This window comes from Streptomyces sp. WM6378, from assembly GCF_001279695.1.
In the GTDB taxonomy this organism is placed as follows: Bacteria; Actinomycetota; Actinomycetes; order Streptomycetales; family Streptomycetaceae; genus Streptomyces.
This window is the reverse complement of sequence record NZ_LGDD01000166.1, coordinates 57,672-102,816: the sequence shown is the minus strand read 5'-3', so window position 1 is coordinate 102,816 and position 45,145 is coordinate 57,672. Positions and strand designations below refer to the sequence as shown.

The following is a 45,145-nucleotide window of genomic DNA, read 5'->3' as shown; positions in this document are numbered from 1 at the left end:
CCCCCCCCCCTCCCCAAACCCTAACCCGGCCCCGGGCTCAGCCCCCCGCCCGCCCCCCCCGCGCGGCCCGCCACTCGTCGGCGAGCACCGCCCAGATCTCGCTGTCGTGCCGCACCCCTCGGTAGAGGTAGCTCTCGCGGAGCACCCCGTCCTTGGTCATGCCGAGCCGCCGGGCGACGTTGGTGCTCGCGGTGTTCTCGGCGGACGCCACCCACTCGACGCGGTGCATCCCGCGTACGTCCACGGCCCAGTCGATCAGCGTCGTGATGGCCCGGGTGATCAGGCCGCGCCCGACCGCGGCCTCCTCCAGCCAGCAGCCGACCTCGCAGTTGCCCTGGGCCGGTTCGAAGGTCCGGAAGATGACGGCGCCGACCAGCGTGCTGTCGAGCCAGATGCCGTAGATGCGCCCGGCGTCGGCGGCCGTCTTGTCCGCGTACCCCTGGAGGAAGGCGCGCGCGGAGGGCAGGTCGGTCGCGAAGTCGGGCAGGGCGATGTGAGTGCCGATGAACTCGCGGCCCCGGTCCATGTGGGCGAGGAACTCCTCGGCCTGCCACGGCTCCAGCGGGCGGAGTTCGGCCCCGTCGTCCCCCAGAGATACTGCGAACATCCCACTCCTCCATCTGATCCGTCTGAGCGATTGCTAGGGCACGAGTTGGTCGGCCCGGTCGGCCGCCGGCTGCTCCGGGATCTTCGCACGGCGGCATTCGGGGGCCTCGATGCTGATCCTGGGGAGTCGCCGGTCGAGCCAGGCGGGCAGCCACCAGTTGGCGCCGCCGAGCAGGTGCATGAGGGCGGGCACGAGCAGGGTGCGCAGGACGAACGCGTCGAGCGCGACGGCCGCCGCGAGCGCGATGCCGAACATGGCGATGACGCGGTCGCCGCTGAGCACGAACGCGAGGAAGACCGAAATCATGATGACGGCAGCAGAGTTGATCACGCGACTCGTCTCGGCGAGGCCGACCCGGACCGCCCGCCGGTTGTCGCGGGTCTCCAGCCACTCCTCGTACATCCGGCTGACCAGGAACACCTGGTAGTCCATGGACAGGCCGAAGAGGACGGAGACCATGATCACCGGCAGGAACGGTTCGATCGGTCCGGACCGGCCGAGGCCCATGAGTTCGCTGCCCCAGCCCCATTGGAAGACCGCGACGACGATGCCGAACGCGGAGGCCACCGCCGCCACGTTCATCGCGGCCGCCTTGAGCGGGATCCCGATCGAGCGGAAGGCGAGCAGCAGCAGGACGCAGCCGAGCGCGATCACCACGCCGACGAACAGCGGGAGTTTGCCGACGATGATCGCCGCGAAGTCGTCGTAGCCGGCGGTCACACCGCCCACCTGCGCCTTGAGCGAGCTGCCCCGCTCGGCGGCGGGGAGCACCTCGTGGCGCAGCCGGTCGACGAGGTCGCTGGTGCGCTGCGACTGCGGTGCCGAGTCCGGTACGACGGTCAGGACGGCGGTGCTGCCGCTGCCGTTGTACGTCACCGGGCTCACCGAGGCGACGCCGCCGGTGGCGCGCAGCACGTCGGGCAGCCGTTCCATCGCGAGCCGGTCGCCGGGGCCTTCGAGCTCGGCGACCACGGCGAGCGGCCCGTTCACGCCGGGCCCGAAGCCGTCCGCGAGGAGGTCGTAGGCCTTGCGCGTGGTGCTCTTGGCGGGGTTGTTGCCCTGGTCGGAGGTGCCGAGGTGGAGGGAGAGCGCGGGCAGCGCGAGCACCAGCATGACCGCGGTGGCGATCACGCCGAGCAGCTTGGGGTGGCGCTCCACGAAGGCGGCCCAGCGGGCGGCGAACCCGGTGGGCGGCTCGGGCTGCGGGCCGTGTTCGGCGAGCCCCTGCCGCTCACGGCGGCTGAGCGCCCGCATCCCGATGAACGAGAGCAGTGCGGGCAGCAGCGTGACGGAGGCGGCCACGGTCAGGACGACGGTGAGGGAGGCGGCGACGGCCACGCCGTTGAGGAAGCCCAGGCGCAGGACGAGCATGCCGAGCAGGGCGATGCAGACGGTCGCCCCCGCGAAGACGACGGCCCGGCCGGTGGTCGCGACGGCCGTGCGGGCCGCTTCCTCGACACCCATGCCCTGGCGCAGCGCGCGCCGGTGTCTGGTCACGATGAACAGGGCGTAGTCGATGCCGACGCCGAGCCCGACGAGCATGCCCAGCATGGGCGCGAAGTCGGCGACGGTCATGACGTGGCCGAGCAGTCCGATGCCCGCGTACGCGGTGCCGACGCCGACAAGGGCGGTGGCGATCGGGAGCAGGCTGGCGGCGAACGAACCGAACGCGAGGAACAGCACGACGGCCGCGACGACCACGCCGACGGCCTCGCTGAGGTGCGCGGACGGCGCTTCGGTGAGCCCGACCGCGCTGCCGCCGAGCTCGACGTCGAGCGAGTCGGACGCGGCGGCCCCGGCCGTGTCGACGACGGCCTTGGCCTGCGCCTTGGGGATGTCGTCGGCTTGCTCGTCGAAGGTGACCGTCGCGTACGCGGTGCGTCCGTCGGCGCTGATCTGCGCCGCGCCCTCCGCCCCGTACGGGCCCGCCACGGAGGCGACGCCGGGGAGCTTCGCGACCTGCGCGAGCGTCCGCTCCAACTGCTGCCGTACGGCGCTGTCGCGGACCGAGCCGGAGTGGGTGTGCCAGACGACGGAGTCGGTGTCGCCGCCCCGGCCGTGGAAGGCGGCGTCGAGCAGGGTGCTCGCGCGGCCGGACTCGGTGCCGGGGACCTCGTAGTCGTTCGAGTAGGCGGAGCCGGCGACGGCCGCCGCGGTGGTGGTGGCGCCGAGCGCGAGGAGCCAGAGCAGTACGGCGACGAGGCGGTGCCTGACGCACCAGCGCGCGAGGGCGGCCAACAGAGTGCTCCCGGATGTTTTTGTGGCTCTTTGACCGGGAACAGCCCGCAAAGAACGGCGGTGCGCAGGATGCGCGTCAGCCACTCTGGCAGTCAATAGAGATCGTTTGCCGCTTTCGTGGCGTTCCTCACAGGACCCCTCCCCCTATGGGGGCGAAGGGCCCGGACTCAGCGCCGAAGGGCCTCCGCGGGTTCGATTCGGGCGGCGCGCAGCGCGGGGTAGGCGCCGGCCAGCAGACCGGTGAGGGTGCCGATCAGCGGGGCGGGCAGGGTCGTCCACGGGTCGAGGATGGCCGTCCAGTGGTGGGCGAGCGCCACCGAGAGCGTGACCACGATGCTGACGGCGGTGCCGAGCAGGCCGCCGAGGGTGCCGAGCGCCGCGGATTCGGTGAGGAACTGGGCGGCGATGTGGCGGGGCCGCGCGCCCAGTGAGCGGCGCAGGCCGATCTCGCCGGTGCGTTCCAGGACGGAGACCAGGGTGGTGTTGGCGATGCCGACGGTGCCGATCACCAGAGTGATGCCCGCGAGCAGCAGGAACAGCGAGTCGAGGCTCCCGGTGACGCTGTCCTGGAGCGTGTGGGGTGCGGGCGGCGGCACGGCCTGGAGGTGGTCGGGGCGGTCCGGCCGGAGCGCGAGCGGGGCCTGCTTCGCGATGAGCCGGGCGGCGCCGACGCGGGTCTGGATGAGCATGGTGGCGGCGTAGTCGGGCGCCGGGTCGCCGTAGTCGGCGCGGGCCGTGCGGTCGGGGATCATCACCGAGAGCAGCAGGTTGGGCAGCCGCTCGACGTTCCGCAGGATGCCGACGACGGTGTACGGGGTGCCGTTGACGAAGACGGCGGGCTGGGCCGCGAGACTGCTGATGCCGAGGCGGCGGGCGACGGCCGAACCGATCACCGCGACGTGCATGCGTCGGCTGTCGTGGAAGGTGTTGTAGAGGGTGCCGCCGGCGAGCGTGGGGCCGACGGCCTGGAGCAGCCCCGGGCTCGCCGCGTACACCGTGAGGCCTTCGGCGCCCGCGGCCGCCGCGCCGGCGGGTCCCGAGCGGGTGGAGACGGCGGGCGGAGTCTTGAACACCTGCCAGTAGGTGCCCGCGTGGACGGCGCCGTTGAGTCGCCCGGCACGCTGGTCGGCGTCGTCGGGGAAGTCGTAGCGGGTGGCCGCGCCGGTCTGTTGCCCCGGGTCGGGCGCGCCGACGTCCTTCACGGTGACCTGGGTGGCGGCGAGCACCGTGAAGTCGGAGCTGATCTGGCCGCGCGCGGTGGCCGTGAGCCCGAGGATGGCCACGAACGCGCCGACGCCTAGCAGCGTGCCGAGCACGGTCAGCGCGGTACGGGCCGGGCGTTGCAGGATGCCCGCCACCGATTCGGCCGCGAGGTCCCTGAAGACCATCCGGGTACGGGGGCTGCCGGGGTGCCTCGGGCGCCGGGCGGGCCTCCTCATACCGGACTCCCTACGCTCAACTCGCCGCTGTCTTCGGCGAGTTGACCATCGCGGATGGTGATGGTGCGCCGCGCGCGGGCGGCGACGGCCGGGTCGTGGGTGATGACGACGAGGGTGATGCCGCTGCCGTTGAGGGCGTCGAGCGTGTTCATGACCCGCCCTGCCGACGCCGAGTCCAGGTTGCCGGTGGGCTCGTCGCAGAGCAGCAGGCTTGGCCGGTTGACCAGCGCGCGGGCGATGGCCACGCGCTGGCGCTCGCCGCCGGACATGGCGGAGGGCAGCGCGTCGAGCCGGTGCCCGAGGCCGACGGCGAGCAGTGCGTCCACCGCCTCGGTACGCCGTCGGGCGCGCGGGGTGCCGAGGTAGACCTGGGCGAGCATGACGTTCTCCGTGGCGGTGCGGTACGGCAGCAGGTGGAAGGCCTGGAAGACGAGGCCGATGCGGTGGCCGCGCAGGGCCGTGCGGTCGGCCTCGGGCAGGCCGCCGGTGTCGATGCCGTCGAGCCGGTAGCGCCCGCCGGTGGGGCGGTCGACGAGGCCGATCACATTGAGCAGCGTCGACTTCCCGGACCCCGAGGGCCCGACCACGGCGATGTACTCGCCGCGGTGGACGGTGAGATCGGTGGGCCGCAGCGCGTGCACCGGGGGCGGCCCGGGGTAGGTCCGGGCGGCGGCGGCCAGGCCGATGACGGCGGGGGCGCCGGTGCGCGCCGGCTCGTCCGCCCGCGCCCCCAGGCCCTGCGGGTTTTCTCCCGCCGGCCCGCCTCGCCACCGCCGGCCCCTCACTGGCCGACCACCACGGCGTCCCCGGCCGCGAGCCGGAAGCCCTGGGCGGCCGTCACGGCCACGTACCCGCCGGCGTCCATGCCCGCGGTGACCGGGATGCGGTTCTGGGCGCCGGAGGCGGCGCGTACGGTCACGGAGGTGCGGCCGTCGGCGCCCGCGCTCACGGCGGTGGCGGGCACGACGAGGACCGGCCCGTCGCTGGACGCGGCGGTCACGGTGACCCGCACGTCGAGGCCGAGCCAGGGCGCGGGGAGTTCGGTGTCCGGGGTGACGGTCAGCGGGTAGCCGGCCCGCGTCTGCGGGGTGTCGCCGCCGCCGTCCTGGCCGCCGCCGGACGAGCCGCTCTGCCCGCCACTGCCCGAACTACCGTTGCGCTGGCCGGAGTTGGATGATCCGGTGGTGTACGCGCCGAGTGCGGTGATGGCGCCCTTGGCCTCCTGGCCGAGCACTTCAGCGGAGAGCTGGACCTTCATGCCCTCGCGCAGCGACGACTTCTGGTCCTGGGTGAGGACGGTCGTCACCACGGGCCGCCCCGAGTCGATGGTGAGCAGCGGCGCGGCGACGGCCGAGCCGACGGCTGCGTTGACGGCCGAGAGCCGGGCGGGGAAGGCGGGCACGAAGGTGAACTCGGCGAGCGGGAGCATCACCCCGGTGTGCGCGACGAGGTCGTCGAGCGCCTTTTGCGCGGTGGACAGGTCCTGTTGGGCGTAACCGAGCTGGGTGGTGGCGGCCGAGATCGCGGCGGCCCCTTTCGCGCCGTCGCGGGTCGCGCGGGCGGCGGTGACGGCGCGCTGCGCGGTGGTGACGGCCTGGCGGGCCGCGGCGAGTGGCTGCTGGTCCGCGGCGCCGTGCGGGCCGCCGGTGTCGGGCGGGTCGTAGCCGCGGTCGGCGTAGAGCGCGGCGACGGCGGTCTTGGTGCGCGGCCCGAAGGTGCCCGCCGGGTCGCTGTCGGCGTACCCGAGGCGGCGCAGCGCGTCCTGGAGTTCGCCGACGTCCTTGCCGGTGTCGCCCGGCTTCAGGTCCCGGTAGGCGGGGACCGGCCCGGACAGCGCGATGACGGGCCGCCCGGAGACCTCGACGAGGACGTCGCCCGGCGCCACCGCGCTGCCGGCCTTCTTGCGGATCCCGGTCAGGAGCAGCGCACTGGCCCCGGCCCCTTGGGACTGTCCCTGTACGGGCGTGAAGTTGACGCTGCCGCCCGCGGCGACGGTGCCGCGCAGGATCACCGACTTGGTGAGGACACGCTGCTGCACCGGGGCGGTGAGCACGGTGGGGTCGGGGGCCCGGCGCCCGGCGGCGTCCTGGTCCGGGGAACGGACGAAGACCGAGGCGACGAGCCCGCCGACGGACAGCAGTGCCGCGCCCGCGGTGACGATCAGAAGAATGCGCTGACGCCTGATCAGAGCCGACGCCGAAGGCGGAAGTCGAGGTTCGGCGGAAGGCGGTGCGGGCACGTCCGGCGGACCGGCTCGCTTGTCCGGCATATCGGGGTCCAGGGCGGTCGGAATACCCGATTCGGGCGTGGAACTGTCTGCCATTCGGTCCGCCTGCCAGGTAGCCGCCCGGTCCGCTTGCGGGATCGGGCGCCAGCTTGATGTGCGGGACCGGCCGCGTCAAGAGGGAATTCCCGGGGCGATCGAAGAGCAGTGTGGCCGAATCACGGCTGTCGTGAACGCGCGGTACAGGGGACACCCGTAAGCACACGATCTTTACCTACCCTTTTCAACTGGGGTTCTACTCAAGGGAATTGACCGCTCCGGACAGATTTATCCATCCACTCCTTCGCGGGATCCGGCCAAGATTTCCCGATATCCGCCGCCCCTGCCGTTCCTTTGCTCCCATGGAGGCACAGACTCCGCAAAGTCTCCATTGACCGGCCGAACCACACCACTTACGGTTCTCCTGCCCTGGGAGACATCCCGGGACACAGCGGTCTCCGGCCGGAACCGTGCAACAAAAGAGCACGAAAGCTCGGCCTCACGTCATTTCTCAAGTCACTGAAGGAGATTCGCTGTGAGATCCAGATACGTGTTAGCCGTAGCCGGCGTCGCAGTCGCCGCACTGACCGGCCTCGCCACCCCCGCCTCGGCCGCGACCACCCCCGCCACCACCACGCTCGGCCCGGCCGCCACCGTCATCGGCATCGAGTTCGTCGACGCCAACTTCCAGGGCGCGACGTACACCGTGACCGGCGGCACCTGCACCGCGACCACCTCGGACGTCGACTTCTACATCAACTCCATGCCGGGCGGCTGGAACGATGTCATCTCCTCGTTCCGCAGCTACGCGAACTGCTACACCAAGCTGTACGAGGACAACAACCGCACGGGCGCGACGTACGGGTTCGTCGGTGACTCCAGCTATGTCGGCAACGCGATGAACGATCGCGCCAGCTCCATCGAGTGGAGCTGACCGGACCCCACTCTGCTGCCGCCGCGGACCAGGGCACGGTCCGCGGCGGCGGCCGGCCGGCGAACCGGCTGCTCCGCACCCCAAGTCCCTGCGGGCACGAAGTCTGAAAGGTGGCCATGGACGCGCGAGTTCCACAGGGAGGGCGCCCGGGCGCGGCGCCGCCGGCCAGGCTCCCCAGGGTATCGGGCCCGCCCCTCGCGGTGGCGGCGGCCGTGGCGCTGCTGCTCGCCGCGGGCTGTTCGGGCCCGGCCCAGAAAGCGGAACAGCCGAAGACCGGCGCCATTCCGAAGATCACCGACGCATCGGAGATCAAACCGCTGCCACTGGACGCGTACACCCTCAATCAGCAGCAGTATCTGGACACCCTCAATGCCCAGCGCGTATTGGCCCGGCGCTGCATGACGCAATACGGAATCGACTGGCACGGCAGCGATGTGATCGACCCGGCGCCCGTCGGTCAGAAACTCGACACACTGTTCCTGATCGTCGACGCGAACCGTGCCTCGCAGTACGGATACCACTCGCCCGACGATCATTCCAAGAACGGCTCCACGGGCGGAAAGAAATCCGACACGGGTGGCGATCCGACCCCGGTCGAGAAGTCGGTCTTCACCGGCACGTACAAAGGTCCGAACATCAATGGCCATTCCGTCCCCAAAGGCGGCTGCAATGCCGTGGTGGAAGCCGAGTTGACCAAGGGCGGCGCGCCGGGAGTGGGGATCTTGGACGCCGCGAACGTCATGCTCGGGCCGTATCAGCAATCGAAGTCGGACAGCCGGGTCCAGGACGCGTTCGGCGCCTGGAGTACGTGCATGAAAGGCAAGGGGTATACGTACAAGAGCCCCGACGACGCCGTGAACGACCCGGCGTGGCGCTCCCCCCAGCCGAGCCCTACGGAGATCGCGACGGCCCGCGCGGATGTCGCCTGCAAGCAGCAGACCAATGTCGTCGGCATCTGGTGGGCAGTGCTCACGGCCTACGAGAACCGGTACATCGAGGAGCACGCCGAGGACCTGGCCAAGGTGAAGCAGCAGGTGGACGCCACGCTGCGCAATTCGGCGACGATCCTCGCGACGGGTAGCTGACGTGAAGTCAAATGAGCGACGGCACCTGGTGGTTGTGGCGGCGCTCGCGGTTCTCCTCTCGATGGGCGGTCTGGCGGGCTGCAACGACGGCTCGTCGCCGCAGCCCGCCACGACCACCCAGGGGGCATCCCCCGGGTGACCGCTGCCGTCGGTCGGGGTCAGCCGGAGATGCTCGGGCGGCCGTTCTCGATGTGGCCCATCAGGCGCCTGCGGAACGGGCCGCCGCCGTCCGCGGTCACTTCGAGGTCGTACCAGCCGTGCGCGTCGGCGGCGGAGTGCACCACGGTGCGGCTGCGCCCGGGCTTGACCGTGACGGTCCGCTTCCAGTCCCGCAGATCGGCCTCGTCGGCGTAACCGAGCGGCCTCACGACGAAGGTGACGGGCCTGTCGCCGCGGTTGCGGAGCGTCAGGTGGACGTCGCGGTCGTTGTGGTCGAGGTACGTGGTCACCTCGGCGGCGTCCGCGGCCGCGGCTCCCTCGAATTCCCGCCGGAACCCGTTCGGCCCGGTGACCGTGAACCTGTAGGCGCCGTTCGCGCCGCCGGTAAGGGGCACGCTCCATTGCGCCTTGCCCCTTACGTCCTTGTGCTGGGGTGCGGCGAATTCCTTGGCGTACGGGTAGAGCGCGAAGTGGGCGCTGGCCCGGCCGTTGTTGCTGAGCTGCACCTGGAGGGCGCCGTCGGCGACCCGTGCGTAGGCATCCGGCTGGTACGGCAGCGGCCGGGCGGGCCGGGTGCCCTCTTCCTGTACGGGCATGTGCTGCTGGGCGGGCGGCTCGGGACGCCAGCGTCCGCTCAGCGGCGGGATGGGGCCGGGGCGGGTCACGGCGGGCTGCGGCCTGCCCCGCTTGAAGTCGAAGGCGGAGGTGAGGTCGCCGGTGACGGTGCGCCGCCACGCGCTGATGTTGGGCTCGCGCACCCCGGTCCACTGTTCCAGGAAGCGGATCACGGAGGTGTGGTCGAAGACCTCGGAGCAGACGTAGCCGCCGACGCTCCACGGCGAGACGACGAGCAGCGGCACCCGCGCGCCGAGCCCGGTGGGCTTGCCCTCCCACTGCTCGTCGGCCACCTCGGGCGGGGCGACGGGCGGCGGGACGTGGTCGAAGAAGCCGTCGTTCTCGTCGTAGTTGACGAGGACGACGGTGTGCCGCCAGACGTCGGGGTGCTTGCCGAGCGCGTCGAGCACCTTGTAGACGATGGTGGCGCTGTGCACGGGCGAGGAGACGCTCGGATGCTCGGAGTCGAGCGCGGAGGGCACCAGGTAGGAGACCTCGGGCAGGGTGCCGGCGGCCACGTCCTTGCCGAAGGCGTCGGCGAGCGTGCCGGTGGGCACCCGCCTCAACCCCCGCTCGAAGAGGCTGCGTTCGGCCTTGGTGAGGGTGGCGACCCCTTCGTCGAGCAGCCCCAGAAGCCTCTGCCGCTCGGCGTTGTCAGTGGTGTCGCGTACAACGGAGTAGAAGGACTCCATGAAGGTGTGCCCACCGGTCTTGGCGAGCACCTTCCGCGCGATCGCCTTGAAGGTGGTGAAGAACTCGATCTGGTTGTCGGTGAAGTTCTCCCATTCGGTGTACGTCTTCCAGCTGCGCCCGGCCTTTTCGAGCCGCTCGGCGTAGGTGCCCCAGCCGTACCCGGGATGGGTGCCCTCGTCGTACGCGTCGTTGCCGACGGCCCGCTGGCCGTTGGCCTCGTACCCGGTCTTGCCGCTCCACAGATGGTTGCGGTTGGGGCTGGTGGAACTGTGGATGGACGAGTGGTAGGCGTCGCAGACGGTGAAGGTGTCGGCGAGCTCGTAGTGCAGCGGGATGTCCTGGCGGTCGTAGTAGGCCATGGTCGCCGAGGTCTTGGCGGAGACCCAGTTGTCCATCCAGCCGCCGTTCCAGGCCTTGGCGCCGCCGCTCCAGGAGTGGTCGAGGGCGCCTATGTACTGGAGGTCCTGGTGCTGGGTGGCGGCGGCGCCACGCACGGGGAAGGGAAGGACGGTGCTGCCGAGCGCCCCGGGCTGCTCGAACACGGGCCTGCCGCTGGGGAGTTGAAGGGCATTGCGATCACCGAAACCGCGCACACCCCGCAAGGTGCCGAAGTAGTGGTCGAAGGACCGGTTCTCCTGCATGAGGATCACGACGTGCTTGACCGCGCTCAGCCCACCTGCGGGCGGCCCGGCGGCCATCGCCGTCTGCAGCGAGGGCGGCAGCAGCGAGCCGGCGGCGGCCGCGCCGAGGGCGCCGCCGCTCAGCGCGAGCAGTCGGCGCCGTGAGATGCCGGGGGCGGCGGCTGCGGCTGCGTTGTCCGTGGTCAAGTGGTCCTCCCGAGCGGTGTGGTGGGTACGGGGGGAACGGTAGTGACCCGGGGTGTCCCCCAGAAGGCCCCGCCCCGGCCCCCGGATGAACGTCCAAGCCCTCCCTCCGGAAGTCCAACCCGGTTTCCCCTTCGGGGGTGGGGCCCTGCGGGCCCGGTGAGGGTGGGGGTGGGTTCGACCCCCCGCGGACCGCGAGACCTGCTCGCGCAGTTCCCCGCGCCCCTAGCAGGATGGTGCCGGCCCGGGTCGGCATCTTCAGCCTGTCATGGGGGTCCCCCCTGACCCTTGAGGCCTTGGGGGAGTTTGAGGACGAGCGCCCTTAAGACGCGAACGGGGTCTGGGGCGGAGCCCCGGGAACACCTTTCACCCCCGGAGGGTCTAGGGGAAGGGGCGGGGTGGGGAAACCGAAGGGGCGGCCCGCCCCGGGCAACTCGCCGGAACAGACCGCCCCTTGAGGGACGGAGACGTGAGGGCTAGCCCTCGACCCCCAGCCGCTCCAGGATGAGCTCCTTGACGCGCGCCGCGTCGGCCTGACCACGCGTGGTCTTCATGACCGCACCGACCAGCGCGCCGACCGCCGCCACCTTGCCACCCCGGATCTTGTCCGCGATGGCCGCGTTGGAAGCGATCGCCTCGTCCACGGCGGAGCCCAGCGCACCCTCGTCCGAGACGACCTTCAGACCGCGCTTCTCGACGACCGCGTCCGGGTCGCCCTCGCCCGCGAGGACCCCCTCGATGACCTGGCGAGCCAGCTTGTCGTTGAGGTCGCCGGCGGCGACGAGCGCGACGACCCGGGCGACCTGCGCCGGGGTGACGGGCAACTCGTCCAGGGCGACGCCCTGCTCGTTGGCGTTGCGGGCGAGCTCGCCCATCCACCACTTACGGGCACCGGCCGCGTCCGCCCCGGCCTCGATCGTCGCGACGATCGGGTCGACCGCGCCCGCGTTCAGCATCGACTGCATGTCGTGCTCGCTGACGCCCCACTCCTCGCGGAGCCGGTTGCGCCGCACGCGGGGCATCTCGGGGAGTCCCGCACGCAGTTCCTCGACCCACGCGCGCGCGGGAGCCACCGGCACCAGGTCCGGCTCGGGGAAGTAGCGGTAGTCCTCGGCGTTGTCCTTGATGCGCCCCGACGTGGTGGAGCCGTCCTCCTCGTGGAAGTGACGGGTCTCCTGCACGATGGTGCCGCCGGAGGACAGCACGGCCGCGTGCCGCTGGATCTCGAAGCGGGCCGCCCGCTCCACCGAGCGGAGCGAGTTGACGTTCTTGGTCTCCGAACGCGTGCCGAACTTCTCGACACCGTGCGGGCGCAGCGACAGGTTCACGTCGCAGCGCATCTGGCCCTTGTCCATCCGGGCCTCGGAGACGTCGAGCGCCTTGATGACCTCGCGCAGCTCGGCCACGTACGCCTTGGCGACCTCGGGGGCCCGCTCGCCCGCGCCCTCGATCGGCTTGGTGACGATCTCGATGAGCGGGATGCCCGCGCGGTTGTAGTCCAGGAGCGAGTGCGAGGCGCCGTGGATGCGGCCCGTCGCGCCACCGACGTGCGTCGATTTGCCGGTGTCCTCCTCCATGTGGGCGCGCTCGATCTCCACGCGGAAGATCTCGCCGTCCTCCAGCTGGACGTCCAGGTAGCCGTTGAAGGCGATCGGCTCGTCGTACTGCGAGGTCTGGAAGTTCTTCGGCATGTCCGGATAGAAGTAGTTCTTCCGGGCGAAACGGCACCACTCGGCGATCTCGCAGTTCAGCGCGAGACCGATCTTGACGGCCGACTCGACGCCGATCGCGTTGACGACCGGCAGCGAGCCGGGCAGGCCGAGGCAGGTGGGGCAGGTCTGCGAGTTGGGCTCGGCGCCCAGCTCGGTAGAACAGCCGCAGAACATCTTGGTCTTGGTGCCGAGTTCGACGTGGACCTCAAGGCCCATGACGGGGTCGTACGACGCGAGGGCGTCCTCGTACGAGACCAGATCAGTAACGGTCACGGTGAAAAACTTCCCTCTCAGCCCAACAGGACGTCGTCGTCACCGATGCGCTTGAGCTCGCGCAGCAGGAGGGCGACGCCGGTGGCGATGGCGGCGGCGGAGACGACGGCGTCGAGCAGCTTCAGCGTGTCGTGGTCGGTGCGGGCCTTCTTGGCCTGCTTGACCACGCTGATGGCGCCGAACGCGGTGGTGCCGATGGACAGGTACGTACCGGCCTTGGACTTCTTGAAACCCTTGGCCTTGGTCAGTGCACTCACAGCGACGGAGCCTCCTCAAGCAGCGGGTGACCCCACTTTTCCACGAAGGCGGCCTCGACAGCGGCGCCCACCTTGTACAGGCGGTCGTCCTTCATGGCGGGGGCGATGATCTGCAGCCCGACCGGCAGCCCGTCCTCCGGCGCGAGGCCGCAGGGCAGCGACATGGCGGCGTTGCCCGCCATGTTGGTCGGGATGGTGCACAGGTCGGCGAGGTACATCGCCATCGGGTCGTCGGCGCGCTCGCCGATCGGGAAGGCGGTGGTGGGCGTGGTCGGCGAGACGATCACGTCGACCTGCTCGAAGGCCTTCTCGAAGTCGCGCGTGATGAGGGTGCGGACCTTCTGGGCCGAGCCGTAGTACGCGTCGTAGTAGCCGGAGCTCAGCGCGTACGTACCGAGGATGATGCGGCGCTTGACCTCGTCGCCGAAGCCGGCCTCGCGGGTCAGCGCGGTGACGTCCTCGGCGGACCTGGTGCCGTCGTCGCCGACCCGCAGGCCGTAGCGCATGGCGTCGAAGCGGGCCAGGTTCGAGGAGCACTCGGACGGCGCGATCAGGTAGTACGCGGAGAGCGCCAGGTCGAAGGACGGGCAGTCCAGCTCGACGATCTCGGCGCCGAGCGACTTGAGCAGCTCGACGGACTCGTTGAAGCGCTGGACGACACCGGCCTGGTAGCCCTCGCCGGAGAACTGCTTGACGACGCCGACGCGCATCCCGGCGACGGAACCGTTCTTCGCGGCCTCGACGACCGGCGGGACCAGCGCGTCGATGGACGTCGAGTCGAGCGGGTCGTGCCCGGCGATGACCTCGTGCAGGAGCGCCGCGTCCAGGACCGTACGGGCGCAGGGCCCGCCCTGGTCGAGGGAGGACGAGAAGGCGACCATGCCGTAGCGGGAGACCGCGCCGTAGGTCGGCTTGACGCCGACGGTGCCGGTGACGGCGGCGGGCTGGCGGATGGAGCCGCCGGTGTCCGTGCCGATGGCGAGCGGGGCCTCGTAGGACGCGAGGGCCGCGGAGGAGCCACCGCCCGAACCGCCCGGAATCCGGGTCAGGTCCCACGGGTTGCCGGTCGGGCCGTAGGCGCTGTTCTCGGTGGAGGACCCCATGGCGAACTCGTCCATGTTGGTCTTGCCGAGGATGACGACGTCCGCGTCCTTGAGGCGCTTGGTGAGCGTCGCGTCGTACGGCGGGATCCAGCCTTCGAGGATCTTCGAGCCGACGGTGGTCGGGATGCCCTCGGTGGTGAAGATGTCCTTCAGCGCCAGGGGCACACCGGCCAGCGGGCCGAGCTTCTCGCCGGCCGCGCGCTTGGCGTCGACGGCGCGGGCCTGCGCGAGCGCGCCCTCGCGGTCGACGTGCAGGAAGGCGTGGACCTTCTCGTCCACGGCCTCGATGCGGGCCAGGTGGGCCTCGGTGACCTCGACGGCGGTGAGCTCGCCGGCCGCGATCTTCGACGCGATCTGAGCCGCTGTGAGCTTGATGATGTCCGTCATGTGATTAGTCCTCCCCCAGGATCTGCGGCACCTTGAAACGCTGCTGCTCCTGGGCCGGGGCGCCGGAGAGCGCCTGCGCGGGGGTGAGCGACGGACGGACCTCGTCCGCGCGCATGACGTTGGTCAGCGGCAGCGGGTGGGAGGTCGGGGGTACGTCTTGGTCGGCGACCTCGGAGACGCGGGCGACCGCGCCGATGATGTCGTCGAGCTGTCCGGCGAAGTGGTCGAGCTCTTCGCCCTTCAGCTCCAGACGCGCCAGCCGGGCGAGGTGGGCGACCTCCTCGCGCGTAATGCCAGGCATGCAGCGATCCTCAGGGGTGAGTGAGTGTGGTTTGGGCCCAATCCTATGGGGCGCACCACCCTCACCACGAAACGGATTACCCGCTCACCCTCGGTCACCGCCCCCGGCCCGCGTCGCCGGGCTCTTCCCGGCCCGTCCGAGGATCTCCCACATTTGGTCATGCTCCGTTCACATCGCGTGTGCGGACGACTGGCTGACTTGGCGAAGTTGTCCAGCCAACTCGCCTCACCACGTCGTCCATCGAGAGGACCAGGCCTCCGTGTCCCCCGTCAGTACCGTCCGGCTCGTCGCGCCGGCAAGCCCCCGCGAGGGCGACCGGCTCTCCTTCCACTGGACCACCGACGCCCCCGATCCCAAGAACTGGATCGGCATCTACGACGGCGACCGCAAGCCCGGCACCGGTTCCTCGCTGGTCTGGTCGTACGTCGCGGCCGCCTCCGGCGACCTCACGCTCGACGCCTCGGGCCTCGGCGAAGGCGTGTACACCGCCTACCTCCTGGCCAAGGACGGCTACGGGATCCTCGCGCAGACCCCGCCGATCACGATCACCGCGCGGCCGCCGGTGGTGCCGCCGCACGCCGTCGTCGACTCCTTCACGACCGGGGAGTACGCGGCCGGTTCACCCGTGTCGATCCCGCTCGGCCCGCTGTGGGTGCGACCGCCGGGCAACCCCGCCGGGGCCCCGTCGTTCCGGCGGCTGTCCGGCGACTCCTGGCTGGGCGTCGGCGCCGACGGCGCGGTGACCGGGACGGCGCCCGCACGGCCGGGCGCGCACCCGGGGCGGATCACGGTCGCGGTCAAGGACAGTGCGGGCGGGAACGACGTCGTCACCGTCCAGGTGCCGGTGCGCGCCGCCGGGGCCCGGCCGCGTCTGACCATCGCCTCGCTGAACCTCTGGGACGCCGGCGCGCACGTCGACGACGTACCTCAGAAGCTGCTGCGGCTCGTCCTCGGCCAGGGCCTCGACGTGCTCGCGCTCCAGGAGACGGGCGGCGCCTCGGCCAAGCCTCTGGCCGACGCACTGGGATGGCATGCCTATGACACCCCGGCCGGGCTCGGCATCGTCAGCCGCTTCCCGCTCACGGAGGTGGCCTCGCCCCTGGCCGGAGCGGCAGCGGCGACCCTCCAACTCCCGGGCGGGCGGCGGCTGCGGCTGTGGACGGCCCAGCTGGACGAGGCCGCGTACGGGCCCTATGCGGTACGGGACGGGCGCACCCCCGCCGAGGTCGAGGCGGCCGAGCTCGCCGGCGTCCGGTACCGGCAGACGACCGCGCTGCTCACCGCGATGAAGGGCGACCTGGCCGCGCGGAACACGCCGGTCGTCCTTGCGGCAGGGCTCGCCTCGCCCTCGCACCTGGACCGGGCCACCAAGGTGCGCTGGCCGGTGACGGTCGCCCTCGGCGCGGCCGGGCTGCGCGACGCCTTCCGCGAGGCGCACCCGAACCCGTCGCGCGAGCCCGGCACGACCTGGTCGCCGGTGCGCCCCGGAGAGCCGCAGGACCGCATCGACCAGCTCCAGTACGCCGGGCCGCTGCACGTCGAGGCCGCGTACGCGCTGGTCACGGGGTGGCCGAAGCCGGTCCCGGACACCGCAGGGAACGGCTGGCCGTCGGACCACGCGGCGCCGGCCGTCACGTTCACCGTCCGCTGAGCGGCCTTCCGCCGAGCCGACTTCCGCCGAGCCACCCTTTCGCCGGGCCCGCGGCACGTCCCTTCGCCGCCCGCCCGGCCCGCGCCTCGTCCCGCAGCCGATCCTGACCCGAAGGATTCCTCCGTCATGACTCCGCTCAGCCGCCGCGCCTTCGTGGGCGCGTCCGCCGCGACCGCCGCCGCTGCCGCCGTCGGCCTGCCCGAACCCGCGACCGCCTCCCCGCGCCCCAAGGGCAGCATCGAGGACGTCAAGCACGTCGTCGTCCTGATGCAGGAGAACCGCAGCTTCGACCACTACTTCGGCGCCCTCAGCGGCGTCCGGGGCTTCGACGACCGCCAGGCGCTGACCTTCCCGAGCGGCGACTCCGTATTCCGCCAGCCCGACGCGGGCCGTTCGGACGGTTTCACGCTGCCGTTCCGGATGGACACGACGAAGTACAACGCCCAGAACGCGGGCGGCCTCCCGCACGACTGGGGCACCGGCCACACCGCGATCAACGGCGGCGCGATGAACAAGTGGGTGGCCGCCAAGGGCGAGCGCACCATGGGCTACTTCACCCGCGAGGACATCCCCTACCAGTACGCCCTCGCCGACGCGTTCACCCTCTGCGACGGCTACTTCTGCTCCCAGGCGGGCCCCACCGACCCCAACCGGCTCTACCTGTGGTCGGGCACCTGCGGCCCGGGCAAGGACGGCACGACCGGGCCCTGGACGGACAACACCCCGGTCACCGACAACCCGGTCGCGGACTGGACGACGTACGCCGAGCGCCTGGAGGCGGCCAAGATCAGCTGGCGGGTCTACCACAACCCGTCGAAGGACGACCGGTACGGCGACTACGACGACAACGCGCTGTCGTACTTCAAGCAGTTCCACAACTTCCCCACCAGCGACCCGCGTTACGTCAACGCGATGACCAAGTTCGACCCGGCGGCCTTCGACAAGGACTGCAAGGACGGGACGCTGCCCACGGTGTCCTGGCTGGTGGCGCCGTACCTGTTCAGCGAGCACCCCTCGGCGGGCCCCGACTACGGCGCGCACTGGGTCGACCAGGCCCTCCAGTCGCTCTTCTCGAACCCGGAGGTGTGGAAGCACACCGTCTTCCTGGTCATGTACGACGAGAACGACGGCTACTTCGACCATGTGCTGCCGCCGTTCCCCGAGCCGGGCACTCCGGACGAGTTCGCGGCGGGCCGCCCGATCGGCCTGGGCAATCGCGTCCCCCTGTGGGCGATCTCCCCGTGGTCACGCGGCGGATACGTCAACTCCCAAGTATTCGACCACACTTCGGTGCTCCGCTTCCTGGAGCTGGTGACCGGGGTGCGCGAGCCGAACATCTCGGACTGGCGCCGCGCGGTGTGCGGCGACCTGACGACCTGCTTCGACTTCACGCGGCCCGACTACTCGATCCCCAAGCTCCCCGACACGGTCGCCCTGATGGCCAAGGCGGACGCGGCCAACGCACTGCCCGCCGTCAAACTGCCCCCGAACGGGGCCCAGTCGATGCCCACCCAGGAGCCGGGCACCCGTCCGCACCGCCCCCTGCCGTACCGCCCCTGGGCCGATGTCGCGGTGAACCGCACGACCGGCCGGGTCACCTGCACCCTGGCCAACCACGGGAAGGCCGCCTTCCACTTCACGGTGCTGCCGAACGCGGTGAAGCCCTTCACGGGCACGCCGTTCACGGTCGCCCCGGCCGCGTCGAAAACATACGTCTGGGAGACCTCGGAGACCGACGGACGCTACGACTTCACGGTCCACGGCGCCGACGGCTTCGTCCGCCGCTTCTCGGGCACGCTCACCCACCACGACGCCCCGGCCCCGCTCCCCTCGGCGACCGCCGTGCTGAGCGACCGGACCCTGGCCCTCCGCCTCCGCAACGAGGGCACGAGCGAGGTGTCGTTCACCATCACCGACGACCGCGCCAGCCGCACGGTGTGGGTCCCCGCGAGGGGCCACTCCTCGGTCAACTGGCCGTTGCGGGACGGCAGTTACGACGTCACGGTGACGGCGGCGAGCGGGACGCGGTTTGTACAGCGGTACGCGGGAACGGCCCACGGGGCGTAGGCGCAGCCCGGGGGCGCGGGGACCCACTGATTGCGCAGTTCCTCGCGCCCCTTAAGACCCGCCTTCACCCGCAGACCGTGCGTGGCTGGTCGCGCAGTTCCCCGCGCCCCTGGCAGGGCTGGTGCTGGCCCGCAGCGGGGCACTTCAGCCCGTCATGGGGTCCCCCTTGGCCCTTGAGGCCTTGGGGGAGTTTGAGGACGAGCGCCCTTCAGGCGCGAACGGGGTCTGGGGCGGAGCCCCAGGACGGGGGCCCGGGTCACTGGACGGGCTGCCCGGAACCCTGGGCCTCCGCCTCCGCCCGCGCCGCGGCAGCCGCCGCGATCTCGGCGGGCCGATGCCACCCGGAGTCGCCCCGGGCCAGCAGCCAGGCCGTCGCCTCGGCGGGCGGCATCGCGGCGGCCACCAGCCACCCCTGCACCGCGTCGCACCCCAGGTCCCGCAGCCGCTCCCACGTCTCGTCGTCCTCGACGCCCTCCGCGACCACCAACAGGCCCAGCGAGTGGGCGAGATCGACGGTGCAGCGGACGATCTCCGCGTCCTCGTTGTCGATGGCGAGCCGGGCCACGAACGACCGGTCGATCTTCAACTCGCTGACCGGCAGCCGCCGCAGGTGCACCAGCGAGGAGTACCCCGTACCGAAGTCGTCGAGGGACATCTTCACTCCGTGGCCGGTCAGCCCGGCCAGGGTGTCGGCGGCCCGCTGCGGGTCCTCCAGGAGGACGTGTTCCGTTATTTCCAGCTGGAGCGCGCCGGCCGGGACGCCGTGCCGGGCGAGGCGGGCGGCGACGGCCCCCGCGAAGCCGGGCGTGTGCACGTCGCGCGGGGACACGTTGACGGCGACCGGGACCTTGAGGCCCTGGGCCCGCCACCGCGCCACCTGGGCGAGCGCGGTCTCCAGGACGTACTCGGTGAGGTGCGGCATCAGCCCGCTGGACTCGGCGATCGCGATGAACTCGTCCGGAGGGACCCGCCCGCGCTCCGGGTGCACCCAGCGCACCAGCGCCTCAAGCCCCGCCACCTGGCCGTCGAACTGGACCTTCGGCTGGTAGTGCAGCTCCACGTCCCCGGCGTCGAGCGCGCGTCGCAGATCGCCCAACAGGCCGAGCCGGTCCGGGGTGTTGGAGTCCCGCTTGGACTCGTAGACCTCCACGCCCGTGCGGTCCCGCTTGGCCTGGTACATGGCGACGTCGGCCCGGCGCAGCAGCCCCTCGGCGTCCAGCGCGTGGTCGGGGAAGAGTGCGACGCCCGCGCTGGCCTCCAGGACGAGGGTCAGCCCGTCCAGGTCGAGCGGCGAGGACAGCTCGGCGACCAGACCGCGGGCTGTCCGCATGGCGCTGGTCGCGGAGTCGCAGACGGGCAGTAGCACGGCGAACTCGTCGCCGCCCAGCCTGGCCGCCTCGGCGCCGCGCGGCAGAGCGGTCTTGAGCCGTTCGGCTATCTGGAGGAGGAGACGGTCTCCGGCGAGGTGTCCGAGGGTGTCGTTCACCGACCGGAAGCGGTCGAGGTCGATCAATACGAGCGCGGAGCGGGTGCCGGCGTTCTCCGCCTCTTCCAGGGCCGACCAGGTGCGTTCCAGGAGCCACTGGCGGTTGGGGAGGCCGGTGAGCGGGTCGCGCAGTTGCTCCTCGGCGCGGGCCCGGGCGATCCAGAGCGTCGAGTCGAGGGCGACGAGCGGCACCGCGAACAGCGGGAGCAGCACGGGCACCGACATGGCGACGACGCAGATCAGCGGGGCGATCCCGAGCAGCGCGACCGCCACCAGACCCTGCCTGAGCAGGGCCGTGCGGGCGACGGTTGGCAGCCCGCCGCCGCGGGGCGCGAGCGCGTACCAGAGCAGCATCCTGGTGATCAGCAGATACGCACCGGCCGCGAGCACGATTTCGGGGGCGGTGGCGATGCTCCACTGGGTGGGCCACCACGGGTGGGCCACGCCCGGGACGACGCCGAAGGCGGACAGGACCAGGCCCGCGGCTCCTATGCCGAGGATGTCCACGGCGCCGTGCAGCACGCCCTGGCGCCAGCGGTTGCGCCGCGCGGCGCCGACCAGGACCACCACGGCCAGGCTGACCAGCGCGGCCGGCAGCCACCCGTACAGGAGCAGCACGGCGATGGTGAGGGCGGCTCCCGAGCCGGTGCCGCCCCACCAGCGCTCGCGGCCGAGCGCGACGAGATGGCCCACGATGATGCCGGTGAGGACGGCGAGCGACCAGCCCGTCGTCCCGCTCGGGAACAGGGCGTCGCCCTGCTGGACGGCCCGGTAGAAGCCGGTGGCGAGGACCACGCCCGCGAGGCCTGTGACAACGGCCGTCAGTCTGGACGAAAATCCCGTGAACCCGCGCAGCCTCACGGCCGGGGCGGTGCTCTCGGTCGGTTTCATTCCCGTCCCTCTCACAGCCGGCAGTGCCCGTGCACGCGATGGCCCCGATGTCATGCCACCACGACTGGTGTTGAACCCCAACCGCTCCACGAGCAGGGGCCATCAGCCGTGCACGACAGGCGCACATCTCAACAGTAGGCCGCAGAAGGCTCTGTCGGGCAGCGGTCTACAGCTCTTGCCCGAATGCGACCCAGCCACCCGCATCGGTCTGCTATGCGCCGAACGGGTGACTCCGCGCAGCCTCCAGGCCCCCTGTTACTACCCTCCTTTGCGTCTCATTCCCCCTCTGGAGCGTTGGGCATCGCGGCTTCTCTTGCCGCGTCCGGCCCTTGTTCCAGCAGAACGGCGAAGCCGTCCTCGTCCAGAACCGGAACCTTCAGCTGCATCGCCTTGTCGTATTTGGAACCCGGGCTGTCGCCGACGACGACGAACGAGGTCTTCTTGGAAACGGAACCGGTGACCTTGGCTCCGCGGCTCTGCAGCGCCTCTTTCGCGCCATCTCTGGTGTGCCGCTCAAGAGTTCCGGTCACGACGACGGTGAGGCCCTCCAGCGGGCGCGGCCCCTCGTCCTCGCCGGTGCTCTCGTCCTCCATGCGGACGCCGGCGGCCTTCCACTTGCGCAGGATCTCCTGGTGCCACTCCTCGGCGAACCACTGCTTGAGGGAGGCCGCGATGATGCCGCCGACGCCTTCGACCGCGGCGAGTTCCTCCTCGGTGGCCTGCTCGATGCGGTCGATGGAGCGGAATTCGCGGGCCAGCGCCTCGGCGGCGACCGGGCCGACGTGGCGGATGGAGAGCCCGGTGAGGATGCGGGCGAGCGGGCGCTCCTTGGCGGCCGCGATGTTCTCCAGCATCGAGACGGCGTTCTTGCGCGGCTCCCCGTTCATGTTGGCGAAGACGAGGGCGACCTTCTCCTCGCCGGTCTTGGGGTCGCGCTTGGGCAGTCCGCTGTCCTGATCGAGGACGTACGCCTTGATGGGCAGGAGCTGATCCATCGTGAGGTCGAAGAGGTCGCCCTCGTCGAGCAGCGGCGGGGTGGCGGGCTCAAGCGGCTTGGTGAGGGCGGCGGCCGCGACGTACCCGAAGTTCTCGATGTCGAGGCTCTTGCGGCCACCCAGGTAGAACAGCCGCTCCCTCAATTGGGCGGGACAGGACTGGGCGTTGGGGCAGCGAAGGTCGATGTCGCCCTCCTTCATCGGACGCAGCGCGGTCCCGCATTCCGGGCACTCGGCGGGCATCTCGAAGGGGTACTCGCTGCCGTCCCGCAGGTCGGCGACGGGGCCGAGGATCTCCGGGATGACGTCACCGGCCTTGCGCAGCACCACCGTGTCGCCGATGAGGACGCCCTTGGCCTTGACGACGTCCTGGTTGTGGAGGGTGGCGAACTCGACCTCGGAGCCGGCCACGGTGACCGGCTCGACCTGGGCGTAGGGCGTGACGCGGCCGGTACGGCCCACGCCCACGCGGATGTTGACGAGCTTGGTGTTGACCTCTTCGGGCGCGTACTTCCAGGCGATGGCCCAGCGCGGGGCGCGCGCGGTGGAGCCGAGGCGGCCCTGAAGGGGGATCTCGTCGAGCTTGACGACGACGCCGTCGATCTCGTGCTCCACCACCGAGTGCCGGTTCTCGCCCATGTAGGCGATGAACTGCCGCACTTCTTCGAGGGACTTGACCACCTTGTTGCGCTGGGCGGTCGGCAGGCCCCATTCGCGCAGCAGGCCGTACGCCTGCGAGAGGCGGTCGATGTCGAAGCCCTCGCGGGCGCCGATGCCGTGCACCACCATGTGCAGCGGTCTGGTCGCGGTGACCTTGGGGTCCTTCTGGCGCAGCGAACCGGCCGCCGCGTTGCGCGGGTTGGCGAACGGCTTGTCGCCCGCCTCGACCAGGCGGGCGTTCAGACCCTCGAAGGCCTCCATCGGGAAGTAGACCTCGCCCCGGATCTCGACGAGCTCGGGGATGCGGTCGCCCTTGAGGCGGTCCGGGATGTCGGCGATGGTGCGCACGTTGGGCGTGATGTCCTCGCCGGTGCGGCCGTCGCCGCGGGTGGCGGCGCGGGTCAGCCTGCCGTGCTCGTACGTCAGGTTCACGGCGAGGCCGTCGACCTTCAGCTCGCACAGGTAGTGGTAGTCGGCGGTGCCCACGTCCTTGGCGATGCGCTCGGCCCAGGCGGCCAGTTCCTCGTCGTCGAAGGCGTTGTCCAGGGACAGCATCCGCTCGCGGTGCTCGACCGAGGCGAAGTCCGTCTCATAGGCACCCGCCACCTTCTGGGTCGGCGAGTCGGGCGTGCGCAGCTCGGGGTGCTCGTCCTCCAGCGCTTCAAGCGAGCGGAGCAGCTTGTCGAAGTCCCCGTCGCTGATGACCGGTTGGTCCTTCACGTAGTACCGGAAGCGGTGCGCCTCGATCTGCTCGGCGAGGAGCGCGTGCTTCTCCCGTGCCTCCGCGGGCACCGCTGCGTTCTGTTCGCCAGCCACCGTCATGTCCTCCCGTTTCCCGTCTTCCCCGTCACTCAGGGTTGTCCGCGAGCGATCTCGCCGCCCGGACGCAGTGGGCGAGCGCGGCCCGGGCATAGGCCGGGGACGCACCCGCCATACCGCATGCCGGGGTGATCACCACGGACTCGCCCAGAGTCCCCGGATTCAGCCCCAGCCTGCGCCACAGCGTCCTGACACCCATGACGCTACCGGCAGGGTCTGACAATGGGCCGTCGGTGCCCGGCACCACTCCGGCGAAGAGCTTGATGCCGCTCTCGGCGGCCTCGCCGATCTGCTCGTCATCACGCTCGGTGAGCAGCGAGAAATCGAACGACACCCCGGCGGCCCCGGCCCGCCGCAGCAGGGCGAACGGGACGTCGGGGGCGCAGGAGTGGACGACGACGGGGCCGTCGTGCACGGCGACGACGTCCCGCAGCGTGGCCTCCACGACCTGCCGGTCGACGGCCCGGTGGGTGCGGTAGCCGCTGGCGGTACGGACCTGCCCGCGCAGCACGGAGGTGAGGGAGGGCTCGTCGAGCTGGAGCACGAGCTGGGCGCCGGGCACCCGGCGGCGTACGTCGGCGAGGTGGTCGCGCAGGCCCTCGGCGAGCGATCCCGCGAGGTCGCGGCAGGCACCGGGGTCGCCGAGGGAGAGCTCGCCGTTCCTGAGCTCCAGGGCGGCGGCCAGCGTCCACGGCCCGACGGCCTGCACCTTCAGAGGCCCGGTGTAGTCCTGGGTGAACTCCTCCAGGGCGTCGAGGTCCTCGCCCAGCCAGGACCTGGCCCGCCGGGTGTCCCGGCCGGGCCGGTCGCTGACGCGCCAGCCGCTGGGTTCCACGTGTCCGTACATCTCGACGAGGAGCCCGATGGTCCGCCCGATCATGTCGGCGCCGGGCCCGCGCGCGGGCAGCTCCGCGAGGTGGGGGAAGTCGCCGCTCGCCCCTTCGGCCCCGATCAGCGATCCGGTGACGGTTTTGGCGGTCTCCCGCGCGTCGCCGCCCGGCATCGAGCCGACGCCGGTGGCGGGCCCCCAGGGGAATTTGCTCTGTTCGCTCACCCCGGAAGCGTACGCAACGGGGCGCGGCGCCCGGTCCCGGCTACTTGCCGGGGCGCACGGTGAGGTCGTTGACCTCGGCGTCGGCCGGCAGGTCGATGGCCATCACGATGGTGGTGGCCACCGACTCGGGGTCGATGAACTTCGCCGGGTCGTACTCCTTGCCCTCCTGCGAGTGCACCTTGGCCTGCATGGGGCTCGCGGTGCGGCCCGGGTAGACCGAGGTCACGCGGACGCCGTTGGCGTGCTCCTCGTGGCGCAGCGAGTCGGCGAGCGCCTTGAGGCCGTGCTTGGAGGCGGCGTACGCGCCCCATTCGGCATGCGCGTTGAGGCCGGCGCCGGAGTTCACGAACACCACGTGGCCGCGCGAGGCGCGGAGTTGGGGCAGCAGGTGGCGGGTGATCTCGGCGGGGGCGATCAGGTTGACGTTGAGCTGCTGGTGCCAGGTCTTGGGGCGCAGCTCGCCGACCGGGCCGAGGTCGACGATGCCCGCGATGTGCAGCAGCGAGTCGAGGTGGTCCGGCATCGGCTGCTTGTCGAAGGCCCAGGAGAGGCGGTCGGGGTCGGCGAGGTCGCCGACGAGGGTGCGGGCGCCCGGGTAGCGGGCGGCGAGCTCCTTGGCGCGTCCGGCGTCGCGCGCGAGCAGGATGAGCTCGTCGCCGCGCTCGTGCAGCCGGCGCGCGACGGCCGCGCCGATGCCGGAACCGGCCCCGGTGATCAGATGAGTAGCCATACCCGCCATGCTCCCACTGGTCCCCGTCCTACTGGATGCCGAGGGACTCTTCGAGGTAGGCGAGCGCCGCGACGCCGTCCTCGGCGAAGAAGACCAGCTCGGTGAGGGGAACGGGCAGGAAGCCCTCGTCCTCCATGCGGCGGAACTGCTCCTTGAGGCCGTCGTAGAAGCCCGCGGTGTTCAGCAGGACGACCGGCTTGGTGGTCTTCCCGTGCTTCTTCAGCTCCAGGATCTCGGTGGCCTCGTCCAGGGTTCCGGTGCCGCCCACCATGATCACGACGGCGTCCGACTTGGCGAGCAGCAGCGCCTTGCGCTCGGCGAGGTCCTTGGCGATGACCATCTCGTCGGCGTTCTTGCGGGCCTTGGCCGCGAGGAAGTCGACGGAGACCCCGACGAGCTTGCCGCCCGCGTGCTGCACCCCGTCGGCGACGACCTTCATGAGCCCGCTCTCGGAGCCGCCCCACACCAGGGTGTGCCCGCCCTTGCCCAGGAGCTCGGCGAACTCCTGGGCGGGGCGTGTGTAGCGCTCGTCGAGGTCGGCCGCGGAGAGGAAGACGCAAATATTCATACGGAAACGATACGAGGGAGCGGCAGGGAAGAAGAGCGGCCCGGCTAACGCTGCACCTCTCATGACGACTGGACATCGCATCACCATCGAGCGGGGCACCGAGCACGTGCGGGTCGTTCGCGACGGGCAGGTGCTCGCCGAGAGCAGCCGTCCGCTGCTGCTGCGCGAGACCGGCCTCCCCGTCCGCTACTACCTTCCGCCCGAGGACGTCCGCACCGACCTCTTGACACCGTCGGACACCCACACCTACTGCCCGTTCAAGGGAACAGCCTCCTATTGGTCGCTGCCGGACGCGCCCGATCTCGTCTGGTACTACCCCGACCCGAAGCCGGACGTGGCCGAGATCAAGGACCACCTGTGCTTCTACGAAGTGGAGACCGCCACCGAGTAGTACGGCCCCCGGCTCAGGTCCGCGCGCCGACCTGGAACGTGCGCCGGTAGGCGACCGGGGACACGCCCAGGACGGAACGCATGTGCTGGCGCAGCGAGTTGGCGGTGCCGAAGCCGGCCCGGTGGGCGACGAGGTCCACCGGCAGATCACTGGACTCCAGGAGCTGGCGGGCCAGTTCGAGGCGCTGGGCGGTGAGCCAGTTGCCGGGAGTCATGCCCGCCTCCTCTCGGAAGCGGCGCGTGAAGGTGCGCAGGCTCATCCGCGCGTGGGCGGCCATCTCGCCCAGTGGGAGCGGGTCCTGGAGGCGCTCCAGGGCCCACTCGCGGGTGGCGGCGGTGCTGGCCACCGTGGGCTCCGGGACCGGGCGTTCGATGTACTGGGCCTGCCCGCCGTCGCGATACGGCGGGACGACGCAGTGCCGGGCGGCACGGTTGGCGACCGCGCTGCCGTGGTCGCGGCGTACGAGGTGCAGGCACAGGTCGATGCCGGCGGCGGCGCCCGCCGAGGTCAGCACGTCGCCGTCGTCGACGAACAGGACGCCCGGGTCGACCTCGATGCGCGGGAAGGTGCGCGCGAAGGCGGCGGCGTCGCACCAGTGCGTGGTGGCGGGCCGCCCGTCGAGCAGCCCGGCGGCGGCCAGGACGTAGGAGGCCGTGCAGATCGAGACCATGCGGGTGCCGGGCCGGATCCGCTCGAAGGCGTGGGCCACGGGCTCGGGCAGCGGGCCGCCGTCGGCCATCGCGCCGAGGTCGTGGGTGGGCGGGATCACCACGGTGTCGGCCGCGGCGAGCGCCTCGGGCCCGTGCTCGACGGCCACGGAGAATCCGGCCTCGGTGCGCACCGGCCGCCCGTCGACGGTGCAGACGGTCACCTCGTAGAGGGCTTCGCCGCCGGGTCCCCTGGCGGTGTCGAAGATCCGCGAGGGGATGCCCAGCTCGAAGGAGACAACTCCGTCGAGGGCGAGCACCGCCACACGGTGGACTTTCCGTCGTACAGCCATGGCCAGATTCTGTCACATCATGGCCAAACGGCCAGCACCACGATGGCCGTCCGGGGTGCAGGCTGGTGCTCCCACCAGCGGAAACACCCCGAAAAGGATCAGACATGTCCCAGACCATGCGCGCCATCAGCCCCCTTCGATGGGGCGGCCCCGAGGTGCTCGCCGAGATCGAGACCGAGCGGCCCGAACCGGGCCCGGCCGAGATCCTTGTCCGGGTGCACGCGGCCGGCGTCAACCCCGCCGACTGGAAGGTCCGCGCGAGCGGCGGTCTCGCGGTGATGGGCACGCCGCCGATCCTCGGCTGGGACGTGTCCGGCACGGTCGAGGCGGTCGGCTTCGGCGTCACTCTGTACCGGCCCGGCGACGAGGTGTTCGGCATGCCGCGCTTCCCCCACCAGGCGGGCGCGTACGCCGAGTACGTCACCGCCCCGGCCCGGCACTTCGTGCCCAAGCCCGCCGGAATCGACCACATCCAGGCCGCGGCGCTGCCGCTGGCCTCGCTCACCGCGTACCAGTCGCTCGTCGAGACGGCCCGGCTGGCCGCCGGACAGCGGGTGCTGATCCACGCCGCGGCGGGCGGCGTGGGCCACCTCGCCGTGCAGATCGCCAAGGCGCGCGGCGCGTACGTCATCGGCACGGCGAGCGCCGCCAAGCACGACTTCGTGCGCGGTCTCGGCGCGGACGAAGTGATCGACTACACCGCGGTCGACTTCACCGAGGCGGTGCGGGACGTGGACGTCGTCCTCGACCCCATCGGCGACGCGTACGGCAGCCGCTCCCTGAAGGTGCTGCGCCGTGGCGGCGTCCTGGTCTCGATCGCGTCCCCGGACGAGGACGAGCTGCTCGCGGAGGCGGCCGAGCTGGGCATCCGTGCGGGATTCACGCTGGTGGAGGCGGACTACGCGGGCATGCGGGCGATCGCCGCACTGGTCGAGGAGGGCCGGCTGCGCGCCGAGATCGACTCGGTGTTTGAACTCACGGACGCGGCCAAGGCGCACGAGTACGGCGAGCGGGGCCGCACCCAGGGCAAGCTCGTGCTGCGGGTCGTCTAGGAGTCGCTTTCCCTTTTTGAAGCGGGCACCCCCTTGGGCGCCCGCTTCGAAGCGGGCGTTTCTAGACCTTCGCGGCGGCCCGCTCGGTCGTCGCGATCGTCGCCGAGCCCACCACGCGCGTGCCGTCGTACAGGACGATCGCCTGGCCGGGGGCGACGCCGCGGACCGGCTCGGCGAACGTCACGTTCAGGACGCCGTCGACGAGCTCCGCGGTGACCTCGGTCTCGCCTCCGTGGGCGCGCAGCTGGGCGGTGTACGTGCCGGGGCCCACCGGAGCCGTGCCGCACCAGCGGGGCTTGATCGCGCCGAGGGCGGTGACGTCGAGGGCCTCGACGGGGCCGACGGTGACCGTGTTGTTCACCGGGGAGATGTCGAGGACGTAGCGGGGCTTGCCGTCGGCGGCCGGGTGGCCGATGCGCAGGCCCTTGCGCTGGCCGATGGTGAAGCCGAAGGCGCCCTCGTGGCTGCCGATCTTCGCGCCCGACTCGTCGACGATGTCGCCCTCCGCCTTGCCGAGGCGGTTGGCGAGGAAGCCCTGGGTGTCGCCGTCGGCGATGAAGCAGATGTCGTGGCTGTCGGGCTTCTTGGCGACCGCCAGGCCACGGCGCTCGGCCTCGGCGCGGATCTCGTCCTTGGTGGTGAGGGTGTCGCCGAGCGGGAACATCGCGTGGGCGAGCTGGCGCTCGTCGAGCACGCCGAGGACGTACGACTGGTCCTTGGCCATGTCGGAGGCGCGGTGCAGCTCGCGGGTGCCGTCCTCGTTGAGGACGACGGTCGCGTAGTGGCCGGTGCACACCGCGTCGAAGCCGAGCGCGAGGGCCTTGTCGAGCAGCGCCGCGAACTTGATCTTCTCGTTGCAGCGCAGGCACGGGTTGGGGGTGCGGCCGGCCTCGTACTCGGCGATGAAGTCCTCGACGACGTCCTCGCGGAAGCGCTCCGCCAGGTCCCAGACGTAGAAGGGGATGCCGATGACGTCCGCGGCGCGGCGGGCGTCCCGGGAGTCCTCGATGGTGCAGCAGCCGCGGGCCCCGGTGCGGAAGGACTGGGGGTTCGCGGAGAGCGCGAGGTGCACGCCGGTGACGTCGTGGCCGGCTTCGGCGGCCCGGGCGGCGGCGACGGCGGAGTCCACGCCGCCGGACATGGCGGCGAGTACGCGCAGGGGGCGCGGGGAGGTCATCGGCGAGGGCTGCGTCGAAGTCTGAGTCATAGCACTCGTAAGGGTACGTGGGATCGGGAACCCGGGGCGCGGGAGTATCCGTTGTGGATCTCAGAGGGCACCGGTCCGGGATCCCCAGGGGCCCGAGGGGTGCGGTGGGGACCTCGCGGGGAGCGGTACGGGGAGGGACGGGGGCGGGGCGTATGGCGACCAGCCGCAGGGGGCTGCTGATCGGGGGCGCGGTGGTGGCGCTCGGCACCATCGGATATCTGAACAAGCCGCAGGCGCGGCCGCACAAGCCGCGCAAGGCCGGGGCGGTGGACTACGCGGGCGCCCAGTGGGTGGCGGCGGCGTCGGCGAACTGGCGGATGGCCGACCGGCCGGACGACTACCGGGTGGACCGGGTGGTGATCCATGTCGTGCAGGGCAGTTTCGACAGCGCCCTGAAGACGTTCCAGGACCCGGACAACAAGGCCGCCGCCCACTACGTGGTGGGCAAGGACGGGCACATCGCGCAGACGGTGCGGGAGCTGGACGTGGCCTTCCACGCGGGCAACCGCGAGTACAACGAGCGCAGCGTCGGCATAGAGCACGAGGGCTTCGTCGAGGAGGCGTCGTCCTTCACGGACGCCATGTACACGTCGTCGGCCCGCCTCACGGCCGCGATCTGCGCCCGCTATCGAATAGCCGTCGACCGGACGCACATCATCGGGCACCTGGAGGTGCCCGGCACCGATCACACCGACCCCGGTCCGCACTGGGACTGGCCGCGCTACATCTCGCTGGTCGGAGCGGCCGGCCGGGCCTGAGCCGCGGGGGCGGCCGCGTTCTGGGGACGGTGGCTCAGACGAGCCCTGCCGTGCGGGCCCGTTCGACCGCGGGGCCGATCGCGTCGGCGACCGCTTCGACATCGGCCTCGGTGGAGGTGTGGCCCAGCGAGAAGCGCAGGGTGCCGCGGGCCAGGTCGGGGTCGGTGCCGGTGGCGAGCAGCACGTGGCTGGGCTGGGCGACGCCCGCGGTGCAGGCGGAGCCGGTGGAGCATTCGATGCCCTGCGCGTCGAGCAGCAGGAGGAGGGAGTCGCCTTCGCAACCGGGAAAGGTGAAGTGGGCGTTGGCGGGCAGGCGCCCCGCCGGGCTCGGGTCGCCGCCGAGGATCGCGTCGGGCACGGCCTTGCGCACGGCCTCGACGAGCCGGTCGCGCAGTCCCCCGATGTCCTGGGCGAACGCGCCGCGCCGTTCGGCGGCGAGCCGACCTGCGACCGCGAAGGAGGCGATGGCGGGGACGTCGAGGGTGCCGGAGCGCACGTGCCGCTCCTGGCCGCCGCCGTGCAGCACGGGTACGGGGGTGTACTCGCGGCCGAGCAGCAGGGCGCCGATGCCGTACGGGCCGCCGATCTTGTGTCCGGAGACGGTCATGGCGGCGAGGCCGGACGCGGCGAAGTCCACGTCGAGCTGGCCGAAGGCCTGGACGGCGTCCGCGTGCATCGGAATGCCGAACTCCCGCGCCACCGCGGCCAGTTCGGCGACCGGCAGCACGGTGCCGATCTCGTTGTTGGCCCACATCACGGTGACCAGGGCGACGTCGTCGGGGTTGCGCTCGACGGCCTCGCGCAGGGCGTCGGGGTGCACCCGGCCGTACGGATCGACGGGCAGGTACTCGACGGTGGCGCCCTCGTGTTCGGCGAGCCAGTGCACCGCGTCGAGCACGGCGTGGTGCTCGACGGGGCTGGCGAGCACGCGCACGCGGCGCGGGTCGGCGTCCCGGCGGGCCCAGTACAGGCCCTTGACGGCGAGGTTGTCGGCCTCGGTGCCGCCGGCCGTGAAGACGACCTCGCTGGGGCGGGCGCCGAGCGCTTCGGCGAGTTCCTCCCGGGCCTCCTCGGCGGTGCGGCGGGCCCGCCGTCCGGCGGCGTGCAGCGAGGACGCGTTGCCGGTGGCGGTCAGCTGGGCGGTCAGCGCCTGGACCGCCTCCGGGAGCATCGGAGTGGTCGCGGCGTGGTCGAGGTAAGCCATGGTGGGCCCGATTCTACGAGCCGCGCCGGGCGGACCGTGCCGCAGATCCGGCCAGGGCCGGGGCGGGGTTCAGCCGCCGAGGCCCCAGGACACGGTGTGGTCGGCGAGGACCAGGGCGAGCAGCACCGCGAGGTCGGCCACGCCCAGGGCGAGCCCGAGCAGGGCCCGGCCGCGCCGCTTGGTCCCGTACAGGAGGGAGAGCGAGGAAAGGACGATGGCGGTGGGGCCGAGGACGAGGTTCATGACGAGCAGCCCGAGCAGGCCGAGGACGAAGGCCGCGACGGCCATCCCATCGGCGTCACGGGGTGCGGGTCCCCCCTGCTCCTTGAGAGCTGGTGGGGGTCCCCCCTGCTCCTTGAGAGCTTGGGGGAGGGTGCGGCGTCGGATCGCTGCGAGTTCCATGGTCAGCCCTTCCGGTGCGAGAGGCGTTCGCGGGCGGCGAAGACGATGAGCCAGACGCCGATGACACCGGCGACGGCGAGGGTGACCGGGAGCGGGAGGTGCGCCGCTGAGCCCAGCACGACCCCCAGGAGGAGGAGGGCTGCGACGAGGAAAAGCATGGGATCCCTTTCTGTGCGCGGCGGGGCGGCGGGGCCGGGCGGGCCCAACCACCCTTGGGAGTACGACTGTTCACTGACTGATGAGTCTAGTCTTCCCAAGTTCAGCAAACAGCTGTTTACTGAGTGGTATGAGCCACACTCTCGGAATCCGGCAGGCCCAGAAGCAGAAGACCCGGCAGGCCCTCATGGACTCGGCGCTCCAGCTCCTGGAGCACCAGAGCCTGAGCAGCCTCGGGCTCCGCGAGGTCACCCGGGCCGTGGGGGTCGCGCCGGCCGCGTTCTACCGGCACTTCAAGGACACGGCCGACCTCGGGGTGGCCCTGGTCGAGCAGGCGCTGGGCAGCCTCCACGACACGATCCGCGCGGCGATCGTCACGACCGGGGCGGGCGAGGAGCGCATCCACCGGGTGGTGGCGCTGATCGCCGCACATGTACGCACGCACCCGGCGCACGTCCGCTTCATCGCCCGCGAACGGCACGGCGGGGTCGCCCCGGTCCGCGAGGCCATCGGCGTACAGCTGCGGCGCTTCGCGGACGAGGTGGCCGAGGCGCTCGGCGCGGATCCGCAGTCGGCGGGCTGGACTTCGGCGGATCTGCGCATGCTGGCCGGGGTGTACGTCGACCACATGGTGATGACGGCGTCCGCCCTCCTGGAGGCCGGCGAACCCGGCGAGGAGTCGGTCCTCACCACCGCCCGCGCCCAACTCCGCCTGGTGACGCTGGGGCGCCGGCACTGGCTGGACTAGGCGTACGGGGTGCGTTGGCGGGTCGGGGCCCGCGGCCCCCGGCGGGTGGCGCTGGGGACGAAGTGCCCATAGGGGCCGGGCGGAGCCCCGGGCCGGCCCGGGTCGATCAACCCCGGGCAACAAACGGGCGGGTGGGCAAACGCCCTCTCAACCTCGCGGCGCCCGCGCCAGCTGGCGGGACTGGGCGACCAGCCGGTCCGCCGAGTCCCAGACTTCCGCGTCCTCCTCCAGGAAGCCCCCGGCCAGGTTGCGGGTCGTGATCGACACCCGCAGCGGCCCCGGCGCCGGGCGGCAGCGGATGTGCGTGGTGAGTTCGACCGTGGGGGTCCAGCCCTTCAGGCCCAGCTCGAAGGAGGTGGGCGGGAGCGCGTCGACGGTGAGCAGCAGCGAGATGGGGTCGGCGTCGCGCCCGTCCGCGAGCCCGAACCACGCCCGCATCTCACCCTTGCCGGAGGGCGCGCCCACGGCCCAGCCGAGCGTGGTCGGGTCGAGCTTGAGCATCAGCCGGTCGGTGATCGCGGAGCTGCCGGGGATGGGCGGGCGGCTGCCGTCGGGGGCGTCCGTCGCGCCGATGCAGTGCGAGAGCGGCGGAATCGCGGGCGGCTTGGCCGTGGTGCGGACGTCGTCGCTGAGCGAGTCGAGGTCGCCGTACGAGGCGAGGACCCGGATGCGTTCGACCTCCGCGCCGCTCTCGTCGTACTGGAAGAGCGAGGCCTGGCCGGTGGAGAGGGTGCGGCCGGTGCGCACCACCTGGGTGCGGATGACCGCGGGCCCCGGCACGGACGGCGTGAGGTAGTGCGCGGAGACGGTGAACGGGTCCGGGTGCGGCAGGGCGTCGCCGAGCGCACGGCCGAGCAGGGCGAGCAGATAGCCCCCGTTGACGGCGTGGATGATGGTCCAGCCCGCCGAGAGCTCCGCGTCATAGACCCCCGCTTCGCGCAGGGTGACGGCGGTGTCGCGGTCGAACTCGCTGTCCCCGATCGCAGCGGGGAGTACCTGTGACGATGCCTGTGCCATGCGCAGCACCGTACACCCATAAATTACTGAGCGGTAGCTTTTCCGGTCCCGCGTCCCCCGTCCCCGTCCCCGTCCCCTGTCCCCCGCCTCCGTCCCGTCCCCGGCTCTCGGAACACTCACGCCTCCTCCAACGCGGAGCTCCGCCGGTTCCACGCCCGCGGCGCCCGCCAGTGGTACTTGAGGGCCGCGATGCGCAGCAGGAACGCCGTGACCACCGCCAGGCCGCTCGTCGTCGCGTTCAGGAGGTCGAAGCGGATGAAGAGCACGATCATCGTCGAGCCGACGATCGCCGGGACCGCGTACAGGTCGCGGTCCCAGCGCAGCAGCGAGGGGACCTCGTTGGCCAGGACGTCGCGCAGTACGCCGCCGCCCACCGCCGTCGCGAGGCCCAGGGCCGCCGAGGAGGTGAGGCCGAGCCCGTAGTCGTACGCCTTGGTCGTGCCCGTGACGCAGAACAGGCCGAGGCCCGCCGCGTCGAAGACGTTGACCGCGGTCTGGGTGCGCTCCACCTCGGGGTGGAGGAAGAAGACAAGGACCGCGGCGAGCAGCGGGGTCACGAAGTACCCGAGGTCCGAGAAGGCGGCCGGCGGGACCGCTCCGATGATGAGGTCGCGGAACAGCCCTCCGCCCAGTGCGGTGACCTCGGCGAGCACCGCGATGCCGAACACGTCGAAGTTCTTGCGCACGGCGAGCAGGGCGCCGGAAATCGCGAAGACGAAGATTCCGACGAGGTCCAGCGCGTGCTGGACGGAGGGGCTGAACAGTTCGTGAAGCACCCCGCATTTTTACGCATCCCGGGGTGCCCCTCGGCACACGCCAGGCCTAGAGCGCGGGCTTGCCCGTGTCGTAGATCCACTTCTGGAACAGGCCGTCGAGCGACTTGCCCGAGATGTGCTCGGCCAGGTTGATGAAGTCCTCGGTGTCGGCGTTCTGGTAGCGGTGCAGCTTCGTCCAGGCCGGGAGGAGCTTGAAGAAGGCCTGGTCACCGATGTGTTCGCGCAGTTCCTGGAGCATCATCGCGCCGCGCTGGTAGACCGCGGAGGCGAACATCGTGTCGCGCTGCGGGTCGGCCACCTCAATCTTCCAGAAGTCGGAGGACGCCGGGCGCGAGTTGTAGGCGTTGAGGAAGGACTGGTGGGCCGTCGCCGTCCCGCGGTGCTCGGCCCACAGCCACTGCGCGTACGTCGCGAAGCCCTCGTTGAGCCAGATGTCGTCCCAGTGCGCCACCGACACCGAGTCTCCGAACCACTGGTGGGCGAGCTCGTGGACGATCGTCGTCTCGTTGCGCACCGCCGAATAGCTCGGCTTGGTCTGGGTCTCCAGGGAGAACCCGGCCTCGGGCATGTCGTCGACGACCGCGCCGGTCTCCTCGAACGGGTACGGGCCGAACAGCTTGGACCAGTAGTCGGTGGCCTCGGCGGTCACCGCGTACACGTCGACCGTGTTCTGGTTGGCCAGGACCGGGTCGATGGCGACGTAGATCGGCGTGCCCGCGGGCGTCTTGCCCGTCTTCACGTCGAACTTGCCTATGGACGCGGTCGCGAGGTACGTCGCCATCGGCTTGGTCTCGCGCCAGTGGAAGTACGAACGGCCGCCGCTGTCATGGGAGTCCACCAGGCGCCCGTTGGACACCCCGGTCAGACCCTTGGGCGCGTCGATGCGGATGTCGTACGTCGCCTTGTCGGAGGGGTGGTCGCTGGACGGGAACCAGGTGGAGGCGGCGTTGGGCTCGCACGCCACGAACACGCCGTCCTTGGTCTTCATCCAGCCGTAGTCGGAGCCGAAGACGATGGGTCCGTTCAGCGCCTGCGGCACCCCGCCGTAGGCGACGGTGACCTCGAACTCCTCGCCCTTGCGCAGCCGGTGGCGGGGCGTGATGACGATCTCGTCGCCGGTTCTGCTGAAGTCGGCGGGCTTGCCGTTCACCCGGATCGAGTCGACGGTGAGCTTCTGGAGGTCGAGGTCGAAGCTGGAGAGGTTCTGGGTGGCCCGGGCGGTCAGTGTGGTGCGCCCGTCCAGGCGCCCCGAATCGGGGTTGTAGCTCACCCCGAGGTCGTAATGGAGGGCGTCGAAGCCACCGTTGCCCAGGTCGGGGAAGTACGGGTCACCGATGCCCGGGGCGCCGGGCGAGGCGGCGGGCGCGGCGGCGATGGTGAGCCCGGCGGCCACCGCGGTGGCGAGCGCGAGCAGCCGGGAGGAGGTACGACGTGCCGAACGGGAGAGTGCCATGAGTCTGCCCTTCGAACGCATGCCGTTGGTACGGACACGCAGACTCTGCACTCTCCCGCTTCGGCATGAACATGACTTTGCCGAACTGTCATGCCCTACTTGTCGGTTGACTCCTGAGCGGTGTCGTCCGGTCCGGTTTCGCCCTCGGCGCCGGCCGCCTCGGAGGAGGCGTCGGACGCGTCGGACGCCTCTGCCGCGGCAGGCTCCTCGGCCGCGTCGGATGCGGCAGGCTCCTGCGCCGTCGCCGTCTCGCCGATCGTCACGATCTCGACCGACTCCCTGGCCTCCGGAAGGACCGCCTCGCCCGGTGCCTGGTCCGGCGCGTTCTCCGGGTGGTGGCAGGCCACCCGCTGGCCGGGCTTCAGCTCGACGAGGACCGGCTCCTGCGTCTTGCAGACCTCCGTCGCCTTCCAGCACCGGGTGTGGAACCGGCAGCCGCTCGGCGGCGAGATCGGCGAGGGGACGTCGCCCTTCAGCAGGATCCGCTCGCTCTTCATGCCGCGCCGCTTGGGATCCGGCACCGGCACCGCGGACATCAGCGCCTTGGTGTACGGGTGCATCGGCGCCGCGTACAGCGACTTGCGGTCGGCCAACTCCACGATCTTGCCGAGGTACATGACCGCGATCCGGTCCGACACGTGCCGGATGACCGACAGGTCGTGCGCGATGATCACGTACGTGAGGCCGAGCTCCTGCTGGAGGTCGTCGAGGAGGTTGACCACCTGCGCCTGGATGGACACGTCGAGCGCCGAGACCGGCTCGTCGGCGACGACCAGCTTCGGGTTGAGCGCGAGCGCGCGGGCGATGCCGATGCGCTGGCGCTGGCCGCCGGAGAACTCGTGCGGATAGCGGTTGTAGTGCTCGGGGTTGAGGCCCACGACCGAGAGAAGGCGCTGGACCTCCTTCTTGATCCCGCCCTCCGGGTTGACGCCCTGCAGCTTGAACGGGGCGGAGATGATGCCGCCGACCGTGTGCCGCGGGTTCAGCGAGGAGTACGGGTCCTGGAAGATCATCTGGACGTCGCGGCGCATCGGCCGCATGCCGCGCACCCCGAGGTGGGTGATGTCCCGGCCCTCGAACTCGACCGTGCCGCCGGTCGGTTCGAGCAGCCGGGTGATGAGGCGGCCCATCGTCGACTTGCCGCAGCCGGACTCGCCGACCACGCCCAGCGTCTCGCCGGAACGCACGTCGAAGTCGATGCCGTCGACGGCCTTGACCGAACCGGTCTGTCGCTTCAGCACACCGCTGCGGATCGGGAAGTGCTTCTGCAGGCCGCTGACCTTGAGCAGGACCTCGCCGGGAGCCGCGTCTTTGTTGAGCGCAGCCTTGGTCGGGGCCGCGCTCTTGCTCTGCGCGGGAATCGCCGCGTCGTTGTCCGTCACGCCTTTGTCCTCGCTCACAGCTTGGGCGCAATCTCTTCGGTCCAGATGCGCTCCCGCTCGTCCGGCGTCATGTGGCAGGCGGTCCAGTGGCCGCTTCCGCCGTCGGCCAGCTCGGGGCGTACGGTCCGGGTGATGTTGTCCTTGGGCACATCGGCGTACGGGCAGCGCGGGTTGAAGGCGCAGCCCGACGGGATGTTGATCAGGGACGGCGGGGAGCCCTTCACCGGAATGAGACGCTCGGTCTCCTCCCGGTCGATGCGCGGCATCGAGCCGAGCAGGCCCCAGGTGTAGGGGTGGCGGGGCTCGTAGAACACCTTCTCGGCCGGGCCGCGCTCCACGCACCGGCCGCCGTACATCACGAGGATGTCGTCGGCGAGCTCGGCTACCACGCCCAGGTCGTGGGTGATGATGATGACCGCGGAGCCGAACTCCTTCTGGAGGTCCCGGATCAGGTCGAGGATCTGCGCCTGGACGGTGACGTCCAGGGCGGTCGTCGGCTCGTCCGCGATCAGGAGGTCGGGGTTGTTCACCAGGGACATCGCGATCATCGCGCGCTGGCGCATGCCGCCCGAGAACTCGTGCGGGTAGGAGTCGACGCGCTTGTCGGGCTGCGGGATGCCGACCCGGTCGAGCATCTCGATCGCCCGGGTGCGCGCCGCCTTCTTGTCGACGTCGTGGTGGACCCGGTACGCCTCGATGATCTGCTTGCCGATGGTGAAGTACGGGTGCAGCGCGGACAGCGGGTCCTGGAAGATCATCGCCATGTCGCGGCCGCGCAGCTTGCGTACGTCATCGGGGTCGGCGGAGAGCAACTCCTTGCCGTTGAGCCAGATTTCGCCGGAGATCTGCGCCTTGCGCTTGCCGTACTGGCCGGCCGTGTGCAGGCCCATGATGCCCATCGAGGTGACGGACTTGCCGGAGCCGGACTCGCCCACGATGCCGAGGGTCTTGCCCTTCTCAAGGGAGAAGCTGAGCCCGTCGACGGACTTGACCAGGCCGTCGTCGGTCGGGAAGTGGACCTTCAGGTCGCGCACGTCGAGGAAGGCGTCCGAGGGCTGCACCGCCGCGACCGGCTCGCCGACCGCCGCGCCGGTCTTGTTCAGGTCGGTCATGCGAGCCTCACTCGGGGGTCGATCACGGCGTACAGGAGGTCCACGACGAGGTTCGCGAAGATCACCGCCGCCGAGGTGATCAGCGTGACGCCGAGGATCACCGGAAGGTCGCGCTCGCCGATCGCGCGGAGCACCGCCTGGCCCAGGCCCGGGATGCTGTACGTGGTCTCGGTCAGGATCGCGCCGCCGATGAGGGCGCCGATGTCCATGCCGAGCACCGTCAGGATCGGCGCCATGGTGGACCGCATGGCGTGCTTGCCGATGACGGCGGGTTCGCTCAGGCCCTTGGCCCGGGCGGTTCTGACGTAGTCCTCGCCCATCACTTCGAGCATGGTCGCTCGGGTGAGCCGGGCGTACATCGCCGCCTGGAGGAAGGCGAGCGTGATCCAGGGCAGGATCAGGCCGCTGAACCACCCGCCCGGTGATTCGCTGAAGGGGACGTACTGACCGTCGATCCAGTGCAGGCCGTACGTGAAGATCGCCAGCGAGAGCAGACCGGTGAAGTAGATCGGCAGCGAGACGCCGGCCAGGGCGACGGTCATGGAGAACCGGTCCCACAGCGAGCCGCGCTTGAGTGCGGACACCACGCCGGTGAGCACACCGAAGATGACCCACAGGATGGCCGCGCCGATGACCAGCGACAGCGTGACCGGGAAGCGCTCCTTGAGCACCGGCCAGATGGCCTGCTCGTTGCGGAACGAGTAGCCGAAGCACGGGGCGTCGCAGTGGATCGTCGAGCCGCCGCCGGTGTAGTCGCGGCCGGCCAGGATGCCCTTCACGAAGTCGAAGAGCTGCACGAAGATCGGGTCGCCGAGACCCAGCTTCTCGCGGACCGCTTCGAGCGCGGCGGAGTCGGACTGCTTGCCGACGTACATCGTGGCCGGGTCGACGCCCGTCCACTTGGGGATCAGGAAGAAGATGCCGAACGTCACCAGCATGACGATCAGCAGCATCACGATGGCGGCGAACAGCCGCCTGATGAGATATGCGAGCACTGCTCTCGGCCCGGCGGCGGGCCGGGGGCACCGGATTGCGGTACCCCCGACCCGTCACACGACGGCCTTCACCTGCCCTTCGTGCCTAGCGGCGGGTGCGCCGGCGGAGCGATTGGACGACGGTCACTTCTCGACGCCGAGCGAGGCGTAGTCGTAGAAACCGTTGTTGTTGGTCGTCGTGTAGACGTTCGTGAGCCGGGAGCTGCGCCACTTGACGTTCTTCTCGAAGACGAACGGAAGGTAGACGGCGTGCTCGGAGACCTTCTGGTTGATCTGCTTGTAGAGCCCGGCAGCTTCTTCGGGGGTGCTGGCCGCGATGGCCTGGTCGAAGAGCGTGTCGATCGCCGGGTCCTTCAGCATCGAGTAGTTGTTGTTGCCGTTCGACAGGATGAACTTGGAGTCGACCAGCGGGAGCAGGAAGCCCTGGCCGGACGCGAAGTCCGGGCCCCAGCCCATGATGATGATCCCGTAGTTCTTCTTCTTGACGACCTCGGGGTTGCCGATGATGCCGGTCGTCTGCGAACCGTCGTACTGGTCGATGTCGGCCTTGATGTTGACCTTGGCCAGCGCGGCCTGCATCGACTGGGCGGTGGCGACCTCGGCCGGCTTGTTGTTGCGGACCGCGATGGTGGTCGAGAAGCCGCCCGCCTTGCCGCAGGCCGCGAGCTCTTCCTTGGCCTTGGCGATGTTCGCCGCGCCGTCGTTCTGGGTCACGCCGTACGGGTCGTACTTCGGGTCCGAGCCGCTGATGATGGGCGGCAGCATGTTGGTGGCGATGTCACCGCCGGCCTGCGGGCCGCCGCGGGCGGTCTGCAGCGACTTGTGGTCGGAACCGTAGATGACGGCCTTGCGGCAGTGCTCGTTGTCCATCGGAGCCACCGTCTGCGGGAAGACCGCGTAACGGATGTAGCCGGTGTCCGGGTTGTCGACGTTGCCCTTGTCCTGCTGGAGCGCCTTGGTGCGGCCGGCCGGGCTGAGGCCGGTGCCGTTGAGGTCGACGTCGTAGTCACCGTTGATGAGACGGCTGTCCATGTCGTCGGCGCTGGTCAGCAGGGTGAGGCTGATCTTGTCCGGCAGTGCCTTGCGGACGTCGTCCGTCTTCGGGTCCCAGTTGGGGTTGCGGACCAGGACCATGGACTTGTTCGGCTCGTAGGACTCCCACTTGTACGGGCCGAGCGAGAACGGCTTCAGACCGTACTTCGACTGGGTGTCCTTGTCCTGGCGGACCGGGGAGCCCGACGGCATGGCCAGCATCTGCTGGAAGTCGACGTTGGGCGCCGGCAGCTTGAAGACGATGGTCTTGTCGTCCGGCGTCTCGATCGCCTTCAGACCCAGCTTGTCGGGAGAGGTGTCCTTGTAGGGACCCTTGTACTCACCGGTGGGGTCGAGGACGTCCTTCAGGTAGACGGGGCCGCCGGAGATGACGTCCTGCGCCCAGATGCGCTCGATGCCGTACTTGACGTCCTTGGAGGTGACGGGCTTGCCGTCCTCCCACTTGACGCCGTCCTTCAGGTGGTACGTGTACGTCTTCTTGTCCGCCGAGACGTCCGCGAGACCGGTCGCGATGTCCGGGACCAGCGTCTCGCTCTCCTTGCCCGGGGCGGGCTTGTAGGTGATCAGCGTGCGCGTGTAGTAGCGCGCGTAGTCCCACATGAAGCCGTAGTAACCGCGCTGCGGGTCCCACGAGTCGGCGTCCTGGGTGCCGACGAACTTGAGCTCCCCGCCCTTCTTCGTCGACGCGTTCGCGAGCTTGCTGTTGGCGGCGTTGAAGCCGGGGCCCTTGCCCTTGGCGCTGCCGCCGCCCCCGCCGCAGGCCGCGGTGGACAGCAGAGCCGCAACGACGATGGCCGCGCCGGCGACCGTCTTTCGCCTTGATGAACCTAGGGTTGTCACGATCTCGCTTCCTCCGTAGTGGGCGTCTTGGGTGTCGCGGCCCGTGCGGTGCGCCGGGCCGGAGTCTTCGAATTCCCGCATCAGCGGGTGCCCTTCGGGTCGAAGGCGTCGCGGACGCCGTCGCCGAAGAGGTTGAACGCCATCACGGTGATGAAGATCGCCAGACCCGGGATGATCATGAACATGGGATCGGACTGGTAGGTCGCGATCGCCGTCGACAGCATCTGCCCCCAGGAGGCCGTGGGCGGCTTGACGCCCGCTCCCAGGAAGCTGAGCGCCGCCTCGGTGAGGATGTTCGTCGGGATCATCAGCGTCATGTAGACGGTGATCGGCGCGATGAGGTTGGGCAGCAGCTCCTTGAACAGGATGTAGCCGCGCCCGGCGCCGAGGCTGCGCGCCGCCTCCACGTACTCGCGCTCGCGCAGGGACAGCGTCTGGCCGCGCACGATGCGCCCGACGTACGGCCATCCGAAGAAGCCGATGACCAGGATCATCACGAGCAGCCGGACCCCGGTGCCGCTGAGCCCGAACAGCTGGGTGGGGACCACGGAGATCAGCGCGATGATGAAGAGCAGCTGCGGGAAGGAGAGCAGCATGTCCATCACGCGGCTGATGATCGCGTCGAGCCAGCCGCCGAAGTAGCCGGCGATCACGCCGAGTACGGTGCCGACGAGGACCGCGAAGACCGCCGCGAGGAAGCCCACGAGCAGCGAGATCCGCGCTCCGTAGACGATCCGGCTGAACACGTCGCGGCCGTTGACCGGCTCAACTCCCAGCAGGAAGTGCGAGTTGATGCCGCCCCAGCTGCCGATCGGCGTGGAGAGCAGCGGGTCGATCTGGTCCTCGTGGAAGTCGTCCGGCGGATGTCCGAACGCGTCGACGATCAACGGCGCGAAGATCGCGACGAGGACCAGGAACACGACAACGATGCCACCGGTGAGGGCGAGCTTGTCCTTCTTCAGCCGGTTCCAGGCGATACGGCCCAGCGACCGCCCCTCGACCGCTCTGGTCTCGCCGCTGGGCGTGACACTGATGTCCGCGGTCGGGTCCGCGTCGGCGGGTGTGTCGTGCAATGGTGCCGTCATCGTGGCAAGGACCCCTCTCAACCGGCGGTGACCGGCCCGCACTTGCCGCTGTAGCGGCGCGTTCCCATCAGCAGTGCGAGCGGAGGGCGACACCAAGCAGCGGGTCGAGCTGCTCGCACAAGGGCCCGAACGGCCCTGCATGCCGGGAGTCTTCAATGGCCTCGCGATCACCCGCCAGACCTGACGGCGAAAGTATGCGCAAACGTGATGCGGAGAGGGGGTTTCCGTTATCCGGACGCGGGTGAACCAGGGGCGGACATGGGGAAGTTGGGGCGCAAGCGGCGTCCGGGACTATTGCGGTCTTCGCCCCATCAGAACGGACATTCCCCTTACGCGAAGGGGAAGTTGCCGGGGTCTGTCCCGGTTGGTGTGCCGCGCGGGGCCGGATTCAGTACGTGCGCGGGGCGGCCGGCGGGTAGCCGTACCCGGCGGTCCCGGGGGCCGGGGCGGCGTGCGCCTCGCGGTCGTAGAACGGCCGGGCGTTGGCTTTCAGCCACATGCCGACCGGGTCGTACTCGTCCGACATCGCGACCGTGGACACCGCGAGCCCGTCCGGCACGGCGGTGACGGACTGCTGCATCATCGCCCGCACCGCGTCGACCGACTGCGGGCCGGTGTCGTAGAGGTCGAGCCCGATGGCGAGGTACGGCGTGCCGAGCGCGGGCTGCACCCAGGCCCGGCGCAGCGAGCGCACGGCCGGGGTGCGGTGCGCGTGCTGCGTGAGCAGGGCGTAGAACTGCGGGATCTCCACGGCTGGTTCGGAGAGGCGGAGCGGGCCGGCCGGCATCCGGTCCAGGCCCGTGGCGATCCGCCGCAGATCGGTCCAGGGGATGCCGACGCCGCCGCCGGGGGCGTGCGGATTCAGCCAGATCCCGTACCGGTCGGGGTAGAGGGCGCGGGCGACTTCCAGGGCGCCGGTCACTTCGTGCGCCCGGTTCCAGCCGCTCGCGGAGAGCTCCTGCGCGGAGGTGACACAGGGCGCGTACGCGACGCCGTCGACCTCCATGTTTCCGTACTGCGCGTCCGGGGAGCCCGGCCGGCCGTTCCACAGCAGCATCCAGAGCCGGCCGGTCGCGGGGTCGGCGAGGGCGTGGAGCAGCGCCTCGTACACGTCGTAGCGCCCGGGCGTCACCTGGCGCAGCATGTGCTCGACCTGCCCGGCCGCCGCGGTGCCTGACGCGCTCACCCTGGGTCCCGCCCCTCTTCGATCCACCGTGCCGACGCCTGCGCCGCCCCGCAGCCCCGGGCACACGCGTGCGGCTGCGGGGATGCAAGGGTCATGAAACCAGGTTAAGCCGCCGTACAGACACCGCCATGACCCGGCGGGGACGTGCCGCGACGCACCCGGCGGTTGCTACTGGGCCCGCGTGTAGAACGGTCGCACCCGCTCGCGCATCCACGTGGCGACCGGGTCCTGGGTCACATCGAGCAGGACCAGGTTGACCGGCCAGCCGACCGGGACCCGGCCGAGCGCGCGGCCGAGCGCCTCCATGGGGGCGTTGCGGCCCGCCCCGTCCCAGGTGGAGAACTCCACTGCGATGAAGAGCGTGGGCGAATCCCCCTCGATGGAGGCGAGCGCGCGGCGGGCGCTGAGCACCACGCCGGTCGCCTCGAACTCCTGGGAGGCCGCGCCCAGGAAGTCCACCGGGTCCTCCTGCCAGTCCGGCTCGAAGAGGCGTACCCGGGCGCCGGACGCGGGTCCGTCGAGGGCGGTACGCCCGGTGCGGCACAGCTCGGCGACGGCGGGCGGGGGCAGCGGCATCCCGACCGCGCCCTCGGGGTTGACCACGACCCCGAGCTGCGGCGGGAGCCCGCGGGCGAACTCGACGGCGGGCGCCACCGCGAACGACATGTGGGAGCCGACGCACTGCCGGAACTGCTGCTCGGAGCTGTAGACGGGGACGTAGGGGGCGCCGTCGAGCTGCATGGTGGGCAGGTCGAGGTCGGCGCTGTCCTGGCTGCCGCCGTTGGGCAGCGGCACCCATACGACGCTGCGGCCGAGCACCTCTATGAGGCGGGGGCCCGCGTCGGCGTGACCGAGCGCCGCCGCCAGTGTCTCTTCGAGCTCGTTGCCCGGCCAGCCTCCGCCGCCGTGCGGATGCGCGAATGCCTGCTCCGGAAAGTTCATGTGCCGTCCTTCTCCCCCGACTGCTGCCGTGCCCCACGACCCTAGCGCCGAGGGTGCGACAGGGGGAAAGGGTGCCCGGAAAGGGCCCGGCGCGCGCCAGGGGGCGCTACTCGGAGAAGCCGATCCGGCGCAGCACGGTGGCCGACTCCCGGTCGAGCAGGACCGCGCTGGCACAGCCGGTCGGCAGCCGCCCGGCCTCCACCTGGGCTATGAGGCGGCGGGCCGCGCCGCGGTGCCGGGCGAAGGCGTACTTCGACACCCAGCGGCCCCGGATCGCCTGGCCCTCCAGAGCGGTGCCGGCCGGCACGTCGAGCACGACGAGCCGCAGCGCGCGTCCCCTGCGCCGGGCGCCCCGGCCCAGCCAGTGCCGCACCCACGCCTGCGTACCGCAGTCGTGCACGACGAGGCTGTCTCCGGAGCGCAGCGCCCACCAGGTCCTGGCGAAGTGGGCGGTCCGGGTCAGTGGGCGGTACAGGGCGTACGGAATGCCGGGGAGCCGGCGCTGCCAGGCGAGGCGAGTGTCCTGGGAGTCGATGCGGCGGTCGGTGACGGCGCGGCGCATCAGCGTCGTCTTG

Annotated in this window: 39 protein-coding genes (1 of these 39 running past the window's edge); 8 read left to right on the top strand and 31 right to left on the bottom strand. The window is 71.0% G+C overall.

Annotated elements, in window-relative coordinates:
• Positions 1–37: 37 nt before the first annotated feature.
• The 5 genes from ADK54_RS15700 to ADK54_RS15680 form a co-directional block, all read right to left on the bottom strand.
• Entirely contained in the window at positions 38–607 is a 570-nt protein-coding gene (locus ADK54_RS15700) for a GNAT family N-acetyltransferase (protein ID WP_053726246.1), read from the bottom strand.
• A gap of 33 nt (positions 608–640) precedes the next feature.
• Positions 641–2,845, bottom strand: coding sequence for an MMPL family transporter (locus ADK54_RS15695; protein ID WP_053726245.1), 2,205 nt, complete (start codon positions 2,843–2,845; stop codon positions 641–643).
• A gap of 167 nt (positions 2,846–3,012) precedes the next feature.
• On the bottom strand, positions 3,013–4,233 hold the full coding sequence (locus ADK54_RS15690) for an ABC transporter permease (RefSeq protein ID WP_234392081.1): 1,221 nt from the start codon (positions 4,231–4,233) through the stop codon (positions 3,013–3,015).
• 47 nt (positions 4,234–4,280) lie between these two features.
• Positions 4,281–5,018, bottom strand: coding sequence for an ABC transporter ATP-binding protein (locus ADK54_RS15685; protein WP_420717314.1), 738 nt, complete (start codon positions 5,016–5,018; stop codon positions 4,281–4,283).
• 47 nt (positions 5,019–5,065) lie between these two features.
• Positions 5,066–6,607: a peptidoglycan-binding protein gene (locus tag ADK54_RS15680; protein ID WP_078966405.1), complete on the bottom strand. Its 1,542-nt coding sequence runs from the start codon at positions 6,605–6,607 to the stop codon at positions 5,066–5,068.
• A gap of 475 nt (positions 6,608–7,082) precedes the next feature.
• Between ADK54_RS15680 and ADK54_RS15675 the strand changes: the two genes are divergently transcribed.
• Both ADK54_RS15675 and ADK54_RS15670 read left to right on the top strand, forming a co-directional pair.
• A complete protein-coding gene (locus ADK54_RS15675; RefSeq protein ID WP_159047775.1) occupies positions 7,083–7,481 on the top strand; it encodes a hypothetical protein in 399 nt (132 codons plus the stop codon).
• A 212-nt stretch (positions 7,482–7,693) separates the two neighbouring features.
• On the top strand, positions 7,694–8,566 hold the full coding sequence (locus ADK54_RS15670) for a hypothetical protein (RefSeq protein WP_159047774.1): 873 nt from the start codon (positions 7,694–7,696) through the stop codon (positions 8,564–8,566).
• 158 nt (positions 8,567–8,724) lie between these two features.
• Here ADK54_RS15670 and ADK54_RS15665 read toward each other — a convergent pair whose 3' ends face one another.
• The 5 genes from ADK54_RS15665 to gatC form a co-directional block, all read right to left on the bottom strand.
• Entirely contained in the window at positions 8,725–10,821 is a 2,097-nt protein-coding gene (locus ADK54_RS15665) for a phosphocholine-specific phospholipase C (RefSeq protein WP_053726257.1), read from the bottom strand.
• 512 nt (positions 10,822–11,333) lie between these two features.
• Positions 11,334–12,842 carry an Asp-tRNA(Asn)/Glu-tRNA(Gln) amidotransferase subunit GatB gene (gatB, locus tag ADK54_RS15660; protein ID WP_053726240.1) on the bottom strand — a complete coding sequence of 503 codons (1,509 nt, stop codon included), beginning with the start codon at positions 12,840–12,842 and terminating at the stop codon, positions 11,334–11,336.
• Positions 12,843–12,859: 17 nt separating this feature from the next.
• Entirely contained in the window at positions 12,860–13,099 is a 240-nt protein-coding gene (locus tag ADK54_RS15655; RefSeq protein WP_053726239.1) for a hypothetical protein, read from the bottom strand.
• Positions 13,096–14,589, bottom strand: coding sequence for an Asp-tRNA(Asn)/Glu-tRNA(Gln) amidotransferase subunit GatA (gene gatA / locus ADK54_RS15650; RefSeq protein ID WP_053726238.1), 1,494 nt, complete (start codon positions 14,587–14,589; stop codon positions 13,096–13,098). The genes ADK54_RS15655 and gatA overlap by 4 nt, the downstream gene beginning before the upstream one ends.
• A gap of 4 nt (positions 14,590–14,593) precedes the next feature.
• A complete protein-coding gene (gene gatC / locus ADK54_RS15645) occupies positions 14,594–14,890 on the bottom strand; it encodes an Asp-tRNA(Asn)/Glu-tRNA(Gln) amidotransferase subunit GatC (protein ID WP_003966094.1) in 297 nt (98 codons plus the stop codon).
• A 259-nt stretch (positions 14,891–15,149) separates the two neighbouring features.
• Between gatC and ADK54_RS15640 the strand changes: the two genes are divergently transcribed.
• Together ADK54_RS15640 and ADK54_RS15635 are read left to right on the top strand one after the other, a co-directional pair.
• Positions 15,150–16,541: an endonuclease/exonuclease/phosphatase family protein gene (locus tag ADK54_RS15640; protein WP_053726237.1), complete on the top strand. Its 1,392-nt coding sequence runs from the start codon at positions 15,150–15,152 to the stop codon at positions 16,539–16,541.
• Positions 16,542–16,667: 126 nt separating this feature from the next.
• Complete coding sequence (locus tag ADK54_RS15635) at positions 16,668–18,608, top strand: phosphocholine-specific phospholipase C (RefSeq protein WP_053726236.1); 1,941 nt, start codon at positions 16,668–16,670, stop codon at positions 18,606–18,608.
• Between the two features lie 256 nt (positions 18,609–18,864).
• Here the strand turns inward: ADK54_RS15635 and ADK54_RS15630 are convergent, their stop codons facing one another.
• The 5 genes from ADK54_RS15630 to ADK54_RS15610 all read right to left on the bottom strand — a co-directional run bounded on the left by ADK54_RS15630 (position 18,865) and on the right by ADK54_RS15610 (position 25,811).
• The gene (locus tag ADK54_RS15630) at positions 18,865–20,985 is read right to left on the bottom strand and encodes a putative bifunctional diguanylate cyclase/phosphodiesterase (protein WP_053726235.1); all 2,121 of its coding nucleotides are present in this window, start codon (positions 20,983–20,985) and stop codon (positions 18,865–18,867) included.
• Positions 20,986–21,260: 275 nt separating this feature from the next.
• Complete coding sequence (ligA, locus tag ADK54_RS15625; RefSeq protein ID WP_420717312.1) at positions 21,261–23,462, bottom strand: NAD-dependent DNA ligase LigA; 2,202 nt, start codon at positions 23,460–23,462, stop codon at positions 21,261–21,263.
• Positions 23,463–23,487: 25 nt separating this feature from the next.
• The gene (locus ADK54_RS15620; RefSeq protein ID WP_078966404.1) at positions 23,488–24,513 is read right to left on the bottom strand and encodes a methionine synthase; all 1,026 of its coding nucleotides are present in this window, start codon (positions 24,511–24,513) and stop codon (positions 23,488–23,490) included.
• Positions 24,514–24,553: 40 nt separating this feature from the next.
• Positions 24,554–25,252, bottom strand: coding sequence for an SDR family oxidoreductase (locus ADK54_RS15615; protein ID WP_053726234.1), 699 nt, complete (start codon positions 25,250–25,252; stop codon positions 24,554–24,556).
• Between the two features lie 19 nt (positions 25,253–25,271).
• Positions 25,272–25,811: a TIGR00730 family Rossman fold protein gene (locus ADK54_RS15610; RefSeq protein WP_053726233.1), complete on the bottom strand. Its 540-nt coding sequence runs from the start codon at positions 25,809–25,811 to the stop codon at positions 25,272–25,274.
• Between the two features lie 61 nt (positions 25,812–25,872).
• On the opposite strand from ADK54_RS15610, the gene ADK54_RS15605 reads away from it, so the two are divergent.
• Positions 25,873–26,202, top strand: coding sequence for a DUF427 domain-containing protein (locus tag ADK54_RS15605; RefSeq protein ID WP_053726232.1), 330 nt, complete (start codon positions 25,873–25,875; stop codon positions 26,200–26,202).
• A 13-nt stretch (positions 26,203–26,215) separates the two neighbouring features.
• Here the strand turns inward: ADK54_RS15605 and ADK54_RS15600 are convergent, their stop codons facing one another.
• On the bottom strand, positions 26,216–27,202 hold the full coding sequence (locus ADK54_RS15600; protein WP_053726231.1) for a GlxA family transcriptional regulator: 987 nt from the start codon (positions 27,200–27,202) through the stop codon (positions 26,216–26,218).
• Positions 27,203–27,306: 104 nt separating this feature from the next.
• Between ADK54_RS15600 and ADK54_RS15595 the strand changes: the two genes are divergently transcribed.
• Entirely contained in the window at positions 27,307–28,254 is a 948-nt protein-coding gene (locus ADK54_RS15595; RefSeq protein ID WP_053726230.1) for an NADP-dependent oxidoreductase, read from the top strand.
• 61 nt (positions 28,255–28,315) lie between these two features.
• Here the strand turns inward: ADK54_RS15595 and mnmA are convergent, their stop codons facing one another.
• On the bottom strand, positions 28,316–29,461 hold the full coding sequence (gene mnmA, locus ADK54_RS15590; RefSeq protein ID WP_053726229.1) for a tRNA 2-thiouridine(34) synthase MnmA: 1,146 nt from the start codon (positions 29,459–29,461) through the stop codon (positions 28,316–28,318).
• 152 nt (positions 29,462–29,613) lie between these two features.
• Here mnmA and ADK54_RS15585 point away from each other — a divergent pair, with 152 nt between their 5' ends.
• A complete protein-coding gene (locus ADK54_RS15585) occupies positions 29,614–30,219 on the top strand; it encodes an N-acetylmuramoyl-L-alanine amidase (protein WP_053726228.1) in 606 nt (201 codons plus the stop codon).
• Positions 30,220–30,253: 34 nt separating this feature from the next.
• On the opposite strand, the gene ADK54_RS15580 is transcribed toward ADK54_RS15585, so the two are convergent.
• The 3 genes from ADK54_RS15580 to ADK54_RS46775 form a co-directional block, all read right to left on the bottom strand.
• On the bottom strand, positions 30,254–31,423 hold the full coding sequence (locus ADK54_RS15580) for a cysteine desulfurase family protein (RefSeq protein WP_053726227.1): 1,170 nt from the start codon (positions 31,421–31,423) through the stop codon (positions 30,254–30,256).
• Positions 31,424–31,492: 69 nt separating this feature from the next.
• Complete coding sequence (locus ADK54_RS15575; protein ID WP_234392080.1) at positions 31,493–31,825, bottom strand: DUF4190 domain-containing protein; 333 nt, start codon at positions 31,823–31,825, stop codon at positions 31,493–31,495.
• 2 nt (positions 31,826–31,827) lie between these two features.
• Positions 31,828–31,983 (bottom strand): hypothetical protein, encoded by a 156-nt coding sequence (locus ADK54_RS46775; protein WP_189963903.1) that lies wholly within the window; start codon positions 31,981–31,983, stop codon positions 31,828–31,830.
• 128 nt (positions 31,984–32,111) lie between these two features.
• On the opposite strand from ADK54_RS46775, the gene ADK54_RS15570 reads away from it, so the two are divergent.
• Positions 32,112–32,729, top strand: coding sequence for a TetR family transcriptional regulator (locus ADK54_RS15570; protein WP_053726225.1), 618 nt, complete (start codon positions 32,112–32,114; stop codon positions 32,727–32,729).
• A gap of 147 nt (positions 32,730–32,876) precedes the next feature.
• Here ADK54_RS15570 and ADK54_RS15565 read toward each other — a convergent pair whose 3' ends face one another.
• The 11 genes from ADK54_RS15565 to ADK54_RS15515 all read right to left on the bottom strand — a co-directional run.
• Positions 32,877–33,746 carry a thioesterase family protein gene (locus ADK54_RS15565; protein WP_053726254.1) on the bottom strand — a complete coding sequence of 290 codons (870 nt, stop codon included), beginning with the start codon at positions 33,744–33,746 and terminating at the stop codon, positions 32,877–32,879.
• A 116-nt stretch (positions 33,747–33,862) separates the two neighbouring features.
• Positions 33,863–34,522 (bottom strand): trimeric intracellular cation channel family protein, encoded by a 660-nt coding sequence (locus ADK54_RS15560; RefSeq protein ID WP_053726224.1) that lies wholly within the window; start codon positions 34,520–34,522, stop codon positions 33,863–33,865.
• Between the two features lie 46 nt (positions 34,523–34,568).
• Positions 34,569–35,975 carry a M1 family metallopeptidase gene (locus ADK54_RS15555; RefSeq protein ID WP_053726223.1) on the bottom strand — a complete coding sequence of 469 codons (1,407 nt, stop codon included), beginning with the start codon at positions 35,973–35,975 and terminating at the stop codon, positions 34,569–34,571.
• 95 nt (positions 35,976–36,070) lie between these two features.
• A complete protein-coding gene (locus ADK54_RS15550) occupies positions 36,071–37,357 on the bottom strand; it encodes an ABC transporter ATP-binding protein (protein ID WP_053726253.1) in 1,287 nt (428 codons plus the stop codon).
• A gap of 14 nt (positions 37,358–37,371) precedes the next feature.
• Positions 37,372–38,469 (bottom strand): ABC transporter ATP-binding protein, encoded by a 1,098-nt coding sequence (locus ADK54_RS15545; protein WP_053726222.1) that lies wholly within the window; start codon positions 38,467–38,469, stop codon positions 37,372–37,374.
• A complete protein-coding gene (locus ADK54_RS15540) occupies positions 38,466–39,464 on the bottom strand; it encodes an ABC transporter permease (RefSeq protein ID WP_053726221.1) in 999 nt (332 codons plus the stop codon). The genes ADK54_RS15545 and ADK54_RS15540 overlap by 4 nt, the downstream gene beginning before the upstream one ends.
• A 123-nt stretch (positions 39,465–39,587) precedes the next feature.
• Positions 39,588–41,357 (bottom strand): ABC transporter substrate-binding protein, encoded by a 1,770-nt coding sequence (locus tag ADK54_RS15535; RefSeq protein ID WP_053726252.1) that lies wholly within the window; start codon positions 41,355–41,357, stop codon positions 39,588–39,590.
• A gap of 80 nt (positions 41,358–41,437) precedes the next feature.
• On the bottom strand, positions 41,438–42,442 hold the full coding sequence (locus tag ADK54_RS15530) for an ABC transporter permease (protein WP_053726220.1): 1,005 nt from the start codon (positions 42,440–42,442) through the stop codon (positions 41,438–41,440).
• A 388-nt stretch (positions 42,443–42,830) separates the two neighbouring features.
• A complete protein-coding gene (locus tag ADK54_RS15525; RefSeq protein ID WP_053726219.1) occupies positions 42,831–43,628 on the bottom strand; it encodes an enhanced serine sensitivity protein SseB C-terminal domain-containing protein in 798 nt (265 codons plus the stop codon).
• 168 nt (positions 43,629–43,796) lie between these two features.
• Entirely contained in the window at positions 43,797–44,570 is a 774-nt protein-coding gene (locus ADK54_RS15520; protein ID WP_053726218.1) for an enhanced serine sensitivity protein SseB, read from the bottom strand.
• Positions 44,571–44,676: 106 nt separating this feature from the next.
• Positions 44,677–45,145, bottom strand: partial view of an AAA family ATPase gene (locus ADK54_RS15515; protein ID WP_078966402.1) — the 3' portion only. 188 nt of this gene lie beyond the right edge of the window; the window shows 469 of its 657 coding nt (coding positions 189–657); its start codon lies beyond the right edge, outside the window; its stop codon occupies positions 44,677–44,679.

Coding starts and splice junctions, on each gene's coding strand:
- ADK54_RS15700 (WP_053726246.1), bottom strand. CDS start 607: ATGTTCGCAGTATCTCTGGGGGACGACGGGGCCGAACTCCGCCCGCTG.
- ADK54_RS15690 (WP_234392081.1), bottom strand. CDS start 4,233: ATGGTCTTCAGGGACCTCGCGGCCGAATCGGTGGCGGGCATCCTGCAA.
- ADK54_RS15680 (WP_078966405.1), bottom strand. CDS start 6,607: ATGGCAGACAGTTCCACGCCCGAATCGGGTATTCCGACCGCCCTGGAC.
- gatA (WP_053726238.1), bottom strand. CDS start 14,589: ATGACGGACATCATCAAGCTCACAGCGGCTCAGATCGCGTCGAAGATC.
- gatC (WP_003966094.1), bottom strand. CDS start 14,890: ATGCCTGGCATTACGCGCGAGGAGGTCGCCCACCTCGCCCGGCTGGCG.
- ADK54_RS15635 (WP_053726236.1), top strand. CDS start 16,668: ATGACTCCGCTCAGCCGCCGCGCCTTCGTGGGCGCGTCCGCCGCGACC.
- ADK54_RS15630 (WP_053726235.1), bottom strand. CDS start 20,985: ATGAAACCGACCGAGAGCACCGCCCCGGCCGTGAGGCTGCGCGGGTTC.
- ligA (WP_420717312.1), bottom strand. CDS start 23,462: ATGACGGTGGCTGGCGAACAGAACGCAGCGGTGCCCGCGGAGGCACGG.
- ADK54_RS15615 (WP_053726234.1), bottom strand. CDS start 25,252: ATGGCGGGTATGGCTACTCATCTGATCACCGGGGCCGGTTCCGGCATC.
- ADK54_RS15610 (WP_053726233.1), bottom strand. CDS start 25,811: ATGAATATTTGCGTCTTCCTCTCCGCGGCCGACCTCGACGAGCGCTAC.
- ADK54_RS15605 (WP_053726232.1), top strand. CDS start 25,873: ATGACGACTGGACATCGCATCACCATCGAGCGGGGCACCGAGCACGTG.
- ADK54_RS15600 (WP_053726231.1), bottom strand. CDS start 27,202: ATGGCTGTACGACGGAAAGTCCACCGTGTGGCGGTGCTCGCCCTCGAC.
- ADK54_RS15595 (WP_053726230.1), top strand. CDS start 27,307: ATGTCCCAGACCATGCGCGCCATCAGCCCCCTTCGATGGGGCGGCCCC.
- mnmA (WP_053726229.1), bottom strand. CDS start 29,461: ATGACTCAGACTTCGACGCAGCCCTCGCCGATGACCTCCCCGCGCCCC.
- ADK54_RS15585 (WP_053726228.1), top strand. CDS start 29,614: ATGGCGACCAGCCGCAGGGGGCTGCTGATCGGGGGCGCGGTGGTGGCG.
- ADK54_RS15580 (WP_053726227.1), bottom strand. CDS start 31,423: ATGGCTTACCTCGACCACGCCGCGACCACTCCGATGCTCCCGGAGGCG.
- ADK54_RS15575 (WP_234392080.1), bottom strand. CDS start 31,825: ATGGAACTCGCAGCGATCCGACGCCGCACCCTCCCCCAAGCTCTCAAG.
- ADK54_RS46775 (WP_189963903.1), bottom strand. CDS start 31,983: ATGCTTTTCCTCGTCGCAGCCCTCCTCCTCCTGGGGGTCGTGCTGGGC.
- ADK54_RS15570 (WP_053726225.1), top strand. CDS start 32,112: ATGAGCCACACTCTCGGAATCCGGCAGGCCCAGAAGCAGAAGACCCGG.
- ADK54_RS15565 (WP_053726254.1), bottom strand. CDS start 33,746: ATGGCACAGGCATCGTCACAGGTACTCCCCGCTGCGATCGGGGACAGC.
- ADK54_RS15555 (WP_053726223.1), bottom strand. CDS start 35,975: ATGGCACTCTCCCGTTCGGCACGTCGTACCTCCTCCCGGCTGCTCGCG.
- ADK54_RS15545 (WP_053726222.1), bottom strand. CDS start 38,469: ATGACCGACCTGAACAAGACCGGCGCGGCGGTCGGCGAGCCGGTCGCG.
- ADK54_RS15530 (WP_053726220.1), bottom strand. CDS start 42,442: ATGACGGCACCATTGCACGACACACCCGCCGACGCGGACCCGACCGCG.
- ADK54_RS15520 (WP_053726218.1), bottom strand. CDS start 44,570: ATGAACTTTCCGGAGCAGGCATTCGCGCATCCGCACGGCGGCGGAGGC.